At 72.8% G+C, this 57,457-nt stretch carries 51 protein-coding genes and 1 tRNA gene (2 of these 52 only partly in view); 21 read left to right on the forward strand and 31 right to left on the reverse strand.

The features are described 5' to 3' along the window. The 11 genes from BM242_RS22435 to BM242_RS22485 form a co-directional block, all read right to left on the reverse strand. A protein-coding gene (locus BM242_RS22435) for a DEAD/DEAH box helicase (RefSeq protein ID WP_093840707.1) crosses the window boundary here: on the reverse strand, positions 1-2,097 show its 5' portion. Its footprint begins 726 nt before the window's first position; the window shows 2,097 of its 2,823 coding nt (coding positions 1-2,097); it begins with the start codon at positions 2,095-2,097; the stop codon falls past the left edge of the window. Positions 2,098-2,176: 79 nt separating this feature from the next. After that, a complete protein-coding gene (tatC, locus tag BM242_RS22440) occupies positions 2,177-3,061 on the reverse strand; it encodes a twin-arginine translocase subunit TatC (RefSeq protein WP_093840708.1) in 885 nt (294 codons plus the stop codon). 155 nt (positions 3,062-3,216) lie between these two features. Further along, on the reverse strand, positions 3,217-3,489 hold the full coding sequence (tatA, locus tag BM242_RS22445; RefSeq protein WP_093840709.1) for a Sec-independent protein translocase subunit TatA: 273 nt from the start codon (positions 3,487-3,489) through the stop codon (positions 3,217-3,219). Positions 3,490-3,649: 160 nt separating this feature from the next. After that, positions 3,650-3,871, reverse strand: coding sequence for a hypothetical protein (locus BM242_RS22450; RefSeq protein WP_093840710.1), 222 nt, complete (start codon positions 3,869-3,871; stop codon positions 3,650-3,652). Between the two features lie 36 nt (positions 3,872-3,907). Further along, entirely contained in the window at positions 3,908-4,882 is a 975-nt protein-coding gene (locus BM242_RS22455; RefSeq protein ID WP_093840711.1) for a helix-turn-helix transcriptional regulator, read from the reverse strand. Between the two features lie 17 nt (positions 4,883-4,899). Further along, on the reverse strand, positions 4,900-5,853 hold the full coding sequence (locus tag BM242_RS22460) for a helix-turn-helix transcriptional regulator (protein ID WP_093840712.1): 954 nt from the start codon (positions 5,851-5,853) through the stop codon (positions 4,900-4,902). A 126-nt stretch (positions 5,854-5,979) separates the two neighbouring features. Further along, on the reverse strand, positions 5,980-6,351 hold the full coding sequence (locus tag BM242_RS22465) for an FKBP-type peptidyl-prolyl cis-trans isomerase (protein WP_093840713.1): 372 nt from the start codon (positions 6,349-6,351) through the stop codon (positions 5,980-5,982). A gap of 71 nt (positions 6,352-6,422) precedes the next feature. Then, the gene (locus BM242_RS22470) at positions 6,423-7,529 is read right to left on the reverse strand and encodes an FKBP-type peptidyl-prolyl cis-trans isomerase (RefSeq protein ID WP_093840714.1); all 1,107 of its coding nucleotides are present in this window, start codon (positions 7,527-7,529) and stop codon (positions 6,423-6,425) included. Positions 7,530-7,636: 107 nt separating this feature from the next. Then, positions 7,637-8,998, reverse strand: a complete 1,362-nt coding sequence (pafA, locus tag BM242_RS22475) for a Pup--protein ligase (protein WP_093840715.1) — start codon at positions 8,996-8,998, stop codon at positions 7,637-7,639. 58 nt (positions 8,999-9,056) lie between these two features. Continuing rightward, on the reverse strand, positions 9,057-10,328 hold the full coding sequence (locus BM242_RS22480; RefSeq protein ID WP_093840716.1) for an MFS transporter: 1,272 nt from the start codon (positions 10,326-10,328) through the stop codon (positions 9,057-9,059). 101 nt (positions 10,329-10,429) lie between these two features. Further along, complete coding sequence (locus BM242_RS22485) at positions 10,430-11,224, reverse strand: vWA domain-containing protein (RefSeq protein WP_093840717.1); 795 nt, start codon at positions 11,222-11,224, stop codon at positions 10,430-10,432. Between the two features lie 175 nt (positions 11,225-11,399). On the opposite strand from BM242_RS22485, the gene BM242_RS22490 reads away from it, so the two are divergent. Next, positions 11,400-12,428: a LacI family DNA-binding transcriptional regulator gene (locus tag BM242_RS22490; protein WP_245834402.1), complete on the forward strand. Its 1,029-nt coding sequence runs from the start codon at positions 11,400-11,402 to the stop codon at positions 12,426-12,428. A 90-nt stretch (positions 12,429-12,518) separates the two neighbouring features. Here BM242_RS22490 and prcA read toward each other — a convergent pair whose 3' ends face one another. The 5 genes from prcA to arc all read right to left on the reverse strand — a co-directional run bounded on the left by prcA (position 12,519) and on the right by arc (position 18,344). Further along, positions 12,519-13,331, reverse strand: coding sequence for a proteasome subunit alpha (gene prcA / locus BM242_RS22495; protein WP_093840719.1), 813 nt, complete (start codon positions 13,329-13,331; stop codon positions 12,519-12,521). Between the two features lie 32 nt (positions 13,332-13,363). Next, on the reverse strand, positions 13,364-14,227 hold the full coding sequence (prcB, locus tag BM242_RS22500; RefSeq protein WP_093840720.1) for a proteasome subunit beta: 864 nt from the start codon (positions 14,225-14,227) through the stop codon (positions 13,364-13,366). Positions 14,228-14,472: 245 nt separating this feature from the next. Next, positions 14,473-14,685 carry a ubiquitin-like protein Pup gene (locus BM242_RS22505; protein ID WP_093840721.1) on the reverse strand — a complete coding sequence of 71 codons (213 nt, stop codon included), beginning with the start codon at positions 14,683-14,685 and terminating at the stop codon, positions 14,473-14,475. 145 nt (positions 14,686-14,830) lie between these two features. Continuing rightward, positions 14,831-16,342, reverse strand: coding sequence for a depupylase/deamidase Dop (gene dop, locus BM242_RS22510; protein ID WP_093840722.1), 1,512 nt, complete (start codon positions 16,340-16,342; stop codon positions 14,831-14,833). Between the two features lie 238 nt (positions 16,343-16,580). Further along, entirely contained in the window at positions 16,581-18,344 is a 1,764-nt protein-coding gene (gene arc, locus BM242_RS22515; RefSeq protein WP_093840723.1) for a proteasome ATPase, read from the reverse strand. 384 nt (positions 18,345-18,728) lie between these two features. Here arc and BM242_RS22525 point away from each other — a divergent pair, with 384 nt between their 5' ends. Next, a complete protein-coding gene (locus BM242_RS22525; RefSeq protein ID WP_093840724.1) occupies positions 18,729-19,052 on the forward strand; it encodes a ferredoxin in 324 nt (107 codons plus the stop codon). Positions 19,053-19,085: 33 nt separating this feature from the next. Here the strand turns inward: BM242_RS22525 and BM242_RS22530 are convergent, their stop codons facing one another. From BM242_RS22530 to BM242_RS22540, 3 genes are all read right to left on the reverse strand, one after another. Beyond that, complete coding sequence (locus tag BM242_RS22530) at positions 19,086-19,736, reverse strand: hypothetical protein (RefSeq protein WP_093840725.1); 651 nt, start codon at positions 19,734-19,736, stop codon at positions 19,086-19,088. Positions 19,737-19,912: 176 nt separating this feature from the next. After that, entirely contained in the window at positions 19,913-20,812 is a 900-nt protein-coding gene (locus tag BM242_RS22535) for a tRNA (adenine-N1)-methyltransferase (protein ID WP_093840726.1), read from the reverse strand. A 48-nt stretch (positions 20,813-20,860) separates the two neighbouring features. After that, the gene (locus BM242_RS22540; RefSeq protein ID WP_245834403.1) at positions 20,861-22,084 is read right to left on the reverse strand and encodes a site-2 protease family protein; all 1,224 of its coding nucleotides are present in this window, start codon (positions 22,082-22,084) and stop codon (positions 20,861-20,863) included. 161 nt (positions 22,085-22,245) lie between these two features. Between BM242_RS22540 and BM242_RS22545 the strand changes: the two genes are divergently transcribed. Then, the gene (locus BM242_RS22545; protein WP_093840728.1) at positions 22,246-23,217 is read left to right on the forward strand and encodes a RecB family exonuclease; all 972 of its coding nucleotides are present in this window, start codon (positions 22,246-22,248) and stop codon (positions 23,215-23,217) included. Between the two features lie 37 nt (positions 23,218-23,254). Beyond that, a complete protein-coding gene (locus BM242_RS22550) occupies positions 23,255-23,923 on the forward strand; it encodes a response regulator (protein WP_093840729.1) in 669 nt (222 codons plus the stop codon). A 25-nt stretch (positions 23,924-23,948) separates the two neighbouring features. Here BM242_RS22550 and BM242_RS22555 read toward each other — a convergent pair whose 3' ends face one another. Continuing rightward, complete coding sequence (locus BM242_RS22555) at positions 23,949-24,671, reverse strand: HAD family hydrolase (protein ID WP_093840795.1); 723 nt, start codon at positions 24,669-24,671, stop codon at positions 23,949-23,951. Between the two features lie 245 nt (positions 24,672-24,916). After that, entirely contained in the window at positions 24,917-28,477 is a 3,561-nt protein-coding gene (metH, locus tag BM242_RS22560; RefSeq protein WP_093840730.1) for a methionine synthase, read from the reverse strand. A gap of 215 nt (positions 28,478-28,692) precedes the next feature. On the opposite strand from metH, the gene BM242_RS22565 reads away from it, so the two are divergent. The 6 genes from BM242_RS22565 (at position 28,693) to BM242_RS22590 (ending at position 36,050) form a co-directional block, all read left to right on the forward strand. Further along, the gene (locus tag BM242_RS22565; protein WP_093840731.1) at positions 28,693-29,472 is read left to right on the forward strand and encodes an IclR family transcriptional regulator; all 780 of its coding nucleotides are present in this window, start codon (positions 28,693-28,695) and stop codon (positions 29,470-29,472) included. A 288-nt stretch (positions 29,473-29,760) separates the two neighbouring features. Next, complete coding sequence (locus tag BM242_RS22570; RefSeq protein ID WP_093840732.1) at positions 29,761-30,540, forward strand: MIP/aquaporin family protein; 780 nt, start codon at positions 29,761-29,763, stop codon at positions 30,538-30,540. 67 nt (positions 30,541-30,607) lie between these two features. After that, positions 30,608-32,134, forward strand: coding sequence for a glycerol kinase GlpK (gene glpK / locus BM242_RS22575; protein WP_093840733.1), 1,527 nt, complete (start codon positions 30,608-30,610; stop codon positions 32,132-32,134). A gap of 7 nt (positions 32,135-32,141) precedes the next feature. Further along, positions 32,142-33,824, forward strand: a complete 1,683-nt coding sequence (locus tag BM242_RS22580; protein ID WP_093840734.1) for a glycerol-3-phosphate dehydrogenase/oxidase — start codon at positions 32,142-32,144, stop codon at positions 33,822-33,824. A gap of 89 nt (positions 33,825-33,913) precedes the next feature. Then, entirely contained in the window at positions 33,914-34,978 is a 1,065-nt protein-coding gene (locus BM242_RS22585; RefSeq protein ID WP_245834405.1) for a glycoside hydrolase family 18 protein, read from the forward strand. A gap of 172 nt (positions 34,979-35,150) precedes the next feature. Beyond that, positions 35,151-36,050: a PAC2 family protein gene (locus BM242_RS22590; protein WP_093840735.1), complete on the forward strand. Its 900-nt coding sequence runs from the start codon at positions 35,151-35,153 to the stop codon at positions 36,048-36,050. Between the two features lie 73 nt (positions 36,051-36,123). Here the strand turns inward: BM242_RS22590 and mshC are convergent, their stop codons facing one another. The 5 genes from mshC to BM242_RS22615 form a co-directional block, all read right to left on the reverse strand. Next, complete coding sequence (mshC, locus tag BM242_RS22595) at positions 36,124-37,362, reverse strand: cysteine--1-D-myo-inosityl 2-amino-2-deoxy-alpha-D-glucopyranoside ligase (protein ID WP_093840736.1); 1,239 nt, start codon at positions 37,360-37,362, stop codon at positions 36,124-36,126. A gap of 84 nt (positions 37,363-37,446) precedes the next feature. Then, positions 37,447-38,322: an SCO1664 family protein gene (locus BM242_RS22600; RefSeq protein ID WP_093840737.1), complete on the reverse strand. Its 876-nt coding sequence runs from the start codon at positions 38,320-38,322 to the stop codon at positions 37,447-37,449. Beyond that, complete coding sequence (locus tag BM242_RS22605) at positions 38,286-38,876, reverse strand: DUF3090 domain-containing protein (protein ID WP_093840738.1); 591 nt, start codon at positions 38,874-38,876, stop codon at positions 38,286-38,288. Before BM242_RS22605 ends, BM242_RS22600 begins: the two co-directional genes overlap by 37 nt. A 107-nt stretch (positions 38,877-38,983) precedes the next feature. Beyond that, entirely contained in the window at positions 38,984-39,700 is a 717-nt protein-coding gene (locus BM242_RS22610) for a histidine phosphatase family protein (protein ID WP_093840739.1), read from the reverse strand. Positions 39,701-39,770: 70 nt separating this feature from the next. Further along, the gene (locus BM242_RS22615) at positions 39,771-40,832 is read right to left on the reverse strand and encodes an LLM class F420-dependent oxidoreductase (RefSeq protein WP_093840740.1); all 1,062 of its coding nucleotides are present in this window, start codon (positions 40,830-40,832) and stop codon (positions 39,771-39,773) included. Between the two features lie 76 nt (positions 40,833-40,908). Here BM242_RS22615 and BM242_RS22620 point away from each other — a divergent pair, with 76 nt between their 5' ends. Then, positions 40,909-41,892 carry an aldo/keto reductase gene (locus BM242_RS22620; RefSeq protein WP_093840741.1) on the forward strand — a complete coding sequence of 328 codons (984 nt, stop codon included), beginning with the start codon at positions 40,909-40,911 and terminating at the stop codon, positions 41,890-41,892. Beyond that, positions 41,889-44,009, forward strand: a complete 2,121-nt coding sequence (locus tag BM242_RS22625) for a helix-hairpin-helix domain-containing protein (protein WP_245834406.1) — start codon at positions 41,889-41,891, stop codon at positions 44,007-44,009. Before BM242_RS22620 ends, BM242_RS22625 begins: the two co-directional genes overlap by 4 nt. Before the next feature lie 78 nt (positions 44,010-44,087). Here the strand turns inward: BM242_RS22625 and BM242_RS22630 are convergent, their stop codons facing one another. Further along, on the reverse strand, positions 44,088-44,744 hold the full coding sequence (locus BM242_RS22630) for a hypothetical protein (protein ID WP_093840743.1): 657 nt from the start codon (positions 44,742-44,744) through the stop codon (positions 44,088-44,090). Between the two features lie 47 nt (positions 44,745-44,791). Here BM242_RS22630 and BM242_RS22635 point away from each other — a divergent pair, with 47 nt between their 5' ends. After that, positions 44,792-44,980 (forward strand): DUF5703 family protein, encoded by a 189-nt coding sequence (locus BM242_RS22635; RefSeq protein ID WP_093840744.1) that lies wholly within the window; start codon positions 44,792-44,794, stop codon positions 44,978-44,980. A 110-nt stretch (positions 44,981-45,090) separates the two neighbouring features. Here BM242_RS22635 and BM242_RS22640 read toward each other — a convergent pair whose 3' ends face one another. From BM242_RS22640 to BM242_RS22650, 3 genes are all read right to left on the reverse strand, one after another. Beyond that, positions 45,091-45,939 carry a chaplin family protein gene (locus BM242_RS22640; RefSeq protein ID WP_093840745.1) on the reverse strand — a complete coding sequence of 283 codons (849 nt, stop codon included), beginning with the start codon at positions 45,937-45,939 and terminating at the stop codon, positions 45,091-45,093. A gap of 148 nt (positions 45,940-46,087) precedes the next feature. Then, complete coding sequence (locus BM242_RS22645) at positions 46,088-46,321, reverse strand: chaplin (RefSeq protein ID WP_093840746.1); 234 nt, start codon at positions 46,319-46,321, stop codon at positions 46,088-46,090. Between the two features lie 166 nt (positions 46,322-46,487). Then, positions 46,488-47,825, reverse strand: a complete 1,338-nt coding sequence (locus BM242_RS22650) for a M20/M25/M40 family metallo-hydrolase (protein WP_093840747.1) — start codon at positions 47,823-47,825, stop codon at positions 46,488-46,490. 181 nt (positions 47,826-48,006) lie between these two features. On the opposite strand from BM242_RS22650, the gene BM242_RS22655 reads away from it, so the two are divergent. The 7 genes from BM242_RS22655 to BM242_RS22685 all read left to right on the forward strand — a co-directional run bounded on the left by BM242_RS22655 (position 48,007) and on the right by BM242_RS22685 (position 56,476). Then, positions 48,007-48,090 (forward strand) — tRNA-Leu (locus tag BM242_RS22655). Between the two features lie 370 nt (positions 48,091-48,460). Next, a complete protein-coding gene (locus BM242_RS22660; RefSeq protein ID WP_217652570.1) occupies positions 48,461-50,164 on the forward strand; it encodes a polysaccharide pyruvyl transferase family protein in 1,704 nt (567 codons plus the stop codon). Positions 50,165-50,170: 6 nt separating this feature from the next. Next, the gene (locus BM242_RS28995; RefSeq protein WP_139238403.1) at positions 50,171-50,983 is read left to right on the forward strand and encodes a hypothetical protein; all 813 of its coding nucleotides are present in this window, start codon (positions 50,171-50,173) and stop codon (positions 50,981-50,983) included. Beyond that, positions 50,980-51,756 carry a glycosyltransferase family 2 protein gene (locus tag BM242_RS22670; RefSeq protein WP_175541530.1) on the forward strand — a complete coding sequence of 259 codons (777 nt, stop codon included), beginning with the start codon at positions 50,980-50,982 and terminating at the stop codon, positions 51,754-51,756. Before BM242_RS28995 ends, BM242_RS22670 begins: the two co-directional genes overlap by 4 nt. 243 nt (positions 51,757-51,999) lie before the next feature. Then, on the forward strand, positions 52,000-53,469 hold the full coding sequence (locus tag BM242_RS22675; protein ID WP_139238404.1) for a glycoside hydrolase family 6 protein: 1,470 nt from the start codon (positions 52,000-52,002) through the stop codon (positions 53,467-53,469). A 173-nt stretch (positions 53,470-53,642) separates the two neighbouring features. Beyond that, on the forward strand, positions 53,643-55,853 hold the full coding sequence (locus BM242_RS22680; RefSeq protein WP_093840752.1) for a glycoside hydrolase family 3 protein: 2,211 nt from the start codon (positions 53,643-53,645) through the stop codon (positions 55,851-55,853). Continuing rightward, positions 55,850-56,476, forward strand: a complete 627-nt coding sequence (locus BM242_RS22685) for a TetR/AcrR family transcriptional regulator (RefSeq protein WP_093840753.1) — start codon at positions 55,850-55,852, stop codon at positions 56,474-56,476. The genes BM242_RS22680 and BM242_RS22685 overlap by 4 nt, the downstream gene beginning before the upstream one ends. 34 nt (positions 56,477-56,510) lie before the next feature. Here the strand turns inward: BM242_RS22685 and BM242_RS22690 are convergent, their stop codons facing one another. After that, positions 56,511-56,948 (reverse strand): ATP-binding protein, encoded by a 438-nt coding sequence (locus tag BM242_RS22690; protein ID WP_175541531.1) that lies wholly within the window; start codon positions 56,946-56,948, stop codon positions 56,511-56,513. A gap of 206 nt (positions 56,949-57,154) precedes the next feature. Here BM242_RS22690 and BM242_RS22695 point away from each other — a divergent pair, with 206 nt between their 5' ends. Next, on the forward strand, positions 57,155-57,457 hold the 5' portion of the coding sequence (locus BM242_RS22695; RefSeq protein WP_093840755.1) for a helix-turn-helix domain-containing protein. Its footprint extends 609 nt past the window's final position; only the first 303 of its 912 coding nucleotides appear in the window; it begins with the start codon at positions 57,155-57,157; the stop codon falls past the right edge of the window.

Genomic DNA, 57,457 nt, shown 5'->3' on the forward strand with positions numbered 1-57,457 from the left:
CAGCCGCGCGATCTGGCGGTCGTCGGCCGCCGCCGCGCGCTGGCGCCGGTGGCGCCGCGGCTCGTAGTGCCCCGCCTTGGTGCGCAGTGCCGAGGCCAGATCCCGCCGGGAGTGCGGGGAGCGCGGATTGAACGACTTGGGGATGCGCATCCGGTCCATGGGCTCCACCGGGACCGGGAAATCGGCCGAGTTCAGCCGCTTCACCTGGCGCTGTTCGGTGAGCACCAGCGGGCGCGGGCCCTCCAGGCGCTCGGCCGCGGCGGCCCCCCGGCCGTCCCGGTGCCGGTGCCGGGGGCTGCGCCCGTCCGGCAGGCCCGGGTCCAGCACCAGCGCCAGCCCGGCGAACTTCCCGGTGGGAACATGGATGATGTCCCCCGGCCGGAGCCGCTCCAGGGCGTCCGCGGCGGCGGCCCGGCGCAGTGCCACGCCCTCCCGGGCCAGCTCGGCCTCCCGGTCCTTCAGATCCCGGCGCAGCCGGGCGTACTCCTCGAAGTCCCCCAGGTGGCAGGTCATGGCCTCGCGGTAGCCCTTGAGGCCCTCCTCGTTGCGCTGCACGTCACGGGAGATGCCCACCACCGAGCGGTCGGCCTGGAACTGGGCGAAGGAGGTCTCCAGCAGATCCCGGGAGCGGTGCCGCCCGAACTGCGAGACCAGGTTGACGGCCATGTTGTAGGAGGGCTTGAACGAGGAGCGCAGCGGGTACGTCCGGGCGCCGGCCAGTCCGGCCAGCGCCACCGGGTCCATGCCGCGCTGCCAGAGCACCACGGCATGCCCCTCGACATCGATGCCGCGCCGCCCGGCCCGCCCGGTGAGCTGGGTGTATTCCCCGGGGGTGATGTCGGCGTGGGTCTCGCCGTTCCACTTGACCAGCTTCTCCAGCACCACGGAGCGGGCCGGCATGTTGATCCCCAGTGCCAGGGTCTCGGTGGCGAAGACCGCCTTGACCAGGCCCTTGGCGAACAGCTCCTCCACCACCTCCTTGAAGGTGGGCAGCATGCCGGCGTGATGCGCGGCGACCCCGCGCTCCAGCCCTTCCAGCCACTCGAAGTAGCCCAGCACATGCAGGTCCTCGTCGGGGAGCACGGCGGTGCGCTCCTCCACGATCTGCCGGACCATGGTCCGCTCGCCCGCGTCGTTCAGCCGCAGCCCGGCCACCAGGCACTGCTGGACCGCGGCCTGGCAGCCGGCCCGGCTGAAGATGAAGGTGATGGCGGGCAGCAGGCCCTCGGCGTCCAGCCGCTCGATCACCTCGACCCGGCTGGGTGTCCAGATCCGGGCCCGCTGGCGCCGCTCGCGTTCCCGGTCGGCCTCCCGGCGCGGGCCGCCCCGGCCGCCGCGGTACACCGGGCGGGCCCAGTCGGTGCGGGCCAGCTTCTCCAGATCGGGGTTGACCTGGCGGCGGCCGTTCCGCTCCTCGAACAGGTCGTACATCCGGCGGCCGGCCAGCACGTGCTGCCACAGCGGCACCGGCCGGTGCTCGGAGACGATCACATCGGTGTCGCCGCGCACGGTGTCCAGCCAGTCGCCGAATTCCTCGGCATTGGACACAGTGGCGGAGAGTGACACCAGGGTGACCGACTGCGGCAGGTGGATGATCACTTCCTCCCAGACCGCGCCGCGGAACCGGTCGGAGAGGTAGTGCACCTCGTCCATCACCACATAGCCCAGGCCGTCCAGGGTGGCGGAGCCGGCGTAGAGCATGTTCCGCAGCACCTCGGTGGTCATCACCACCACCGGGGCGTCGGGGTTGACGCTGTTGTCGCCGGTCAGCAGGCCGACCCTGGCCGGGCCGTACCGCTTGACCAGGTCGCCGTACTTCTGGTTGGACAGCGCCTTGATGGGCGTGGTGTAGAAGCATTTGCGGCCCCGGGCCAGGGCCAGATGGACGGCGAACTCGCCGACCACGGTCTTGCCCGAGCCGGTGGGGGCGGCGACCAGCACACCCTTTCCGGCCTCCAGCGCCTGGCACGCCTCGACCTGGAAGAGATCGAGCGGGAAGTCGTAGAGCTCGCGGAAGGCGGCCAGCTCGGTGGCCTGGTCCGCCGCTCGCCTGCGCGCCTTGGCGTAGCGCTCGGCAGGGGACATTTCCTCGGTCATCGTGTTGTCGAGCCTACCGGTCGAGTCGGACAGACGGGCGGCCGTCGGGGAGGCGTCCGCCCGGCGGGCGCCTCCCGGCTCAGGTCACATCGTCGAAGCCGCCGGGCCGCCGGTCCCGGCCGGTCCCGCCCGTCTCACCGTCCGGGCCGACCTCCTCGGGCGCCCCGATGGTGGAGGGGGTGAGATCCAGGTCGGAAGCCTCGTCCGGGCTGAGCGCGGCGTCCGGGTCGCGCCGGCTGCGCCGCCAGTCGTTGATCACCGAAATGCCGGTGGCGAGGAAGTACAGCGCGGTCACCGGCACGGCCAGCGCCACCATGGACATCACATCGGTGGGGGTGACCGCCGCGGCGAAGATCGAGATGCCCAGCACCATGCCGCGCCACCAGCCGAACATCCGCTTGCCGGTGACCACCCCGCCGAGGTTGAGCATCACCAGGATCAGCGGCAGCTCGAAGGCCACGCCGAAGGCGATCGCCATCCGCACGGTGAGGTCGAGCACATTGGAGACGTCGACCAGGTTCTGGGCGTCGTCCGCGGTGAAGCTCAGCAGCACCGGGATGGCCCGGGGCAGCAGCCAGTAGGCGAAATACACGCCGGTGAGGAAAAGCGGCACCCCGACGCCGACCACGGCGCGGGTGTACTTCTTCTCGTGCTGATGCAGACCCGGCGCCACAAAGGCCCAGAGCTGGTGGATCCACACCGGTGAGGCGATCACCACGCCGGCCAGCATCGACACCTTGATATAGGTGGTGAACGGCGAGGTCAGGCCCTGCTGGACCACGGTGGCGCAGCCGCCGCCGGTGGCCGCCGCGGCCTCCTCCTCGGTGCACAGCGGCAGCGGGGAGGTGAGGATGTTCATGATGTCCTTGGCGAACACCATGGCGATGGCGGTGATCACCAGGATCGCCAGCACGGCGACGGCGAGCCGGTTGCGCAGCTCGCGCAGATGCTCCGCGAGGGGCATCCGCCCCTCGGGGTCCCTCTCCCTCTTCGGCCTGCGGCCATGTGCGACCCTGCGGGCGGACTTCAGCACCCCTGGTCCCTATCTCCTCCGCCGGCCGGTCGTTCTTCCGGCCGGCCCCTGACGGCAGCGGTGGTGGTTGCGGTGGTGCGCCGGGATCAGCCCTGGGCGGTGTTCCTGGGCTCCTCCACCGGCCGGGCGCTGGAGACGTCGCCGGGGGCGGCCTTGATGGTGCGCTGCGCCGGCCGGTCGTCCTCGTCCGCCTCCGCGGCCGAGGCCTGGCCGTCGTTCTTCATGGCGCTGGTCTCGCTCTTCAGAATGCGCAGGGACTTGCCCAGCGCACGCGCCGTGTCCGGAAGCCGCTTCGCACCGAAAATGAGAACGATGACGGCAAGGATGATGACAATCTGCCACGGTCCGATCTGGCCCATAATTCCGTCTACCTTCTCACTCCGGGACTGGTCCGGGACGGTGTCGCTTTTCGTGCCGCCGGGCCGAGTCACTCCCGCCGGTTCGCATGCGCTGCAATCTTAACGCCGAAGGGTGAACACAAAGCAATGCCCAGGCGTACCGTGCACACCCCGTGGCGCCTCAGTTCCGGCCACCGCGCCGCCGGCCGGCGAGGCGCCCGCCGCGCTCCGCCAGCGGCAGGGCGGCGGCCTCCAGATCCTCGGCGGCCAGCGCGATCCGCTCGGCGCTGTCCCCCACCGCCCGCGCCAGCCTGCGCACTTCCAGCGCCACCCGTACCGCCAGCACCCCCAGCACGGCGACTCCGGCGAAGGCGAGGAACAGGTGCAGCATCGGCCAGAACATGGTGCGCAGCCTAGCCCAGCGCGGCGGGGCCGCCGGTCAGGCCAGCCCGAGCTCCTCGTAGGCGCTCAGCGCGGCGCGCGCCGCGTCCCGGGCGGAGACGGCCAGCTCGGCCGGTTCCACCACCCGGCCGTCCGGGCCCAGCCGCAGCACCAGCCGGCGCAGGGTGTGCGGATCGGGGGTGCGCAGCGTCACCCGCAGGCCGCCGTCCGGCAGCTCCTCGGCCGCGTCGTAGGGGTAGTACTCGGTGATCCAGCGCCCGCCCAGGCCGACCTCGAACACCACCTCCGGGTCGTCCGGCGAGGGCTGCACCAGACCGGCGCTGAGATCCCGCGGCTGCAGCGGCGGCGGATCGGCCGGGGTGTCCAGCAGTTCGATGTGCGCCACCCGGTCCAGCCGGAATGTCCGCCGTCCCTCGGAGCGGCGGCACCAGGCCTCCACATAGGTGTGGCCCACGGCGAACAGCCGGATCGGATCGATCTCGCGCTCCGAGAGCTTGTCCCGGCCCGGGGAGTAGTAGCGGATGCGCAGCCGGCGCCGCTCGGCGATGGCCCGGTCCACATCGGCGAACACGCTGCCCTCGGACTCGAAGGTGACCGACATCCGGGCTCCCGCGACCGCGCTCTCCCCGGCCGCCGCCTCCAGCTTGGCGGTGGCCCGCAGCAGCGCCTCCCGGTCGCTCTCCCGCAGCCCCGGCAGGGTGGCCACGGCGCGGGCCGCCACCAGCAGCGCGGTGGCCTCGTCCGCGGCCAGCCGCAGCGGCTCGCCGGCCGAGGAGTTGACCGCGGCGGCGTTGTACCACCAGATGTGCTCGCCGTCGGTGTCGATGTCCAGCAGATCGCCGCCGCGGAAGCTGGTCCCGCACAGGGGCAGCACCTGGAGGTCGGAGATCAGCTCCTCCTCGGTCACCCCGAAGGCGCGGGCCACCTCGTCGACCCGGGCGCCGGGCCGGTCCCGCAGATAGGTGACCAGGGACAGCAGCCGCCTGGTCCGGTCGATGGCGTTGGTCGCCATAGCGGTGTCGCTCCCCCTCAGCCCTTGGCCACGGCGCGCAGCCGCTCCACCACGTCCGCCCGCAGCTCGGCGGGGTCCAGTACCAGCACATCGGGCCCGAACTCGGCCAGCCAGGAGCCCAGCCCGTGCCCGTAGGGAATCTCCAGCTCGTCCCATTCCGCGTCCAGTGCGCGGCAGGACAGCGCCCGGGCGCGCAGCGGGTAGCCGGAGCCGGACCGCAGCCGGATCCGGGCCCGGTCGGTGGCGTTCTCCCCGGCCCAGGCGGCCACCGCCTCGCGCACCGCCACCTGGCCGGGCACCGGCACGGTGAAGGAACCGGAGCGGGAGCGGACCTTGCCGTCGATCCGGGAGAGCCGGAAGACCCGCTTGTCGCCGCGGTCCCGGTCCCAGCCGGCCAGATACCAGTGGCCGCGCCAGCATTCCAGTGCCCAGGGCTCCACCTGCCGCGTCTCGGCGCGGACGGCGTTGGACTTGCGGTAGCCGAAGGTGACCGGCCGGCGGTCCCGGCAGGCCAGCATCAGCGGCTCGAAGGCCGCCTCGCCGGCCGGGACCCGGGGCTCCAGGGCATGGGTGCGCTCCTGGCCGTCGTCGGCCAGCGGCATGCCGGCCGCGCGCAGCTTCTGCAGGGCGCCGCTGGCCGCCCCGGCGAGCCGGGCCTGCTGCCACACCCTGGCGGCCAGGCTGAGCGCGGCGGACTCGGCCACGTCCAGGGTGATGGGCGGGAGCCGGTTGGAGTCCCGGCGGGCCATGTAGCCCACCTCGCCGTCCAGCGACTCGACGGTGTCGATCACCATGCCCAGTTCGCGCAGGTCGTCCTTGTCGCGCTCGAACATGCGGTTGAACGCGTCCTCGCTGCCGGCCTCGATATATGCCTCGATGGACGTCCGCAGCTCCCGCTTGGTCAGCGGGCGTGCCGTGCCGCGCAGGCACAGCGCCAGATTCATCAGCCGCTCGGCCTTGGCAATGGCCATCGACCCGCCGCCCCTCTCCTGCCGATCTCCGACACCGACCGTACCGTCATCGGGACGACGGGCGAAAGCGCGGGCCCGTCCCTGTGGACGGGCCCGCGCCCCGTTGCCGGCCGGTGCTGCGCCGGGTCAGACCGCGACCAGGTCGCAGACGAAGATCAGCGTCTCGTCCGGCCCGATCACATTGCCCGCGCCACGGCTGCCGTAGGCCAGGTGCGGCGGGATGGTCAGCTGCCGGCGCCCGCCGACCTTCATGCCCTGGATGCCCCGGTCCCAGCCGGGAATGACCTTCCCGGCGCCGAGCTCGAAGCGCAGCGGAGCGCCCCGGTTCCAGCTCGCGTCGAACTCCTCGCCGGTGCTGAAGGCCACGCCCACGTAGTGCACCGCCACATTGGCGCCCGCCTGGGCGACCGGGCCGTCACCTTCCCAGATGTCCTTGATCTCCAGCTCGGCCGGCGGCTCTCCGCCGGGGAAGTCGACCTCGGGCTTGCTGTTCCGCACGGATTCTCTCCTCGCGTGGGCGTCAGGGGGACCGGACCGGGTCCCCGCGGTTGTATCGGTCGGTCGGCGTCTCAGATGGCGTCGAGGATGTCGACCACGAAGACCAGGGTCTGGTCGGCCAGCTCGTGCGCCGGCTCGGCGCCCTCCTCGGTGACGCCGTATGCCTTCTCCGGCGGGATCACCAGCAGCACCCGGTCGCCGACGTGCTTGCCGACCAGGGTCTCGTCCCAGCCCGCGATCACTCCTCCGGCGCCGATCGGGAACTTGCTGGCCCCGCCGTGGTCCCAGGAGGAGTCGAACTTCTCGCCGTCGCTCCACTTGACGCCGGTGTACTGGACGATGAGCTGCTGGTTCGCCTTCACCTCGGCGCCGTCGCCCTCGATCAGCACCTGCTGCTGGATCTCGGCCGGCGGCTCCTCGCCCTCCGGGACGGTGATGGAGGCGGCCTCCGGCTCACCGGCCTGCACCTCGGGCATGCCCGGCCCGGCAGCCGCCTGCTCGCCCTCGGCCATGGACAGCGGGTCGATCACGGTGACGATGTCGTAGACGAAGACCACGCTGTCACCCGGCTGGAAGCCGACGTTCTCGGCCACCGCCCCGATCAGCTCGGAGGCCGCGCCCTGGATGACCACCCGGCTGCCCTCGGGCTTGCCGACCAGCGGATCGGTCACGGCCAGCGGCAGCAGATCCTCCTTGCCCATCTGGAGGGCGGCGTAGACCGGCTCGGCATCCTCCTGGCCCGCCGTCTCCCCGGAGCCCTCGGACCCTTCGGAGCCCTCGGTCTGCTGGTCCTCGGCGGTGCGCGGGCTCCAGGTGTTGACGAGGTCCTCCTCGTCCTCCTTCAGCCCCCGGGCGAGCAGGCTGACCCGCAGGTAGTCGTTCTCCGCCACGGTCGGGCCGTCACCCTCCTCCAGCACCGTGACCACGGTCTCACTGCTGGTCTCGGCGCCGTCCGGGACCTCGATGGCGGGCTCCTCGCCCACCGCGCCGGTGACGGTGGCCAGCGGCCATGGCGCGTTGCTCTCGCTCTCCTGGGTCTCCTCGGCGTCCGCGGAGTTCCCGGAGTTCCCGGAATCCGAGCCGCAGGCGGCGGTGAGGAGCAGTACCGGAACGGCGAGCGCCGCGGCCAGGCGGCGGGCCGTCCTCGTCGGACGGGTCGGGCGCTTGATGGAAATCATCGGTCCAGTTTCGCGGTAGGGAGGGTCGGGGCGGGACTCCCGCTGGTCCCGCCCAACCCTACGGCCTCGCCGCGCGGACCGGGACGGCCGGCCGTCCGGGGCCCGGCTCACATGCCGGCGATCAGCTTCTCCACCCGCTCGTCCACCGAGCGGAACGGGTCCTTGCACAGCACCGTGCGCTGCGCCTGGTCATTGAGCTTCAGATGCACCCAGTCGACGGTGAAGTCCCGCCGCTGCTCCTGGGCACGGCGGATGAAGTCGCCGCGCAGCCGGGCCCGGGTGGTCTGCGGGGGCACCGACTTGGCCTCGAAGATCCGCAGGTCGTTGCAGACCCGCTGCGCCTGGCCGCGCCGCTCCAGCAGGTAGTACAGGCCGCGGCGGCGGTGGATGTCGTGGTAGGCGAGGTCTATCTGGGCCACCCGCGGGTGGGACATGGTGAGGTTGTTCCTGGCCCGGTAACGCTCGATGAGCTGGTACTTCATCACCCAGTCGATCTCGGTGTTGATCTTGTCCAGCTCCTGGTTGCGGACGGCGTCCAGGGTGCGGCCCCACAGCTCCAGGACCTGGGCCACCGTGCCGCTGTTGATGCCCCGGCGCTCGCAGAAGTCGAGCGCCTTCTCGTAGTACTCCTGCTGGAGCTCCAGGGCGGACGCCTCGCGGCCGGTGGCCAGCCGCACCTGGCGCTGGCCCGTTATGTCGTGGCTGACCTCGCGGATGGCCCGGATGGGGTTCTCCAGGGTGAGGTCCCGCATCACCGTGCCCGCCTCGATCATCCGCAGCACCAGATCGGTGGCGCCGACCTTGAGCAGCATGGTGGTCTCGGACATGTTGGAGTCGCCGACGATCACATGCAGCCGGCGGTAGCGCTCGGCGTCGGCGTGCGGCTCGTCCCGGGTGTTGATGATCGGCCGGGAGCGGGTGGTCGCCGAGGAGACGCCCTCCCAGATGTGCTCGGCGCGCTGGCTGACGCAGAAGACGGCGCCGCGCGGGGTCTGCAGCACCTTGCCCGCGCCGCAGACCAGCTGCCGGGTGACCAGGAAGGGAATCAGCACATCGGCCAGCCGGGAGAACTCGCCGTGCCGGGCCACCAGGTAGTTCTCGTGGCAGCCGTAGGAGTTCCCGGCCGAGTCGGTGTTGTTCTTGAACAGGTAGACGTCGCCGGCGATGCCCTCCTCGTGGAGGCGGCGCTCGGCGTCGACCAGCAGGCCCTCCAGGATGCGCTCGCCGGCCTTGTCGTGGGTGATCAGCTCGGTGACGTTGTCGCACTCGGGCGTGGCGTACTCCGGATGCGAACCGACATCCAGGTACAGCCGGGCCCCGTTCCGCAGGAAGACATTGCTGCTGCGGCCCCATGACACGACTCGGCGGAAGAGGTACCGCGCGACCTCGTCCGGTGACAGCCGACGCTGTCCCCGGAAGGTGCAGGTGACGCCGTACTCGTTTTCCAGCCCGAAGATTCGGCGGTCCATGCAGTGAACATTACGCCCGACGGTCTCTTCTGAAACCGGCTTTCGCCCGGCGTTGCGATCATTTTCCGGGCGGCGGAGGGTCCGGCACGCCCGCGACCGGCAGCGATGCCGGATGTCCCGGCCGGCCCGCGGCCACCGGACGGGACCCGCCGCCGGGCGCGGCCGGCGGGCGGCGGGCCGCCGCGAGCACCGCGGCGGCCACCAGACCGGCGGCCCCGGCCACCGCGAAGCCGCCGGCCGGGCCGGCCGCCTCCAGCACCGGGCCGACCACCGCGGTACCGGCCGCCGAGCCCACCCCGAAGGTGGTGACCAGCCAGGAGAACGCCTCGGTGACGGTGCCGCGCGGCGCGTGCCGGTCGATCACCACGAAGGCACAGGCCAGGGCCGGGGCGAGAAACACCCCCGAGAGCCCGGCCAGCAGGGTCATCAGCACCACCGGCCCCGGGGCCAGCGCCAGCGGCAGATAGCCGGCCGCCAGCGCGGCGACCAGCAGCCGCAGCCGCCCCTCCGGGGCGCCGGGCCACTGCCGGGCGCCGTAGCCGAGGCCGCCGGCCAGCGCTCCGGCCGCCAGGGCGGAGAGCAGCCAGCTCGATATCAGCGGCTCGCCCCGGTCGTCGGCGTAGGCCACCGCGGCCACCGAGATGGCACCCAGTGCCAGGCCGACGAAGAAGAAGCAGGCCAGCAGGGTCCGCAGAACGGACGAACGCAGGGCGCCCAGCCAGTGCGCGGCGCGCGGGGCGCTGCGCCAGCGGCGGGACGGCGGGGAGGCCACCACCCACAGCGCCCCGGCCACCCCGACCGCGTTCACCACCAGCAGCGCCGCCGCCTCGGACCACCGGGAGACCAGCAGCATCAGCAGCAGCGGGCCGGCCGCGAACATCACCTCCTGGGCGACCGCGTCCAGGGCGTAGGCGCGCTGCACCCGCTCCTCGCGGCCGAGCACGCCCGGCCACAGCGCCCGCAGCCCGCCCTCCAGCGGCGGGGTGGTGAGCCCGCCGAGCAGGATCGCGGCGGCGGCCGGGGCGGCCGGTTCGGTGCCGCACAGGGCCAGCAGGGCCATGCAGCCGGCGGAGGCCAGCGCGGCGGGCAGCATCACCCGGGGCTGGCCGTGGAGGTCGGCCAGCCGGCCGAGCAGCGGCTGGCCGACGGCGGTGGCCAGACCGTAGGCCGCGGCCAGCGCACCGGCGAGGGCGTAGGAGCCGCCCTCGGCACGGGTGAACAGCACGATGGCCAGCGGGGCCGTGGCGTAGGGCAGCCGGCCGAGCAGCGTGCCGGCCAGCAGCCGCGCCGCGTACCGCACCCGCAGCAGCTCCAGATACCCCACGGCCACGCCTCCCGCCCCGGTGAGTGTTACGTATAACGTCGAAGGACGTCACGACTCTACCCGCCCGCGGGACGGGCCGGAACGTCCCGCGGGCGACGGATGCGGGATCAGCGCAGCACGCCCGCCCGGCGGGCCTCGGCGAGCCAGTCGGGGAACTCCAGCATCAGGCGCTTGTACAGCTCCTCGTCGGTGAGCGCCGACGGATCGGTGCCGGCCGGGAAGAACCCGGCGTTGTCCACCGCCCGCCGCCCGGGCACCGGCAGCTCGTCGAGCCTGCGCAGAAAATCGAACTGCTTGTCGTCCGGGTCGCCGAAGCCGATGAACTGCCAGAACAGCGGCAGCCCGGCCGCCTCGCACAGCAGCTCCTCGGCGGCCCGGCGGGAGGTCGGTCCGCCGTCGGTCTGGAAGACCACGAAGGCGGGCGCCGGGGTGCCGGAGGCCCGGTGGTGCTCGATGACCGCCCGCATGGCCAGGTGGTAGTTGGTCCGGCCCATGTGGCCGTAGGACGCGTGCAGGGCGGCGATCCGGCCGGCGTAGCCGTCCAGCGGCAGACCGGCGATGCCGTCCACGCCGGTGGAGAAGAACACCAGCGGCACCACGCCGTCGTCGTCCAGATGGGCCGCCAGGGCCAGCACCTGCTCGGCGAGGCGCTGCACGGTGCCGTCCCGGTAGTACGGGCGCATCGAGCCGGAGCGGTCCAGCACCAGATAGACGGCGGCCCGCCGGCCGGCCAGACCGGTCTTCTCCAGGGTCACCCGCGCCGCGGTGTAGTGCGGCACCAGCCCGGCGGCCGTGGACCGCACCTTCTCCAGGCTGATCGCCGGTCCCGCTGCTGACCCGTCCCGGACCGGTGCGGCACGCCCGTCCGGCCCGTCCGGCCGCTTGCGGTGGTCGTTGGCCATGGCCCTCCCTTCGCCGTGGGACGCCGGGGCCTCCCCCGCCGCCGGCGCCGCAAGTCTTCCGCCGGGCGGCCGGACCCGCAATTCCCCCTGCGCGGTGCAACCGGGCGGGGCGAGGGGCGTGCACCGGCCGGGCGGGGACGGGGGAGGATGGGGTGACCGGAGTTCGGGAGGTGGCGTGGCGGACGGGACGGTGCGGCCGACGAGCAAGGACGTGGCGCGGCGGGCCGGGGTGTCGCAGGCGACGGTGTCGCTGGTGCTGCGCGACCGCTGGCACGGGCGGGTCTCCCCCGCGCGGGCCGAGGCCGTGCGGGACGCCGCACGGGAGCTGGGCTACCGGCCCAATCTCGCCGCGCGCAGCCTGCGGCTGGGCCGGAAGGGGACGGCGCTGCTGGTCGTCCCGGCGCTGACCAACGAGTTCTTCGCCCGGGTGTACACCGGCGCGGCGCGGGTCGCGGCGCAGCACGGCACCGGGGTGGTGCTCTATCCCTCCCCGGAGGGAATCGGCCCGGCACCGGATCCGTTCGAGTCGGCGAGCGCCACGCTGGACGGGGTGATCGCCTCCTCGATGGCCGCCGGTGCCCTGGCCGGGCTGCGGGCCGGCGGGCTGCGGGCCGGCGGGCTGCCGCTGGTGATGCTGGACAGCGAGCCGGGGGACGCACGGGCCGCCGCCACCGTCAATCCCGACATCGCGGACGGCATGCGGCAGGTGGCCCGCCATCTGCTCGGGCTGGGCCACCGCCGGTTCGCCCATCTCGGCGCGGCCGTGCCGTCCTGGACCTTCGCGGTCCGGGCGCGGGTGCTGGCGGAGGCGCTGGCCGCGGCGGACGGGGCCGCGCTGCTGGCAGCCGGGCGGGCGGCGCTCGGCGTGACGGAGGCGACCCGCGCGGCCGAGCGGCTGCTGGCGGGGCCGGACCGGCCCACCGCGGTGGTCTGTGACGACGATGTGCTGGCCGCGGGGGTGTGCAAGGCCGCGCGGCGGGCGGGCCTGCGGATTCCGGAGGAGATCTCGGTCACCGGCTTCACCGATCTGGCGCTGGCCACGGCGATCGAGCCGGAGCTGACCACCGTGCGGCTGCCCGCGGAGGAGGTGGGCGCGCACGGCCTGCGGGCCCTGCTGGCCGCGGTGCACGGCGGCCCGGCCGGCACCGTCACCCTGCCGGTGGCGCTGGTCCCCCGCGGCTCCACCGCCCCGCCGCCGGACTGAGCCGGTGCACGGCCGGTGCACGGCCGGGCCCCCGGCGCGGCCCGCCGCCGGGGCGGGGCGCTGCCGTACCGGGGGCCCGGCCGCGGCCGGTCAGTCCTCGCCGGAGGTTCCCGGCGCCTCACCGGTGCCGGAGCCGGTGTCGCCGGGCCCGCCCGCTCCGGCGGCGTCTGCGGCCTCGTCCTCCTCCTCGGCGGCGGCCGTGGTGCCGCCCTCCAGGAGCCGGGCCAGCGGGCGGCCCACGATGCGCTGGAACTTGCGGCGCTGCGGGCGGGTGCGGTCCAGCACCGCCACCTCCAGCTGATCCGCGGTCAGCTGACGCTCCCCGCCGTTGCCGTCCCGGGTGAGCGACTCCACGGCCAGCCGCAGGGCGGCGCCCAGGGTCATGGCGTCCTCGTGCCGCCGGCTCATGTGGCTGCCGATCTGGTCGGCGTTCCCGCCGATCGCCACCGAACCGTGCTCATGGACGATCGAGCCGTCGTGCGGCAGCCGGTAGATCTGGTCGTCCTCCGGGGTCTCGCCGACCTCTGCCACGATCAGCTCCACCTCGTAGGGCTTCTCCCCCGCGCTGGAGAAGATCGTGCCCAGTGTCTGGGCGTAGACATTGGCCAGGCCGCGGGCGGTCACATCGGTGCGGTCGTAGGTGTATCCGCGCAGATCGGCATAGCGGACACCGCCGATGCGCAGATTCTCGAACTCGTTGTACTTGCCGACCGCGGCAAAGGCGATGCGGTCATAGATCTCACTCACCTTGTGCAGCGCCCGGGAAGGGTTCTCGGCCACGAACAGGACGCCGTCGGCGTACTGGAGCACCACCACGCTCCGGCCGCGCGCGATGCCCTTGCGCGCATACTCCGCGCGGTCCGCCATGGCCTGCTGGGGTGAGACATAGAACGGCGTGGTCACCGGATGCGTCCCTTCCTGTATCGGACCTTGAGTCAGAGGACCGGCGCCTGCGGCCCGTTGGGCAGTTCCAGCCGGCCGTCGAGCACCGCGCGGGCGCTCTGCGCGACCTCCGCCTCGCTGAGCTTACGGAATCCGTCCTCGGTGATCACCGTCACGATGGGGTAAATCCGGCGGGACACGTCCGGACCGCCGGTCGCCGAGTCCTCGTCGGCCGCGTCGTACAGCGCCTGGATCACCGCGGTGACGGCCTGCTGGCCGGTGAGATCCTCCCGGTGCAGTTTCTTCAGGGCGCCCCGGGCGAACAGCGAGCCGGAGCCCACGGCCGCGAAACCGTACTCCTCGGAACGGCCGCCGGTGACGTCGTAGGAGAAGATGCGGCCCTTCTCCTGGTCGGTGTCCCAGCCGGCGAGCAGCGGGATCACGGCCAGGCCCTGCATGGCCATGCCCAGGTTGCCGCGGATCATGGCGGACAGCCGGTTGGCCTTGCCCTCCAGCGACAGCACCGCGCCCTCGACCTTCTCGAAGTGCTCCAGTTCGAGCTGGAACAGCTTGACCAGTTCCACGGCCAGGCCGGCGGTGCCGGCGATGCCGACCGCGGAGTAGTCGTCGGCGGGGAAGACCTTCTCGATGTCCCGCTGGGCGATCAGATTGCCCATGGTGGCCCTGCGGTCACCGGCGACCACCACACCGCCGGAGCCGTCCGGGCCGCCGGAGTACGTGGCCGCCACGATGGTGGTGCCGTGCGGCGCCTCCACCGGCCCCTTCACCGGCGGCAGCCCGCGTCCGCTCGGCAGCCGCTCCGGGGCATGGTCGGAGAGGAAATCGAGAAACGAGGAGGAACCCGGCGTCAGGAAGGCTGCCGGGAGACGGCCCTGGTCGTGCGAGTTGGCTGCCACAGGTTTCCTTCCGGAGAGTTGACGTACTGCTGGACGCAGGCGAAGCGGAGTACGACACGGACCCTACCCGTCGGACTGCCATGATCCACATGGATCCGCCGGGCCGGGCCGGGCGGCTCGCCTCCGTGGCAGCCCGTGCCGGAACGGGCGCGGCCGGTAGCCGCGCCCGCGTATGCCCCGGGGGGCGGTGCCGGCGGTGCCGGTCCACGGGCGGACCGGGCCGGAGGCCCGGCCCGCCCGGCCGGCTACTCCCCGCCCTTCTGCACGAAGCCGCGCACGAAGTCCTCGGCATTGGACTCGAGGACCTCGTCGATCTCGTCCAGCACTGAGTCGACGTCGTCGCTCAGGGCCTCCTGGCGCTCCTTGAGCTCCTCGGAGACCTCGACGTCCTGGGTCTGTTCCTCGGTTTCCTCGGTGGTGCGCGACGCCCGCTGCTGGCCGCCGTTGTCCTTTGCCATCTGCCTCACCCCGCTCGGTTCGAAGCTTCAAGATCAGACCCTACAAGCAGGGGCTGACATCGGCCCCCCGGTTTCCGGCCCACCGCCGTGACCGGCGCTTCCGGCCCGGATGGGCCACTGCGATCATTCCCTTCCGGAGGGCAACTCAGCCACCGGACAGCGCCCGGACAAGATCCTCCGCCGTCCGGCACCGGTCCAGCAGGCCCTTGACGTGCTCCTTCGTGCCGCGCAGCGGGTCCATGGTGGGCACTCGCTGCAGGGAGTCCCGGCCCGGCAGATCGAAGATCACCGAATCCCAGGAGGCCGCCGCCACATCCCCGGCGTACTGCTCCAGGCACCGGCCGCGGAAGTACGCGCGGGTGTCCTCCGGCGGGGTCCGCTGGGCCCGCAGCACGTCCTGGTCGTCCACCAGCCGCTCGATCCGCCCCCGGGCCGCCAGGCGGTTGTACAGCCCCTTGTCGGGCCGCACGTCGGCGTACTGGAGATCCACCAGGTGCAGCCGGGCGGCGTCCCAGCCCAGGCTGTCCCGGCGCCGGTAGCCCTCCAGCAGCTCGCGCTTGGCCACCCAGTCCAGCCGGCCGGCCAGGCTCATCGGGTCCGTCTCCAGCCTGGTGAGCACGTCCTCCCAGCGGGTGAGCACGTCCTTGGTCTGGGCGTCCGCGTCGTCGCCCCAGCGCTCCTCGACATACTTGCGGGCCAGCTCGAAGTACTCCATCTGGAGCTGTACCGCGGTCAGGGTACGGCCGCTGCGCAGCGTGACCAGCTCCCGCAGGTCGGGATCGTGACTGACCCGGTGCAGGGTGCGCACCGGCTGGTCCACGGCCAGGTCCACCGCGATGAAGCCGTCCTCGATCATGGACAGCACCAGTGAGGTGGTGCCCAGCTTGAGGTAGGTGGAGAGTTCCGCCAGGTTGGCGTCGCCGATGATCACATGCAGCCGGCGGTACTTCTCGGCGTCCGCGTGCGGCTCGTCCCGGGTGTTGATGATGGGACGCTTCAGGGTGGTCTCCAGGCCCACCTCGACCTCGAAGTAGTCGGCGCGCTGGCTGAGCTGGAAGCCGTGCTCGCCGCCGTCCTGCCCGATGCCCACCCGCCCGGCGCCGGTCACCACCTGGCGGCTGACGAAGAAGGGCGTGAGATGGCGCACGATGTCCGAGAACGGGGTCTCCCGCTTCATCAGGTAGTTCTCGTGGCAGCCGTAGGACGCGCCCTTGTTGTCGGTGTTGTTCTTGTAGAGCTGGATCGGCTGGGTGCCGGGCACCTCGGCGGCTCGCCGGGCGGCCTCGGCCATGATCCGCTCGCCGGCCTTGTCCCAGAGCACCGCGTCCAGCGGATTGGTCACCTCGGGGGCGCTGTACTCGGGATGGGCGTGGTCCACATACAGCCGGGCGCCATTGGTGAGGATGACGTTCGCCAGCCCGATGTCCTCGTCGGTGAGCTGGCTGGCGTCGGCGTTCTCCCGGGCCAGGTCGAAGCCGCGGGCGTCCCGCAGCGGGTTCTCCTCCTCGAAGTCCCAGCGGGCACGCCGGGCCCGGTGCATGGCTGCCGCGTAGGCGTTCACTACCTGGGACGAGGTGAGCATGGCGTTGGCATTGGGGTGCCCTGGGACGGATACGCCGTACTCGGTCTCGATGCCCATCACTCGCCGTACAGTCATGCGGCCCTCCTTGCCCGACGGCGATCGCCGTCGCGACCGCCGTGCCTCGCAGTCGAGGCTACTTCGAGGCTACGGGGCACGGATCGCGGTGACGAGATCACTGCGGGTTTCCTGTGGACTGTTCGGGGAAACCACGCGGCTGCGGGGCGCCGCCCAGGGCGCGCCCCGCAGCCGGCGTGGTTGCGCTGCGTCGGTGCTGCGTGGTGCTGCGTCGGTGGCCCTGCCGCGGTCCGGCCGGCTACAGGTACTGGCCGGTGGACACGGTGTCGATGGACCGGCCGGTGTCGGCCCCCTGCTTCCCGGTGACCAGGGTGCGGATGAACACGATCCGCTCGCCCTTCTTGCCGGAGATCCGGGCCCAGTCGTCCGGGTTGGTGGTGTTGGGCAGGTCCTCGTTCTCCTTGAACTCGTCCACGCAGGCGGCGAGCAGGTGGGACACCCGCAGACCCTTCTGGTCCTTGTCCAGGAAGTCCTTGATCGCCATCTTCTTGGCCCGGTCCACGATGTTCTGGATCATGGCGCCGGAGTTGAAGTCCTTGAAGTACAGGACCTCCTTGTCACCGTTGGCGTAGGTGACCTCCAGGAAGCGGTTCTCCTCGGTCTCGGAGTACATCTGCTCGACCACCGTCTGGATCATGGCGTCCACCGCGGCGTCGGCGCTGCCCTGGTGCTCGCGCAGGTCGTCCTCGTGGATCGGCAGGGTGGGGGTGAGGTACTTGGAGAAGATGTCCTTGGCCGCCTCGGCGTCCGGCCGCTCGATCTTGATCTTCACATCGAGACGTCCGGGCCGCAGGATCGCCGGATCGATCATGTCCTCCCGGTTGGAGGCGCCGATCACGATGACGTTCTCCAGGCCCTCCACACCGTCGATCTCGGAGAGGAGCTGCGGGACGATGGTGTTCTCCACATCCGAGCTGACCCCGGAGCCGCGGGTGCGGAAGAGGGAATCCATCTCGTCGAAGAAGACGATGACCGGTGTGCCCTCACTGGCCTTTTCCCGGGCCCGCTGGAAGACCAGCCGGATGTGCCGCTCGGTCTCGCCGACGTACTTGTTGAGCAGCTCGGGACCCTTGATATTGAGGAAGAAGCTCTTGCCCGCCGGCTTTCCGGTGACCTCGGCGACCTTCTTGGCCAGGGAATTGGCGACCGCCTTGGCGATCAGCGTCTTGCCGCAGCCGGGCGGCCCGTAGAGCAGCACGCCCTTGGGCGGACGCAGCTCGTGCTCCCGGAACAGATCGGGGTAGAGATAGGGCAGCTCCACCGCGTCCCGGATCAGCTCGATCTGGCCGCCGAGGCCGCCGATCTTGCCGTAGTCGATGTCCGGCACCTCTTCGAGCACCAGCTCCTCGACCTCGCTCTTGGGCACCACCTCGTAGGCGAAGCCCGAGCGGGTGTCCAGCAGCAGGGCGTCGCCGGCCCGCAGGGTGACGTCCATCAGCGGCTCGGCGAGCCGGACCACCCGCTCCTCGTCGGTGTGCCCGACGACCAGGGCGCGCTCGCCGTCCTCCAGGATCTCCTTGAGGGTGACGATCTCCCCGGCGCGCTCGAACAGCATGGCCTCAACGACGTTGAGCGCCTCGTTGAGCATGACCTCCTGGCCCCGCCGCAGCTCCGCCAGGTCGATGGACGGGCTGACGTTCACCCGCAGCTTGCGCCCGCCGGTGAAGATGTCGGCCGTGCCGTCCTCATTGGCGCCGAGGAAGACACCGAAGCCGGACGGCGGCTGTGCCAGCCGGTCGACCTCCTCCTTCAGGGCCACGATCTGGTCGCGCGCCTCGCGCAGGGTACTGGCGAGCCGCTCGTTCTGCGCGGTCACTCCGGCCAGATTGGTCTGCAGCTCGACAATCCGTTCCTCGAGAATACGGGTGTGGCGCGGAGAGTCGGCCAGCTTGCGGCGCAGGACGGTGATCTCCTGCTCCAGGTCGGCAACCTGCCGGGAGGGATCATCGGACCCCCGACCGGACCGGATACCGCGGTTGATGTCGTCATCGTGGGATGCCACGGTCCTCACCTCCTCCAGGGGGAGCTGGACGCTTTCTGACCCTACCTGGCCGGGTGTCGTTCGAAACCCCTAGATCACGAACCGGGCCAAGGTGTGTCCGATCTTCACCCTTGCGCACTCCCTCACTCAAGGGGAATACCCAGCGGGCGCCGCCCCCCATCCCACAGCATCCCCAAGGGCAACGCAAAGCGGACAGATGTATGGTCGTAGCCGGCCAACCGGCGCCGGAAACGGCGTCCTTTGACCCATGCCGGACCACCGCTTGACCAGCACCGGACCAGCACCGGAGCAGCACCGGACCAGGGCCGGACCACCGCTTGACCGCGGCCCGGCCGGGGCCCGGCCAGGACACAGCCGCGCACAGACGAAGGACGGGCAGGGACGATGACCTCGCAGCAGCGATCCGCCGGGGAGCGCACCGACGCCCTGGAGGTCTGGATCGACCAGGACCTGTGTACCGGCGACGGGATCTGCGCCCAGTACGCACCCGAGGTGTTCGAGCTGGACATCGACGGACTGGCCTATGTGAAGCCGCCGGCCGCGGCGGGCGAGGAGGCGCCGCTGCTCACCGAGCCGGGGGCGGCGGCCCCGGTGCCGCTGCCGCTGCTGGACGACGTGGTGTCCTCGGCCCGGGACTGCCCGGGCGAGTGCATCCATGTCCGCCGGGTCGCCGACGGTGCCGAGGTGTACGGCCCAAAGGCCCCGTGACCGCCCCGTGACCGCCCGGCAGACGGGGCCGGATCAGGCGCTCCGCAGGTCGCCCAGCGCGGCCGGCGGGGCGCCCTGTTCGATGACCAGCCCGCCGTCCCGCCAGGCCCAGGTGGCCTCGCCGTGCAGGTCGGGGGCGGCGCGCGGGACGTTCGGGCCGGAGTAGCCGAAGAGGGCCACGGTCACGGTGGCACCGTCGGTTTCCAGCCGGTCCACCAGCATGCCGTCGGCCGGGTCGACCAGCGTGGCCGCCACCACCGGGCCGGCCGCCGCGCCGTCCTCCGGGCCCCCGGGCCCGGCGGGGTGGGTGAGCAGATAGACGCCGTTGGGCGGGGTGCCGCCGCCCGCGTCGCAGCGGACCACGGCCACGGTGTCCGGCCGGCCGTCGCGGTCCAGATCGGTCTCGGCCCGGTCGGTGACCGCCACCTCGTACGGTCCGCAGTCCAGCGGGTACTCGGCGGCCTCCGGGTCGGGGGGTGCGACGGGGATCTCCGGCTGTTCCTCCCCGGTGCCGGCGCCGTCGTCCCGGCGGTCCGCGGGGCCGGCCGCGCCGCCCGCCGCGGCGCCGGCCGGTCCGGTCAGGGAGGCCGCCCAGGTCACCGCGGCGAGCAGCAGGGCGGTGGCGAGCCAGTGCGCGGGGCCGGAACGGGTGTGCGGAAGCTCGGGTCCTGCCGTGGGCTGCACGCGGAGAACTCCTGTGAGTCAAAGGGGCGGCACAAGACCGGTGGGGTGGCCAGCATCGTGCCACAACTCACACTCGTACGAGGCGTCCGGGGGCCGGAAAACCCGGCCCCCGGCCGCGACTTCCGGCCCGGAGCGCCCGGGTGCGCCCGGCGCGGCGCGCGGGGCCGGCCGCGGGCTCAGCCGCGCCCGCTGCCGCCGCCGGGCCCGGTGTAGTCCTCGCCGTAGGCGCCGGGCGCCGGGCGGCGGCGCCGGCGCGGCGGCTCCACTCCGTCGGCCAGCCGCCGGGCGGTGAGCAGAAAGCCGGTGTGGCCCACCATGCGGTGGTCGGGCCGGACCGCCAGGCCCTCCACATGCCAGGTGCGGACCATGGTCTCCCAGGCGGCCGGCTCGGTGAAGTTCCCGTGCTCGCGCAGGGTCTCCACGGTGCGGGCGAGCTGGGTGGTGGTGGCCACATAGGCGCACACCAGGCCGCCGGGGACCAGCGCCTTGGCGACCGCGTCCAGGCACTCCCAGGGGGCCAGCATGTCCAGGATCACCCGGTCCACCTCGGTGTCGGCGAGGGCGTCCTGGAGGTCGCCCACGGTCAGCCGCCAGGCCGGGTGCGGGCCGCCGAAGTAGCGCTCCACATTGGCCCGGGCGATCTCGGCGAAGTCCGCCCGCCGCTCGTAGGAGTGCAGCATCCCGCCGTCGCCGACCGCCCGCAGCAGGAACATGGAGAGCGATCCGGAGCCGACCCCGGCCTCCACCACCCGGGCGCCGGGGAACACATCGGCCATGGACAGGATCTGCCCGGCGTCCTTGGGGTAGACGACGGCCGCCCCGCGGGGCATGGACAGGACGAAGTCGGGGAGCAGGGGGCGCAGCGCGAGGTACTCGACATTGCCGGTGGTGCGGACGACCGTGCCCTCGGGCGAGCCGATCAGCTCGTCGTGCGGAAAGGCACCCTTGTGGGTGTGGAAGCTCTTCCCGGCTTCGAGCGTGAAGGTGTAGTGGCGGCCCTTGGGGTCGGTGAGCTGAACCTGGTCCCCGACCTGGAAGGGCCCGCGACGGCGGGCGGCACCGGTCGGTTCGGACATATGCGCAAGCCTAGTGCAACGCCGGGGCGGGGCCCCGCGGGGAGGGCCTCAGGAGGGTCCGCCGGACGGGCCGGGGTGCTTGGCCATCGCGTTGACGAACGCCCGTTCCACGTCGACGGCGGAGAGCACGCCGTAGATTTTGCCGCCCTCCTCGATCACCAGATACTCGCTCGCCGGGGCGGCCCGCAGGTGCTCCAGCAGCTGCTCGCCGGTCAGCTCGGCGGGCACCCGCATGCCCTCGGTCAAATCCTGCGCCAGGGTGCCCACCGTCACCCAGGGGCGGCGGTGCTCAGGCACCTGGGCGATGGCCGTCTCCCGCACGATGGCGCGCGGGCTGCCGTCCCCGGCGACCACCACCAGGGCGCGGGCCCCGGAGTCGTTGGCCCGGCGCAGCGCCTCGGACAGCGGGGTGTCGCCGGCCACCGGCACGGCGCGGCGGGTGAGCGCCCGGGCGCGCAGCGAGGGCAGCCGTTCCCGCAGCCTGGCCATGCGCAGGCTGTTGCCGGCGCCGGTCCAGATGATGGCGGCCAGGATGGCGGCGAGCAGCCCGTCGGTGAGCGAGTCCACGCCGGTCAGCGAGGACCGGTCGGTGAGGCCGCTGGTATGGGTGGCCAGCGGGAAGCCGATCAGCACGGCCACCGCCAGTACCCGGCCCACCCAGGCGGCGGCCACGGTGCCGGTCATGGGACTGCCGCTGAGCTTCCACACCACGGCGCGCAGCATCCGGCCGCCGTCCAGCGGCAGTCCGGGCAGCAGATTGAAGACGGCGACGATCAGGTTGGAGATCATCAGCCCGGCGAGCAGCACCCCGGGCACGGTGCCGGCGGTGACCACGAGCATGCCCGCGTAGAAGACTCCGGCCAGCACCAGGGACAGCAGCGGACCGACAAAGGCCAGGACGAACTCCCGCCCGGCGGATTCGGACTCCTTCTCGATCTCCGAGACCCCGCCGAAGAACTGGAGGCGGATGCGCCGCACGGGCAGGCCGAAGCGCAGCGCGGCCACGGTGTGGGCGAGTTCGTGCACCAGGACGGAGGCGTAGAAGGCGACCGCGAAGAAGAGTGACACCAGGTAGCGGCCGTTGCCCAGCTCGGGCAGCACCCGGCCGAGCTGGTTGCCGAAGAACCAGGTGATGAGGGCGGCGACCAGGAACCAGCTCGGCGCCACATAGATGGGCACGCCGAAGAGCCGGCCCATGAGAACGCCGCCGCCGGTCTCCCGGGCGCGCGGCCCCGCCGCACCGGCGGATCGCCCGTTCTCGCTCTCTGCCACCGCTTCCCCTCTGCTGGCCCGGCCGCCGGGCTCCGGCGCCGGCCGTTCCGGTCCATCCGGTCCGGGTGGTCCGATCCTGCCCCGGGGTCGCGCCGCCCAGTCGGCTGTGCTGTCGATGGTATGCCGCTGAGTGTCAGTGCCGGGGCTTAGGGTTGCCGACCATGAACGGTTCCCCGGCCGCGCCGCCCCGCCCGCCCGTCGCCTCGCTGTCGCCGTCCCGGGCGGCGGATTTCATGCAGTGTCCGCTGCTGTACCGCTTCCGGGTGATCGACAGGCTGCCGGAGGAGCCGAGCCCGGAGGCGGCCCGCGGCACCCTGGTGCATGCCGTCCTTGAGCGGGTGTTCGACGCCCCGGCGGCGGAGCGCAGTGTGCGCCGGGCGCGGGCGCTGGTGGTGCGGGAGTGGGAGCGGCTGCTGGCCCGCCGTCCCGAACTGGCCGCGCTGTTCGCCGAGGACACCGGCGGGGACCCCGGCACGGGCACCGGCGGGGACGGCGGCGGGCCGGAGCCGCGGCTGGCCCGCTGGCTGGCCGATGCCGAGGAGCTGGTGGAGCGCTGGTTCTCGCTGGAGGACCCGTCCCGGCTGGAGCCCGCCGAGCGGGAGCTGTTCGTGGAGGCCCGGCTCGATTCCGGGCTGCGGCTGCGCGGGGTGATCGACCGGGTGGATGTGGCGCCCACCGGCGAGGTGCGCATCGTGGACTACAAGACCGGCCGGGCGCCGCGGGCGGAGTTCGCGGGCGAGGCGCTGTTCCAGATGAAGTTCTACGCCCTGGTGGTCTGGCGGCTGAAGGGGGTGATCCCGCGCCGGCTCCAGCTCGTCTATCTGGGCAGCGGCGAGGTGCTGACGCACGATCCGGAGGAGTCGGATCTGCGGGCGGTGGAGCGCAAGCTGCTGGCGCTGTGGGAGGCGATCCGGGCGGCCACCGAGTCGGGCGACTGGCGGCCGAGGCGGAGCAGGCTGTGCGGCTGGTGCAGTCATCAGGAGCGGTGCCCGGAGTTCGGCGGCACTCCCCCGCCGTATCCGCTGGCGGTGCAGCCGGCGCTGCCGGTGACCGAGGTGCCGGCGCCCCGTGCGGGCGGCCCGGACGCGCGGCCGGACGTGCCGGGGGAAGGCGGGGCGAGTAGGCAAGAATGACAGCCGTCGACGGTGCACACGCTTGAGGGGAGCCGCCGTGCCGATCCGGGTTCTGCTGGTGGACGACCAGCCGCTGCTGCGTACCGGTTTCCGGATGATTCTGGAGGCCGAACAGGACATCGCCGTGGTGGGCGAGGCGGGAGACGGCCAGCAGGGGCTGGAACAGGTGCGGGCCCTGCAGCCGGATGTGGTGCTGATGGACATCCGGATGCCGCGGATGGACGGGGTGGAGGCCACCCGGCGGATCACCGGCCCGGCCAAGGACGGCCCGGCCAAGGTGGTGGTGCTGACCACCTTCGATCTGGACGAGTATGTGGTGGAGGCGCTGCGCGCGGGGGCCAGCGGCTTTCTGCTGAAGGACGCCCCGGCCGCCGAGCTGGTGCAGGCGATCCGCGTGGTGGCGGCGGGCGAGGCCATGCTGGCACCCAGTGTCACCCGGCGGCTCCTGGACAAGTACGCCGGTCAGCTTCCCTCGGCCGAGCAGCCGGTGCCCAATTCGCTGTCCACCCTCACCGAGCGCGAGGTGGAGGTGCTCAAGCTGGTGGCCCGGGGCCTGTCCAATGCCGAGATCGCCGCCGATCTGTTCGTCAGCGAGACAACGGTGAAGACCCATGTGGGTCATGTGCTGACCAAGCTGGACCTGCGGGACCGGGTGCAGGCGGCGGTGTACGCCTATGAGAGCGGGCTGGTGCGCCCCGGCCAGTAGGGCCCGGCCGCGCCCGCCGCTCCGGTCAGCGGACGGGCAGCGGCTCCTCCACCGGGTCGGTCCACAGGGCACGCAGATAGCGCAGGTCCACCTCATCCAGCGAGGCGACCACGCTGCGCCCGGGGGCGCCGGGAACGGGGGCGATGGAGGGCACCGCCACCACCCGGCATCCCGCGGCCTCGGCACTGGCGACGCCGGTCGGGGTGTCCTCGATGGCGACACACCGCGCCGGGTCGGCGCCCAGCCCGGCGGCGGCCGTGAGATACGGGTCGGGGTGCGGCTTGGTGCGGACCAGTTCGTCCCCGGCCACGGTGAGGGCGAAGTTCTCCGCGCCGAGATGGCGCAGCATCCGGTCCACCACCGTCCGGTGCGAGGCCGAGACCAGGGCGGCCGGCACCCCGTGGGCGGCGAGTTCGGTGAGCAGCCGGCGGGCACCGGGCATCAGCGGCACCTCGCGCTCGATGCGCCGCAGAAAGGCACTGTTGAGCAGCACGGTCAGCTCGTCCAGGGTGATGTCGGCACCGGTGACGTCGATCAGATAGCCCGCGCTGCGGCTCATCGGGCCGCCGACCACGATTTCGCGGTGCTCCTCGGCCAGCGTGTGCCCCAGCGAGGCGAACACGGCGACCTCGGCGTCCCACCAGAATCCCTCGGTGTCGACCAGGGTGCCGTCCATGTCCAGCAGCACGGCCTGGGGGGCCGCGGCGGTGCCCGGCACAGTGCCGGTGGCGGGCAGGAACGTCGTCATCCGCATACCTTTCGATCGGGCCGGCTCCGGCCGGCCGGCGGGCCGGCCGACAGGGGCACGAAGGCCGGCCGTGATTCCCTGGCGGGAACCCCGACCGGCCTGATCCGGACCGGTCAGTCTACGCCCGTGGACGGAATACCGCACAGCGTGCGTCCGGATACGGCCGGTGAATTTCCGGCGGCGGACGGCGTGCGCCGGATGTCCGCCCGGTGCCGGGCGGACATCCGGCGGGGCGCCGGCGGTGCTCAGCGGGCGTTGAAGTAATTGGCCTCGGGGTGGTGGAGCACGATGGCGTCGGTGGACTGCTCGGGGTGGAGCTGGAACTCCTCCGAGAGCTTGACCCCGATCCGCTCCGGCTGGAGCAGCTCGGCGATCTTGGCCCGGTCCTCCAGGTCGGGGCAGGCCGGGTAGCCCAGCGAGTAGCGGCAGCCCTGGTACTCGGTGCGGAACATGCCGGCCAGGCTGTCCGGGTCGGCGCCGGCGATGCCCAGTTCGGCACGCACCCGGGCGTGCCAGTACTCGGCCAGCGCCTCGGCCAGCTGGACGGACAGGCCGTGCAGCTCCAGATAGTCCCGGTAGGCGTCGGCGGCGAACAGTTCGGCGGTGGCCTCGCCGATCCGGGAACCCACGGTGACCACCTGGAGGCCGACCACATCTGTCTCGCCGGAGTCCCCGGCGCGGAAGAAGTCGGCCAGGCAGAGCCGGCGCCCGCGGCGCTGGCGGGGGAAGGTGAAGCGGGTGCGCTCGGCGCCGTCGTCGTCCAGCACCACCAGGTCGTTGCCCTCGGCGAAGCAGCGGAAGTAGCCGTGCACCACGGCGGCCTCCAGCAGGTTCTCGGTGTGCAGCCGGTCCAGCCAGCCGCGCAGCCGGGGCCGGCCCTCGGTCTCGGCGAGCTCGGCGTAGGAGGGGCCGTCGCCGCGGGCCGCCTTCAGCCCCCACTGGCCCTTGAACAGCGCGTCCTCGTCCAGCCAGGAGGCGTAGTCCTTGAGCGCGATGCCCCTGACCACCCGGGTGCCCCAGAACGGCGGTGCGGGGACCGGGTTGTCGGTGGCCACATCGGAGCGGACGGTGTCGTCGGTGACGGGCGGCTCCTCCTCGGCCCGGTCGCGGGCGCGCACCCGGCGCTGCCGCAGCTCCGGCAGGGCCGGGCCGTCGGTGCCGCGGCGGTGCGCGATCAGCGCGTCCATCAGCCGCAGCCCCTCGAAGGCGTCCCGGGCGTAGCGGACCTCTCCCCGGTAGACCTCGTGCAGATCCTGCTCGACATAGGCGCGGGTGAGGGCGGCGCCGCCCAGGATGACGGGGTAGCGGGCGGCGAGGTCCCGGGTGTTGAGCTCCTCCAGGTTCTCCTTCATCACCACGGTGGACTTCACCAGCAGGCCGGACATGCCGATGACATCGGCGCGGTGCTGCTCGGCGGCCTCCACGATGGCCGAGATGGGCTGCTTGATGCCCAGATTGACCACGTTGTAGCCGTTGTTGGTGAGGATGATGTCGACCAGGTTCTTGCCGATGTCGTGCACGTCCCCGCGCACCGTGGCCAGAACGATGGTGCCCTTGCCCGCCTCGTCGGACTTCTCCATGTGGGGTTCGAGGTGGGCGACGGCGGACTTCATCACCTCGGCCGAGGTGAGCACGAAGGGAAGCTGCATCTGCCCGGAGCCGAAGAGTTCGCCGACCGTCTTCATGCCCTCCAGCAGCACCTCGTTGACGATCTCCAGGGCGGACCGCTCGGCCAGGGCGGCGTCCAGGTCGGCCTCCAGCCCCTTGCGCTCGCCGTCCACGATCCGCCGCTGGAGCCGCTCCTCCAGCGGCAGGGCGGCGAGTTCCTCGGCCTTGCCGGCCCTCATGGCCCGGGTGTCCACGCCCTCGAACAACTCCAGCAGCTTCGCCAGCGGGTCATAGCCCTCGGCGCGCCGGTCGTAGATCAGGTCCAGGGCGGTGGCGACCTGCTCCTCCTCCAGCCGGGCGATGGGCAGGATCTTGGCCGCGTGCACGATGGCGGAATCCAGGCCGGCCTTGACGCACTCGTCCAGGAAGACGGAGTTGAGCACCATCCGGGCGGCGGGGTTGAGGCCGAAGGAGATGTTGGACAGGCCGAGCGTGGTCTGCACCCGGGGGTGGCGGCGCTTGAGTTCGCGGATGGCCTCGATGGTGGCCACGCCGTCCTTGCGGGACTCCTCCTGGCCGGTGCAGATGGTGAAGGTGAGGCAGTCGATGATGATGTCGGATTCCCGGATGCCCCAGTTGCCGGTGAGGTCGGCGATCAGCCGCTCGGCGACGGCGACCTTGTGCTCGGCGGTGCGGGCCTGGCCCTGCTCGTCGATGGTCAGGCCGATCAGCGCGGCACCGTGCTCCCGCGCCAGCCTGGTGATCTTCTGGAAACGGCTGTCCGGGCCGTCGCCGTCCTCGTAGTTGACCGAGTTGATCACGGCCCGGCCGCCCAGGCATTCCAGTCCGGTGCGGATCACCTCGGGCTCGGTGGAGTCCAGCACCACCGGCAGGGTGGAGGCGGTGGCCAGCCGGGAGGCGAACTCCCGCATGTCGGCGGTGCCGTCCCGGCCCACGTAGTCCACACAGACATCCAGCATGTGGGCGCCCTCGCGGATCTGGGCGCGGGCGATCTCCACGCAGTCGTCCCAGCGCCCCTCCAGCATGGCGGTGCGGAACTTCTTGGAGCCGTTGGCGTTGGTGCGCTCGCCGATGGCCAGGTAGGAGGTGTCCTGCCGGAACGGCACCGACTGGTAGAGCGAGGAGGCGCCGGGCTCCGGACGCGGTTCGCGGGGCTCGGGGCGCCGGCCGCGCAGCCGCTCCACCACCTGCCGCAGATGCTCCGGCGTGGTGCCGCAGCAGCCGCCGACCAGCGACAGCCCGAATTCCGACAGGAAGTGCTCGTGGGCGTCGGCCAGTTCGGCCGGGGTGAGCGGGTAGTGGGCGCCGTCCTTGCCGAGCACCGGCAGGCCCGCGTTGGGCATGCAGGACAGCGGCACCCGGGCGTGCCGGGCCAGATGGCGCAGATGCTCGCTCATCTCGGCCGGGCCGGTGGCGCAGTTGAGGCCGATCATGTCGATGCCCAGCGGTTCCAGGGCGGTGAGCGCGGCGCCGATCTCCGAGCCGAGCAGCATGGTGCCGGTGGTCTCCACGGTGACCTGGACCAGCAGCGGCGCGTCCAGCCCGGCGGTCTCCAGGGCACGCCGGGCGCCCAGCACGGCGGCCTTGGTCTGCAGCAGGTCCTGGCTGGTCTCCACCAGCAGGGCGTCGGCGCCGCCCGCCAGCAGGCCCTCGGCGTTGGCCCGGTAGGCGTCGCGCAGCGCGGCGTAGCCGATGTGGCCGAGGGTGGGCAGCTTGGTGCCGGGGCCCATGGAGCCGAGTACCCAGCGCTGCCGGCCGTCCTCGGCGCCGACCGCGTCGGCGGTCTGCCGGGCGACCCGGGCGCCGGCCTCGGAGAGCTCGTGGATCCGGTGGGCGATGTCGTATTCGCCGAGGGCGGAGAGATTGGCGCCGAAGGTGTTGGTCTCCACGCAGTCCACGCCGGCCTCGAAGTATTCCCGGTGCACGGCGGCGACGATGTCGGGGCGGGTGACGTTGAGCACCTCGTTGCAGCCTTCGAGCTGCTGGAAGTCCTCCATCGACGGGTTCCGGGCCTGGAGCATGGTGCCCATGCCGCCGTCGGCGACGACCACGCGGGCGGCGAACGCCTCGCGCAGCGCGCGGACCCGCTCGGCGGCCGGGGCGGTCCCGGAAGGGGTGGCGCGAGTGGCCGAGGAGGCCGCTGGAGAAGGGGAATCGGGCAGGGTCGGCGATGCCATACGGGAAGCTCCCTGGATGCGACGGCTGTCGGCTATGCGCCCGGTGCGGGGACGCACCCCGCCAGGGTATCGGGCCGGGGCCGTGCGGCCCGGACCATTCCGGAGGGCGGACACCCTAAACTCGTCTCCACCAACACCGCGTCGACATGACCATATAGCGTTCGGCAATGGCGAATGGCGACCGGTGACGCGCATACGACCGGAGGAGGCAGCCCATGGCCCGCACGATTCAGTCCGTGGAACGGGCCGCCGCGCTGCTGCGCCTGCTGGCCGGCGGGGAGCGCCGGCTGGGCCTGTCCGACATCGCCTCCGCCATGGGACTGGCCAAGGCCACGGCTCACGGCCTGCTGCGCACGCTGCAGCGGGAGGGGTTCGTGGAGCAGGACGAGCGCTCCGGCAAGTACCAGCTCGGCGCCGAGCTGCTGCGGCTGGGCAACAGCTATCTGGATGTGCACGAACTGCGCGCCCGGGCCCTGGTGTGGACCGACGATCTGGCCCGGGCCAGCGGTGAGAGCGCCTATCTGGGCGTGCTGCACCACGGCGGGGTGCTGCTGGTGCACCACGTCTTCCGGCCGGACGACAGCCGTCAGGTGCTGGAGATCGGCGCCCTGCTGCCGCTGCACTGCACCGCGCTGGGCAAGGTGCTCAGCGCCTATGACCCGGTGGCGCACAGCGAGCTGGCCGAGCTGGAGCTGACCGCGGTCACCGACCGCACCGTGACCGACCGCGCGGAGCTGGAGAAGGAGCTGGTCCGGGTGCGCGACCGGGGCTGGGCCGGCGATCTGGGCGGGACCTGGGAGGGCGTGGCCTCGATCGCCGCTCCCGTCTTCGACCGCCGGCGGATGCCGGTGGGGGCGGTGGCGGTCACCGGCGCGGTGGAGCGGATGACCGTGGCGGGCGGGGCGGCGGACGGCGAGCTCAGCCCGCGGCTGATCGCGGCCGTCCGGGACTGCGCCAGGTCCGTGTCGCGGGACCTGGGCGCGGGGCGCTTCTAGCACGATACAGACAGACACACAGATACACCTGGACACAGATAGATACAGGTCGGTACAGGTCGGTACAGGTCGGTACAGACAGCAGGCATCCCATACCGCCCCGCCCGCCGGTCACCGGCCGGACGCCGGGCGGATCGCGCCGTACACACCCCTTGACGCGGAAGACGCCGGGGAGAAAAACTGCCGGACGTCGGTCGACAATGTCGAACACTGATCGTATGACCTGATCATCGCGCCCCCCGGCGCGCTCCCTCCTCGCTGCCCTGGACCAAGGCAAAGGAGCCGCCCATGTCCAGTTCCGACATCTTCTTCGGCGAGATCCTCGGTACCGCCGTCCTGATCCTGATGGGCGCCGGCGTGGTCGCCGGCGTGGTGCTCAGGAAGTCCAAGTCGTACGGCGCCGGCTGGATCGTCATCGCCTTCGGCTGGGGCCTGGCGGTCATGACCGCCGTGTTCATCGCCGGACCGCTCTCCGGCGCGCACATCAACCCGGCCGTCACCGTGGGCATCGCCCTGGACAGCGGCGAATGGGGCGACGTACCGGCCTATCTGGCCGGTCAGATGCTGGGCGCCATGCTCGGCGCCACCCTGGCCTGGCTCGCCTACTACGGCCACTTCCAGGCGCATCTGCACGATGCGGAGATCATCGCGGTGCCGGAGAAACCCGCCCATCCCGGGCCGGTGGAGACCCACCGGCCCGGACCGGTGCTCGGGGTGTTCTCCACCGCGCCGGAGATCCGCCGGCCGGTGCAGAACCTCACCACCGAGATCATCGCCACCGCCGTGCTGGTACTGGCCGTGCTCCGGATCGGCGTCAACGAACAGCTCCAGGTCACCGCGCTGGGCGGGCTGATCGTGGCATTGGTCGTGGTCGGCCTGGGCATGTCGCTGGGCGGACCCACCGGCTACGCCATCAACCCGGCCCGCGACCTCGGCCCCCGCATCGTGCACGCCCTGCTGCCGCTGCCCAACAAGGGCAGCTCCGACTGGAGCTACGCCTGGATCCCGGTGGCCGGCCCGCTGGCCGGGGCGGCCCTGGCCGCCGGTCTGCACCGGCTGCTGTTCTGACCGCCCGCCCGGACCGCCCCGCTTCCGACCCGCCCGCCCGAGGACCCCACCCCGCAGGAGCCGCCGCATGAACGCCCCCGACACCCCCCGCGAATTCATCGCCGCCATCGACCAGGGCACCACCTCCAGCCGCTGCATCGTCTTCGACCGGGACGGCCGGATCGTCGCCGTCGACCAGAAGGAGCACCGGCAGATCTTCCCCAGGCCGGGCTGGGTGGAGCACGACGCCACCGAGATCTGGCGCAACGTCCAGGAGGTGACGGCCGGCGCACTGGCCAAGTCCGGCATCACCAGCGACGAGGTCAAGGCGATCGGCATCACCAACCAGCGGGAGACCACCCTGCTGTGGGAGAAGGCCACCGGCCGCCCGGTGCACAACGCCCTCGTCTGGCAGGACACCCGCACCGACCAGCTCTGCCGCGAACTGGGCCGCGACACCGGCCAGGAGCGGTTCCGCCGGGCGACCGGTCTGCCGCTGGCCTCCTACTTCTCCGGCCCCAAGGTGCGCTGGCTGCTGGACAACGTGCCCGGTCTGCGGGAGCGGGCCGAGCGCGGCGAGATCCTGTTCGGCACCATGGACTCCTGGGTGATCTGGAACCTCACCGGAGGACCGGACGGCGGGCAGCACGTCACCGATGTCACCAACGCCTCCCGCACCATGCTGATGAACCTGCACACCATGGAGTGGGACCGGGAGATCCTGGCGGCCATGGACGTGCCGGCCGCCGTCCTGCCCCGGATCGGCTCCTCCGCCGAGATCTACGGCACCGCCGCGGACGGCCCGCTGGCCGGCACCCCGGTCGCCTCCGCCCTCGGCGACCAGCAGGCCGCGCTGTTCGGCCAGACCTGCTACGCGGTGGGCGAGGGCAAGTCCACCTACGGCACCGGCACCTTCCTGCTGATGAACACCGGCGAGCAGCCGGTCAGCTCCTACCACGGCCTGCTCACCACCGTCGGCTACCGGATCGGCGGCCAGCGGCCGGTCTACGCCCTGGAGGGCGCCATCGCGGTCACCGGCGCCCTGGTGCAGTGGATGCGCGACCAGATGGGCCTGATCAGCACCGCGGCCGAGATCGAGACCCTGGCCCTGTCGGTGGAGGACAACGGCGGTGCCTACTTCGTGCCCGCCTTCTCCGGGCTGTTCGCCCCCTACTGGCGCTCCGACGCCCGCGGGGTGATCGCCGGCCTGACCCGCTATGTCACCAAGGCGCATCTGGCGCGCGCGGTGCTGGAGGCCACCGCCTGGCAGACCCGGGAGATCGTGGACGCCATGCGCAAGGACTCGGGCACCGGCCTGACCGCGCTCAAGGTGGACGGCGGGATGACCGCCAACAACCTGCTGATGCAGAACATCGCCGACTTCCTGGACGTGCCGGTGGTGCGGCCCATGGTCTCCGAGACCACCTGCCTGGGCGCCGCCTACGCCGCCGGCCTGGCCACCGGCTTCTGGGCCGGCACCGAGGAGCTGCGGGCCAACTGGCGGCGGGCCGCGGAGTGGACTCCGCGGATGGACCCGGCGCTGCGCGACCGCGAGTACCGGCAGTGGCTCAAGGCCGTGCAGCGGACCATGGGCTGGCTCGACGAGGAGAGCTGAGACACCGATGCGGCACACCACCGCCCCCACCCCCGCGCCGTCGCCGGGCACCCCCGGCCGCGGCGGCTCCGGCCCCGGCGCGGCGGCCGGTACGGCCCCTGCGACGGCACTGATACCGGCGGCGGCCGAGGAACGGGCCCGGACCCGGGACCTGCTGTCCCGGGGCACCTTCGACCTGCTGGTCATCGGCGGCGGCATCCTGGGCACCTCGGTCGCCTGGCACGCCGCCCAGGCCGGCCTGCGGGTGGCCCTGGCGGAGGCCGGCGACTTCGCCGGCGCCACCTCCTCGGCCTCCTCCAAGCTGGTGCACGGCGGGCTGCGCTATCTGCAGACCGGCGCCGTCCGGCTGGTCGCCGAGAACCACCGGGAGCGCCGGGCGCTGGCCCGGGACGTGGCGCCCCATCTGGTGCGCCCGCTCACCTTCCATCTGCCGGTCTACCGGGGCGGCCCGCACGGGGCCGCCAAGCTGGGCGCCGGGGTCTTCGCCTACTCCGCGCTCTCCGCCTTCGGCGACGGCGTGGGCCGGGTCATCACCCCGTCCCGCGCCGCCGCGGCCAACCCCGGCCTGCGCACCGGGAATCTGCGCGCGGTGGCGGTCTACGGCGACCATCAGATGAACGACTCCCGGATGGCGGTGCTGACCGTGCGGGCCGCCGCCGAGGCCGGGGCCACGGTGCTCAACCACGCCGAGGTGACCGGGCTGCGGCTCACCCGCGGCCGGGTCACCGGCGCCGACCTGCGGGACCGGCTCGACGGCACCGAGTTCGGCGTCTCCGCCCGGCTGGTGCTCAACGCCACCGGGCCCTGGGTGGACCGGCTGCGCCGGATGGAGGACCCGGGCGCCGGCCCCAGCGTCCGGCTCTCCAAAGGCGCCCATGTGGTGCTGCGCGGCACGGTGCCCTGGCGGGCGGCGATGGCCACGCCGGTGGACCGCTACCGGATCACCTTCGCGCTGCCCTGGGAGGACCATCTGCTGCTGGGCACCACCGACGAACCCTACGAGGGCGATCCGGGCGAGGTGCGGGCCACCGAGTCCGACATCCGGCAGATCCTGGACGAGGCGTCGCTGTCGGTGCGCGACGAGCACCTCTCCCCCGCCCTGGTCACCTACGCCTTCGCCGGGCTGCGGGTGCTGCCCGGCGGTCCCGGCGAGGTGACCGCGGCCCGGCGGGAGACGGTGATCAGCGAGGGCCGGGGCGGCATGCTGTCGGTGGCCGGCGGCAAGTGGACCACCTACCGGCACATCGGCCGGGCGGTACTGGCCCGGATCGCCGCCCGCACCGGCTCCGCCCCGGCGGACGCCGGGCCGGTCCCCCGCCTTCTGGACCGGATGCCGCTGCCCGGCGTGGCCAGCCCGGACGCGGTGGCCCGGCGGCTCGCCGCCGGCGACGGCGCCGACGGCCCGGGACTGGACCCGGCGACCGCCCGCCATCTGGCCGGGCACTACGGCTCGCTCGCCTTCGGCCTGGCCCGGCTGGTGGACGAGAACCCGGCACTGGGCGAACGCATCCACCCGGACGGCCCCGACATCTGGGCGCAGGCGGTCCACGCCCGGGACTCCGAATGGGCCTGCACCCCGGACGATGTGCTGCGCCGCCGCACCACCCTGACCATCCGTGGCCTGGACGGCGAGGAGGTGCGGGCCCGCACGGCGGCCCTGCTGGCCGGCCGCCCGGCCGGTCCCGGCTGAGCCGCCGCCGGGCCGCCGCCGGGCGGGCATGGTCGTCCTCCGACGGGTATGGCAGAGTTCCAGACAGACATACGGGGGGTGATCTTGGGATGCGCTGGCCCTTCTCACCGGGCTCACCGGGCTCGCCGGGTGGTGGCTTTCTGCGCCGGCTGGGCCCGGCGGTCCGCTGGACCGCCGGGGCGCTGGCCCTGGTCGTGGTGCTGCCGCTGATCGCCGCGCTGGTCTTCCTGCGCGGCATGTACAGCGGACCGATCGACGCACAGGCGCACAGCAGGGGCCGGGACGCCGTCTGGCTCGGCCACGCCTGGGTGGACGGCCGCCACGACGAAACCGATCTGGCGGCCCTGGCCGCGCGCATCGAGGGCACCGGAATCCGCGATGTCTATGTGCACACCGGTCCGATGGAGGACGACGGCACCCTGCCGCCGGAACGCCACCCGCGGGCGGACTGGCTGCTGACCGCCATGGCCGAGCGGCTGCCCCGGGTCCGGGTCCAGGCGTGGATAGGCAACCGGCTGGCGTACGGCGACGACACCTCGGGTCTGCGGCTGGCCGACCCGGACGACCGGGCCGGCGTGGTGGCCACCGCCGGGCGGATGCTGGACCTGGGCTTCGACGGGGTGCATCTCAATGTGGAGGCCATCGCCTCCGGCGACCAGGACTACCTGCGGCTGCTGGACGCGCTGGCGGCTCAGGTCGGCGGGCGCGGCGGCGTGCTGTCCGTCTCCGCGCACCAGATCGATCCGCTGCCCCGCATGGATTCCGTGGTGAGTGCGGTCACCGGCAAGCACAAGTGGTGGTCGCAGCGGTACTTCGGCCAGGTGGCCCGGCGGGTGGACCAGATCGCGGTGATGAGCTACGACGGGCAGACCCCGGTGGAGAGCCTGTACGGCGGCTATGTGGCCCAGCAGACCGAACTGGCGCTCCAGGTGACGCCCGAGGACACCGAACTGCTGATGGGGCTGCCGTTCTTCCACAACGGCGATCTGATCCACCGGGCCGAGACGGTGCGCGCGGCGGTGCGCGGTGTCCGGCTCGGCCTGACCCGCGAGGACCCGCGGCGGGCCGCCTTCGGGGTGGCGCTCTATGTGGACTACGCCGCCACCGCCGACGACTGGCGCACCTACCGCCGCCACTGGGGCGGCACCGGCTGACCACCGCCGCGGCACCCGCGCGCCCCGCCGGCCCGGGTGGCCGCGGAGGCGTACGAGGACTTACGAGGACTGCGGCCCGGGCACGGTGACGCCGTAGGCTGGGGCACGCACGGAACTGCAGTCAGCAGCCAGGCGGGCCCCGGTGTCCGGCCTGGTCGGAAGGAGGCGCTGGGTGATCGAGCTCGAGGGCGTTCCCGAGCTGGTCGACCCGGTCATGGTGGCCGCGTTCGAGGGCTGGAACGATGCCGCCGACGCCGCGTCCGCCGCGGTCGCGCATCTGGAACGGACCTGGAAGGGCGAGGTGTTCGCGGCGCTGGACGCCGAGGACTACTACGACTTCCAGGTGAACCGCCCGCATGTGTGGCTGGACGGCGGGGTGCGCCGGGTCACCTGGCCGACGACCCGGCTCTCGGTGGTGCGCATCGGCGAGGAGCACGGACGGGGCCGGGCACGCGACCTGGTGCTGGTGCGCGGCATCGAACCGAGTATGCGCTGGCGTTCGTTCTGCAACGAGATCCTGGGCTTCGCTCATGAGCTGGGTGTGGAGATGGTGGTGGTGCTCGGCGCGCTGCTGGGCGACACCCCGCACACCCGCCCGGTTCCGGTCACCAGTGTGACGGCGGACGAGGATCTGGCGCGCACCCTGAGTCTGGAGGAGTCCAGATACGAGGGCCCCACCGGGATCGTGGGCATCCTCCAGGAGGCGTGCGCACATGCCGGGCTGCCCGCGGTGAGCCTGTGGGCGGCGGTGCCGCACTATGTCTCGCAGCCGCCGAACCCGAAGGCCTCACTGGCACTGCTGCACCGGCTGGAGGATCTGCTGGAGCTGTCCATCCCGCTGGGCGAGCTGCCGGAGGACGCGCGGGCCTGGCAGATCGGGGCCGACCAGCTGGCCGCCGAGGACAGCGAGGTCGCCGAGTATGTGCAGGCCCTGGAGCAGGCGCGGGACACCGCGGAACTGCCGGAGGCCTCGGGCGAGGCGATCGCCCGGGAGTTCGAGCGCTATCTGCGCCGCCGCGACCCGGGCGGGGACGACGAGGGCCCGCCCCACTTCCGCGGCCCCGCGGGATAGCCGCGGCCGGCCGTCCCGCTCCGCCGCGGCGGAGCGGGACGGCCGGCCGGCGCCCGGTCACAGGGTCACGGGGTCACAGGGCCACGCCGAGCAGGGCGTCGGCGGCGCGGGCGGCGATGCCGGGCGCGCCCGGATCGTCCCCGCCGGCGCCGTGCTGGGCCGCGGCCCAGCGGTCGAAGGCGGCCAGCGCGGCCGGGGCGTCCAGGTCGTCGGCGAGCGCCTCCCGGATCTCCTCGACCAGGCGCCCGGCGGCGGGCCCGTCGGGGCGGGAGACCGCGGCCCGCCAGCGCGCGAGCCGGGCCTCCGCCTCGGCCAGCACCGGGTCCGTCCACTCCCAGTCACTGCGGTAGTGGTGGGCCAGCAGCGCCAGCCGGACGGCGGCCGGGTCGGTCCCGGCCCGCCGCAGCGCCGAGACCAGCACCAGGTTTCCCCGGGACTTGGACATCTTCTCCCCCTGGTAGCCGACCATCCCGGCGTGCGCGTAGGCGCGGGCGAACGGATCCCGGCCGGTCAGCGTCTCGGCATGGGCCGCGCCCATCTCGTGATGCGGGAAGATCAGGTCCGAGCCGCCGCCCTGCACATCGAAACCCATGCCCAGGTGGTCCAGGGCGATGGCCACGCACTCGATGTGCCAGCCGGGCCGGCCGGGGCCGAGCGAGGCGCCGTCCCAGGACGGCTCGCCCGGCCGGGCGGCCTGCCACAGCAGCGGGTCCAGCGGGTTCTTCTTGCCCGGCCGGTCCGGATCGCCGCCGCGCTCGGCGGACAGCCGCACCATGGTCTCCTGGTCGTAGCCGGAGACGCAGCCGAAGCGCCGGTCGCTGCCCACCGCGAAGTAGGTGTCGCCGTCGAGTTCGTATGCCGCGCCCTGCCGGCGCAGCCGCTCGACCAGCGGCACGATCCGCGGTATGGCCTCCACGGCGCCGATGTAGTGGTGCGGCGGCAGCATCCGCAGCGCGGTCATGTCCTCCCGGAACAGGGCGGTCTCGCGCTGCGCCAGCGCGGTCCAGTCCTCCCCGGTGTCCCGGGCCCGCTCCAGCAGCGGATCGTCGATGTCGGTGACGTTCTGCACGTAGACCACCTGCCGGCCGTTGTCCAGCCAGACGCGCTGCACCAGATCGAACGCCGTGTAGGTGGCGGCGTGGCCCATATGGGTGGCGTCGTAGGGGGTGATGCCGCAGACGTAGAGCCGGGCGGGCTCGCCGGGGCGGTCCGGCGTCACGGTCACCCGCTCTCCCGTGGCGGTGTCGTGGATCCTCAGGTCGCGGCCCTGACCGGGCAGGACGGGGACCTGGGAGGCAGGCCAGGCGTGCATGTCATGAGCCTAACCGGATAACGGTCCCTTACACGAAGCCGCCTGCCGGGCGTGCATTTCCGGCCGCCCGCCGCGGCGGCGGCCTCAGACGGGCGGCCAGGGGATGGCCGGCCAGTCCCCGCCCGGTTCCGGATGCCGCCCGGCGGCCAGCAGCGCCTCGGTACGGGCGCGCAGCGCCGCCAGCTCCGGCTTGGTGATCAGCTCGGCCAGCCGCAGGGACAGCGGGCTGCCCTCGGCGAGCCGCCCGGCCAGGCCGCGCAGGGCCGCGGCCACGTCCCCGGGCAGCGGCTCGCCCGCCCAGCCCCACAGCAGGGTGCGCAGCTTGTCCTCGGTGTGCAGGCTGACCCCGTGGTCGATGGCGTGCATCCGGCCGTCCGGCAGCGGTATCAGGTGCCCGCCCTTGCGGTCCCCGTTGTTGATCACGGCGTCGAACGCGGCCAGCCGCCGCAGCCGCTGGTCGTCGGCGTGCACCAGCAGCGCGGTACGGCCGCCGTCGAGCCGGGCGTGGCCGACGGCGCGCCAGCCGGGGCCGGGCTCGTCGCCGTCCACCAGCCGCAGCAGCGCCGCGCCGCCGCCGTCGCGGTCCGCCGCGCCGGTGCCGGCCTCCTCGGCGCGGTCCGGGAGCGGGCCGACCCACTGCTGGCACATGCCCGGGCCGTGCGGGCCCTCCCGCAGCACCGTGGGCGGCACGAAGTCCCAGCCCAGGGCCCGGCAGATCTCGAAGGCGGCGACCTCCCGCCCGGCCAGCGTGCCCTCCGGGAAGTCCCACAGCGGGCGCTCCCCGGCCACCGGCTTCCAGACGCAGGGCAGCCGCTCGCCGCCGGCCTCGGCATGGCCGTAGAACACCGCGTTGGAGGCCGAGGTCAGCCGCCCGGCCAGGCCCAGCCGGCCGTGGGCGAGCACATCGAGCACCTCCGGGACGGTCATGCTCCCCTGCGGTATCCGTTCTGACGCGGGCATACGTGTCCCTCCGGATCCAGCGGCAGGCTGCACAGCGGGCACGGCGGCCGGCCCGCGTTGACCACATCGAGGGCGCGCTTGGCGAAGGCCCGCGCCTGGCTGCCGGTGAGCCGGACGCGGAGCAGCGGCGGGCCGTTCTCCTCGTCGCGCAGCAGGCGTTCCTCGGCCTCGGCGAACTCCTCCTCGGACTCGGCCTCCAGTTCCACTCGCGCCTGGGCCTCGACCAGCATCCGCTCGCTGTCCGCGTCCCAGGCCAGGGCCATGGTGCCGACCCGGAACTCCTCCTCCACCGGCGTCACCAGCGGGCCGGTGTCGGTGAGTTCGGGCGGGGCCACGGCCGGCACCGAGGTCTTGCCGCCGGAGCGCCGCACCACCTCGTCCAGCAGTTCGTCGATCCGCTCGGCCAGCGCCGCCACCTGGACCTTCTCCAGCGCGACGCTGGTGGTGCGGCCCTCGGAGGTGGCCTGGAGGTAGAACGACCGATGCCCAGGCAGTCCCACCGTCCCCGCAACGAAGCGGTCCGGAGGGTCGTAGAGGAATACCTGACGGGACACCTGCTGCTCCGTGAGATCGACTTGTGCGGTCACTTGGCACCCTACTGCGACGCGGGGGCCGGTTGTCCGCACCGGGCTGGCGGTGGGGCGCGCCCGGTGCGCGGGGGTCAGGCGCCGCCGCCGACGGCCGCCTGGCCCGGTCCGGACGCGGGCACCGCCGCCTCCGCCGCCGCCTCCGCGGCGGTCTGCCGGGCCGCGGCGACTCCGGACAGGTCGCCGGTGTCGCCGAGGCGGAGCAGGAACGGGCGCTCGGCGGTGTAGCGCAGCACCGTGACCGAGCCCGGCCCCACCCCGATCCGCTGGAAGAGGTCGAGATGCAGGCCGAGCGCGTCCGCCACCAGTGACTTGATGATGTCGCCGTGGGAACAGGCCAGCCAGACGGCGTCCGGCCCGTGCTCGGCGGCGATCCGCCCGTCCCACTCCCGGACCGCGTCCACCGCCCGGGTCTGCATGGCGCGCATGGATTCGCCGCCGGGGAAGACCGCGGCCGAGGGGTAGCGCTGCACGGTCTGCATCAGCGGTTCCCGGGCCAGTTCGGACAGCGGGCGGCCGGTCCACTCGCCGTAGTCGCACTCGGCGATCCGCTCGTCCGGGTGGACCGGCACCCCGGGACGGGACTCGCTCAGCGGGGTGACCGTCTCCCGGCAGCGCTGCAGCGGGCTGTGCACGATCGCGGCCAGCTCCACGCCGTCCAGCCGCCCGGGCAGCCGGGCCGCCTGGGCGGTGCCGTGCTCGTCCAGCCCCACGCCCGGGGTCCGTCCGGCGAGCAGGCCGGTCGAGTTGGCGGTGGTACGCCCGTGGCGGACGAGCAGCAGCGTCGGCATGTCCCCCACCCTAGGGCCCGGGCCGCACCCGGCCCGCCCCGGGACCGGCCGGTCCCGGGGCGGGCGGCGCTCAGCCGAGGCCGGCGCGTTCCATGGCGGCGACGGCGGCGCGCAGCGAGGCGACGCGCTCCGCGCGGGTGAGGCCGGCCGGGGCCAGGTTGAGGGTGGTCACCCCGGCCTCGGCGTAGGCCCGCATCCGGTCGGCGATCCGCTCCACCGGGCCGATCAGCGTGGTGGAGTCGATCAGCTCGTGCGGCACCGCCGCCGCCGCGCCGGCCTTGTCCCCGGCCAGGTATCTGTCCTGGATCTCGGCGGCGGCGCGCTCGTAGCCCATCCGGCGGGCCAGCCGGTTGTAGAAGTTCTGCTTGCGGCTGCCCATGCCGCCCACGTACAGCGCGGTGTACGGGCGGAAGTGGTCGGCCAGGGCAGGGATGTCGTCGCCGACCGCGAGCGGCACGGTGGGCACCACGTCGAAGCCCTCCAGTTCCCGCCCGGCCGGCGCACCCGCCCTGGCCCGCCCGGTGCGCAGCGCCCCCAGCGTGGTCTCCTCGGCGTGCTCCGGCGCGAAGAAGATCAGCAGCGCGCCGTCGGCGATCTCCCCGGTCTGCTCCAGATTCTTCGGCCCGATGGCCGCGATGTACAGCGGAATGTGCGGGCGCACCGGGTGCACGGTCAGCCTGAGCGGCTTGCCGGGCCCACCGGGCAGCGGCAGTGTCCAGTGCGCGCCCTCGAAGGCCAGCCGCTCCCGGCTCATCGCCCGGCGCACGATCTCCACGTACTCCCGGGTGCGGGCCAGCGGCTTGTCGAACTTCACCCCGTACCAGCCCTCCGAGACCTGCGGTCCGGAGACACCGATGCCCAGCCGGAACCGGCCGCCGCTGAGCGTGTCCAGGGTGGCCGCGGTCATCGCGGTCATGGCCGGCGCCCGCGCCGGAATCTGGAAGATCGCCGAGCCCACGTCGATCCGCTCGGTCTGCGCGGCCACCCAGGCCAGCACGGTGGCGGCGTCCGAGCCGTAGGCCTCGGCCGCCCAGCAGACCGCGTAGCCCAGCCGGTCCGCCTCCTGCGCCACGGCGAGGTTGTCGGCGTCCATGCCGGCGCCCCAGTAGCCGAGATTGATTCCCAGGCGCATCCCGACGCCCCCTTACTGATCAGTAACGTATGGGTCCACCGGACTCTAGCGCGCGCCCGAAGTACGCTCAACGGCCATGGATCTCAGGCACCTCGGCCGGACCGGCCTGCGCGTCTCCCGGCTCGGCCTCGGCACCCTCACCTGGGGACGGGACACCGGCGAGGAGGAGGCGGCGGAGCTCCTCAGGACCTTCTGGGAGGCGGGCGGCACCCTGGTGGACACCGCCGATGTCTATGCCGACGGCGGTTCCGAGTATCTCCTGGGACGGCTGCTGGCCATGGTGCCGCGCCGGGAACTGGTGATCGCCACCAAGGCGGGCAGCGTGCCCGATCCGGACCGGCGCTTCGACGGCTCCCGCGCCCATCTGACCGCCGCGCTGGACGCCTCCCTCCAGCGGCTGGGCACCGACCATGTGGATCTGTGGCAGGTGCACGCCTACGACCCGCACACCCCGCTGGACGAGACCCTCCAGGCGCTGGACGACGCGGTGCGCAGCGGCCGGGCCCGCTATGCCGGGGTGTCCAACTTCTGCGGCTGGCAGCTCGCCAAGGCGGGCACCTGGCAGCTCGCGCTGCCCGGCGCCCGGGTCCGGCTGGCCGGCGTCCAGCTGGAGTACTCGCTGCTCCAGCGGGGCCTGGAGCGGGAGGTGCTGCCCGCCGCACTGGACCTGGGCATCGGGCTGCTGCCCTCCTCGCCGCTCGGCCGCGGGGTGCTGACGGGCAAGTACCGGGGCGGGGCGCGGCCGGAGGGCTCGCGCGGGGCGTCCGAGCACCTCGCGCCGTTTGTGGCGCCCTATCTGGGGGAGGCCGCCGAGCGGATCACGGACGCGGTGGCGATAGCCGCCGAAGGGCTGGCGGTGTCCCCGCTCCAGGTGGCGCTGGCCTGGGTGCGGGACCGGCCGGGCGTGGTGGCACCGCTGCTGGGGTGCCGCACCGCGCAGCAGCTCGCCGAGGCGCTGTCGGTGGAAGACCTTAGTCTTCCTGACGAGATCAGCCGGGCCCTGGACGAAGTCTCGGCCCCGGTGCACCGCTATCCCGATCATGACTGGAGCGCACTGTGAGCACGGCAGGCACGGGCGGCACGGGCGGCACGGACGGGGCCGGGGACGCCGGCGGCGCCGGCGGGCAGCGCCCGGGCGGGACCGGAGCGGGCCGGCTGGCCGAGCTGCGGGCCGCGGTCCGGGCCGTGGAGAGCGGTGAGCGGGAGGCGGCCTCGTTCTTCGCCGCGCCGGAGCCGCCCCGCCGGGGGCGGCGGCCGGCCGCCGCCCCCGGGGCCGCCGAGGCCGTCCCGGAACGGGCCGCCGTGCCGGTGCCCGGGGAACTGGCGGAACTGCTGGCGGCCGGGGGCGCGCCCGCCGCCCTGGCCGGGCCGGTGGCCGCGGCGCTGGGCGGTGAGGCGGCGGCGGTGCTGCGGACCGATCCGTGGCAGCTGCTGTCCGTGCCCGGGGTGCGCCCCGAGCAGGCGGACGGCTTTGCCCGGGCGCTGCTCGGGCCCGGCTGCGGGCCGGGGGACGAGCGCCGCGTCCAGGCCCTGGCGGGCTGGCTGCTGGAGAGGGCCGCGCGCGCCGGGCACACGGTGCTGCGGCCGGAGGCGGTCCGGGCCGAGCTTGGCCGGCACGCGGTGCCCGATCCGGAGCAGGCGCTGCGGATCGCCGTGGAGTCCGGCGCCCTGCTGGTCTTCCGCGACCCGCTCGCCGGACCGGGCGGCGAGGAGCCGGACGGGAGCGCGGACGACGGCGAGGCCGGGAACGCCCAGGACGCCGGGGACGCCGGGGACCCCGGGGGCCCCGGGAACGGGGACGAGCTGGGTCCGGCCGCGCTGCTGGGGCTGGACCGGTACGCGGTGGCCGAGGAGGCCCTGGCCGACGGGCTGGCCCGGCTCTGCGCCACCTTCCTGCCGCCGGCCGCCGGGAGCTCTCCGGAGCAGCGGCTGGACGGGCACCCGGAGGGGGCCCCGGGGGACGGCGGTCCGGCCCGGCCGCCGCTGGCCGCCTGGCAGCGTCTCGCGGCCTCCCAGGCCCTTTCCCCGTCCGCCGCCGAGCTGCTGCGGGCGGTGGCGGAGCACGCCCTGGTGGTGCACACCGGCGGGGAGGCCGCCCGCGCCGAGCCGCTGGCCGTGGTGCGGGCCGCCCGCTCTCTGGGCCTGCGGGCCTGGGCCGCCGTGGACCCCCTCCGCGGCGGCGGGACGGACGGCGGGACGGAGGACGCGGGGCCGGTGCTCACCCTGCCGGGCCTGCTCTCCGGCCGGGAAGGCCCGGGCCGGGACGAGGAGGGCATGCCGGCGCTGGATCTGCTGGCCGTGCTGGACACCCCCCGGCTGGACACCGAGGCCGCCGCCGAACTGGTGGAGGCCCTGCCGGACGGCTGCCGGCTGATTCTCTCCGGGGACCCCGCGGTGCTGGGCGCGGCCGGTGCGGGCCAGGTGCTGGCCGATGTGGCGGCGGCCCGGATCTGCCCGCGGGTGGTCTCCCGGACCCCGGATCCCGGCCCGGTGGGCGAGCTGGTCTCGGGGATCGGCGCGGGCGAGCTCGCCGAGGTGGCGGCGCCCGGCCGGGAGGTGGTGGTGGTCCCGGTGCGGGACGCCGGCGAGGCGGTGCACCGCACGGTGCAGCTGGTCACCGAGTCCATTCCGCGGGCCTTCGGGGTGTCCGCGGCGCAGATCCAGGTCATCACCCCCGGCCACGGCGGAGCGGCCGGGACGCGGGCGCTCAACCGGGCGCTCAAGGAGCGGCTGAACGCCGGACCGGGCCGGTTCGGCGGTTTCGACCCGGGCGACCGGGTGCTGTTCTCCCCCGCCCCCGGCCTGGGCCGGGCGGGCACGGTGGTCTCGGCCGACGACACCGGCCTGCTGCTGGAGTGCGGCGCGGAGCGGTTCACGGTGCCCCCGGCAAGGGTGGCGGACACCGTCCGTCCCGGCTGGGCCCTCACCGCCCACCAGGCCGCGGGCGGTCACTGGCCCGCCGTGGTGACCGTACTGCCCGGGGACGCGGCGGGCTCGGTGGACCGTACCTGGGTCTACACCGCGTTCGGCCGGGCCGGACGTCATCTGTCGGTGGTGCAGGGGCTGGGCCCGGCGCTGGCCCGCGCGGTGGCCGCGCCGCCCGCCGCGGCCCGCACCACCCGGCTGGCCGGCCTGCTGCGGCAGCAGCAGGCCGCGCAGCGGCAGGAGGAGGTCTGAGCCGGTCCCGGCTGAACCGGCACGGTCCGCGTGCGGGGCGGCGGGGCTCCGCACGCGGGTCGTTCGCCGGGCGCCGCCTCAGCGGTCCTCGGCGTCGAAGTCCTCCTCGTCGAAGGCCTCGCTGACGTCGAACCGGCACACCACCTGGTCGGGGTCGAGGGTGTCGAAGGGCGCGGACAGCCACTCGCCCGGTTCCGGGCGCTCCTCCAGGGCCGCGACCCAGGTCGTGGCGTCCCCCTCCTCCAGGCCGAACTCCTTGTGTCTGCTGGCGATCTCATCCGGCTCGTACTCGCCGAAGAGCACTCCGATGGCGGCGTGCACGCTGTGCCGGGCGCCCACCTCTTCCGCCTCTTCCTCGTCCACCGATTCGGGGTCGAGCTCGGTGATCCGCTCGGCCTGGGCCGTCAGCCGCCGGGGGTCGGCGATCAGGTAGTCCCGGCGGATCAGCACGCTCAGCGCCTCGGGCTCCTCCGGCCCCTCGTACCGGGAGGCGGCGTCCGTCGCGGGCACCTCGAACGGGGTGACCTCGTCATAGACGTCGTAGAGCAGCTCGTCGTAGACCTCCCCGGCCGCCGCCAGCTCGTTGAACGCGGAGAACACGGTGGCGTCCGCCCCGGATCCCCCCGCGCCGGAGGCACGTCCCTCGACGGCCGCCAGATGCCGGTCGAGGGCGTCCTTGAGCGCCTCGACCGCGGCTCGCACATCGGCAGCCGTGGGCTGCACAGCATCAGACATGGTGCAGACGGTATCCGCAACCGGGCCCCGCGCGCACAATAGATTCGATGCCGGAATACGAATTTCGCGATGTGCATGTGCCGCGCGGGGTTTCCCGCAGCGCCACCACCCGCCTGCTGACCGATCATGCCGAGTACGGGCACTGGGAGCTGTACCGGCTGCGTCTGCATCCGGACGGCAGCCGCTCGGTACGGCTGCGGCGGCGCATCATCCGTCAGTTGCGCGCCACCTGGTGACCGCAGCGGCACCGCGGATACCGAACGACGCACACCACGACAGACCACCGCGACAGACCAATGGAGTGGACTCCCCTGCGGAGTCCACTCCATGAACGGTCGTGCTCGGCTCAGCGCGCCTGCGCCGCCCGCGCCCGGCGGTAGAGCACGGCGCCGCCGGTCAGCAGGCCCAGGGCCACCGGAGCGGCGATGCCGAGCCGGGCGCCGCCGTCGGCACCGGTGGCGGCCAGCTCGCCGCCGGCGAGCTGCTCGGTGCCGCCCAGGTGCGGAACCGGCTCGGAGCCCCCGGAGGCGCCGCCGGCGCCCTTCTCGTCCCCGGTGTAGCCGTCACCGCCGCCGTCACCGGACCCGCCGTTGCCTCCGTCACCCGGGGTCTCGCCGCCCGGGTCTCCCGGCTGCCCCGGCTCACCCGGCTCCCCGGGCTGACCGGGCTCACCCGGGTCTCCCGGCTCGCCCGGCTGCCCCGGGTCTCCCGGCTCACCCGGGTCTCCCGGCTCCCCGGGGTGCGCCGGGGAGCCGGTGTTGGCGCACCCGTTGCCCCAGGAGGGGTTGAGCGCGCCCACGACGTTCACGCTGTTCCCGCAGGCGTTCACCGGCACGTCGACCGGCGCCTGGACGGTGTTGCCGGAGGCCACGCCGGGCGAGCCCTGGGCCTCGCCGTGGGCCGCGGAGCCGCTGTCGCCGTGCCCGCCCTGGCCCTCGTCCCCGCTGTCGGAGGTGTTGACACAGGTGTTGCCGAAGGCCGGGTTGAGTGCGCCGACGATGTCGACGGTGTTGCCGCAGGCGTTCACCGGCACATGCACCGGCGCCTGGACCGTGTTGCCGGACAGGATGCCCGGGGAGTTCGTGGCGCTGCCCCTCGCCTCGGCGTCGGCGTAGGCCGAGCCGCCCCCCGTCATGGCCAGCACGCCGCCCGCGGCGACGAAGGTGACCAGGCCCTTTTTCGTGACCTGTCGCATGGTGGATTCCCTTGGATCGGTTGCGTAGGAGTCTTGCTCGCGCCGCCGCGCGGAGTGCGTGGCGCGCCGGGAACGCCGACCGCCCCGGAGCGCTTGGACGCACTCCGGGGCGATCTTGCGTCAAGCCCTCAAGAAACGGGGCACGGCATCAGGCGTTGATGCAGGTGTTCCCGAAAGCCGGGTTCAGCAGGGCGACGATGTTGATCGTGTTGCCGCAGACGTTCACCGGCAGGTGGATCGGGACCTGGATCACGTTGCCCGAGATGGCACCCGGGGAGTGAACGGCCGCCCCCTGGGCGCCCGCGTCGGCAACGGCGACGCCCGCACCGGCGAGCACCAGACCGCCGGTGGCAGCCGCGGCAGCGACAACCTTCTTGATCATTCTTCCTCCTCGTTGACATAGCAGCCCCAGCTGGGGGGCACCACGAGTAACGAGGGGCCGTGAATGAAGCTACGATCCCACGGACGCATTCACCCGTCCTGAGTAGGTCCGCACGGCTGAGTGATTACACGACGATCACTCTGGCGCGATCCCGCCCGGCCGGGCGCTAGGACAGATCCAGGAACCGGTCCAGCACCCGGGTGCCGAAGCGCAGTCCGTCCACCGGGACCCGCTCGTCCACACCGTGGAACATGCCGGCGAAGTCCAGCTCCGGCGGCAGCTTCAGCGGGGCGAAGCCGAAGCCCCGGATGCCGAGGTCGTCGAAGGACTTGGCGTCCGTGCCGCCGGAGAGCATGTACGGCACGGCGTGCGCGATCGGGTCCTCGGCCCGCAGCGCGGCCTGCATGGCGTCCACCAGCGCACCGTCGAAGGTGGTCTCCAGCGCCTTGTCGGAGTGCACGGTCTCGCGCCGCACCCGCGGCCCGAGCACCCGGTCCAGATCCGCCAGGAACTCCTCCTCGAAGCCGGGCAGGAAGCGGCCGTCCACGGCGGCGGTGGCCTGCCCGGGGATGACGTTCACCTTGTAGCCCGCTTCGAGCTGGGTGGGCGCGGCGGTGTTGCGCAGCGTGGCGCCGATGATCTTCGCGATGCCGCCCAGCCTGGCGAGGGTCTCCTCCATGTTCTCCGGATCGAGGTCGGTGCCCAGCGCGTCGGAGAGCTCGTCCAGGAACGAGCGGACGGTCTTGGTGACCCGGACCGGGAAGCGGTGCCGGCCCAGCCGGGCCACGGCCTCGCACAGTTCGGTGATGGCGTTGTCGTCATTGGTCATCGAGCCGTGGCCGGCCGTGCCCTCGACGGTCAGCCGCATCCAGTGCATGCCCTTCTGGGCGGTCTCCACCAGATACAGCCGCAGCTTCTCGTTGACCGTGAAGGAGAATCCGCCCACCTCGCTGATCGCCTCGGTGACCCCCTCGAACAGCTCCGGATGGCGGTCCACCAGATACCGGGCGCCGTGGACCCCGCCCGCCTCCTCGTCCGCGACGAAGGCCAGCACCACGTCCCTGGGCGGCTTCCGCCCGGTGCGCACCCGGTCACGGATCACGGCCAGTGTCATGGCGTCCATGTCCTTCATGTCCACCGCGCCCCGGCCCCAGACGCAGCCGTCCGCGATCTCGCCGGAGAAGGGATGGCGGGTCCAGTCGTCGGCGTTGGCCGGGACCACGTCGGTGTGGCCGTGGATCAGCAGTCCGGGACGGGACGGGTCGGCGCCCTCGATCCGGACCACGGTGGAGGCCCGGCCGGGGCGCGACTCGAAGATCTGCGGTTCCAGGCCGACCTCGGCGAGCTTCTCGGCCACATACTCGGCGGCGGCCCGCTCCCCGGGGCCGGAGCCGTCGCCGTAGTTGCTGGTGTCGATCCGGATGAGGTCCTGGCACAGGCCGGCCACTTCCTGCTCCGCCGTGCCCGCCGAACCGGTGTCCTCCGCCGCGGCTGCGTCGCTCACGTCGTCCTCCTCTTTGCTGGGGTGTCCTCATCCTCCCCCCTGTCCCCCGCCCCGCCCAAGGAGCCCGGGGACACCGCCCGGCCCCGGCCGCCCCGGTCACACCCCTTGATCACGCTCCTCGATCGCGCACCTTGATCACGCACCTCCGTCCTTTGCTATGGTTGCCCCCGTCACCACACGGGTCCGGGTGGCGGAATGGCAGACGCGCTAGCTTGAGGTGCTAGTGCCCGTTAAGGGCGTGGGGGTTCAAGTCCCCCCTCGGACATTCGCAAGGCCCTGTTCGCGGGGCCTTTCGTCATTCCGGGGGAGCAACACGGGAAGCAGCCGGGTCACCCATTTCGTAGACCTTTGTCCGTTTTCCGTGATGTCAAGGAACTCCTTCCCCGCCACCGGGGAGCTCTTCGTCACCCTCCGCCCGGGAGGGCGGGGAGCACCCTGCACCGTTAGGTAAGCTCTCCGGTACTCCCATCATGCGGCTCCGCGCCCACACGATCAGCAGAGCAGCGGCGCCGTGTCAGTGCAATCGCCCGCCGAGGACGGTCATGGATCTCTCCCACATACTCGTATGCTCTTTCTACACAGCGGACGATTACTATCGTAGCCACGCCAATACGCTGCGCGACAATCTTGAGCGCATGGGAGTCGCGTACGAGCTGGAAGAGATTCACAAGGCCGAGGGCGAGGACTGGGCGGACATCTGCCGGAAAAAGATCGGCTTTCTGGCGCGGGTCTGTGAGGAGAACCCGGACAAGAAGGTCTTCTGGACGGATGTCGACTGCGTCATCCTGAAGTTCCCGCCCTATGTGGTGGACTTCACCGCCGACCTCATCGGTTTCCAGCGCGGTTTCAGCTCACCCTTGCGCATCGGCTACGCCAACCGCACCAGGTTCTGGGAGCCGTGCTTCTTCGGCGTCAACACCACGCCCATGGCGAGGAAGTTCATCGAGGACGCCAAGGTCCTGGAGCAGAACGCCGACATCAAGGCCACGGACGACTACTTCTTCGAGGAGTCCTGGCGGGCCAATGCCGCGAACATGTCCTTCCAGGTGATTCCCTCGGTCGCCGTGCTCTCCAAGGCCACCGGGAATCCGGAGGGGGTCACCGCCTTCTACTCCTTCGGGTCCAGCGGCCACGTCAAGGACTTCAAGGACGTGGTGGTCCAGCACGGCGGCGTCGATCAGGGCACCTCGGTGCCGCTGTTCCGCCGGGCCCGGCGGCAGGCACTGCGCGGCGCCAAGCTCGTCGAGCGGAGGCTGCCGGAACGCGCCTCCAAGCCGCTGCGGAGGCTCGCCGACAGCGCGGGACTGACGCATCTGCTCACCAGCGGCGGCCTGGTCGCCAGTGGCGCGGGCCCCCGGCACCGGCAGCGGATAAGCACCGAAATGATCATGGCCGGCCAGCGCGGTGAGAAGTCGCGGCTGGAGGACGCGTATCTGCGGCTGACGTCCAGCGGAATTCCCACTCCGGCGGAGATCGCGGCCAAGAAGGCGGCGGACGCCTTTGCCGTGTACGCCGGCCGGAAGCCGGATGCCGAGCCGATCAAGCTGGCGTGGTGGGCGAAGCCGTTCCCCGGGAACTTCGGCGACTGGCTCGGCCCGATGATCTTCGCCGAGAAGACCGAGCGGTCCATCGTCTACCAGGGCCCCACCAGCCCGTCGACCGATCCGCACCTGATGTCGGTCGGTTCCATCGGGCGCTTCATCAAGCCGAGCTCCATCGTCGTCGGCACCGGCATCAGCACCGACGAGCTGGAGCTCGACCGCAAGGCCGAATACCTCTCGGTGCGGGGGCCCATCACGGCGGAGGTCGTGCGGCGCAGCGGCGGGCCGCTCGTCGACAGCCTGGGTGACCCCGGAGTCCTGATCTCCCGCATCGTCCCGGTGCAGCGAGGGCTGACCAACGGCAAGACGGTGCTCGTCCGGCACTTCACGCATGCGAATCTTCCGGTGACTCTCCCGGAGGGCATGGAGGAGCTCAGCGTGCTGATGTCGCATCCGGACGCGATCCGCACCTTCGTCACCAAACTGAACGAGTACGACGCCGTGGTCACCAGCGCGATGCATGTGATGATCATCTGCCACAGCTACGGCATCCCCTGCGCACTGGTCACCTTCGAGGGCATGGAGAGCACGGTTCACGGCAACGGCATCAAGTACCGCGACTACTGCCTGGGCGCCGGCCTGGACACGGTGTACGAGCCGGTCGTCGTCAGTCCCGACCTGACCCGCCTCGACCTCGGTTCCATGATGTCCAAGGAGAAGATCACCGACGACAAGCTGGACGAGGTCGAACAGGCGGTCGCCTCGGGAGTCACCGCGATTCTCTCCCGGATCGCCTGATCCGCGATGATCTCCCACCTGTTCACGGTCTTCCGGGGGCTGTTCACCACCCGGGCGAGCCGAGCGGCCGTCGCACTGCTGATCATGGTGACGGCGGCGGTCCCGGTCGCGGAGATGGCAGTGCTGAGGATGTTCTCCTCCCTGATTCTCGAAGGGCCGGAGACGTTCGCGGAGAACAAGAACGAGCTGATCCTGCCGGTCTGCCTGTTCTTCCTCGCGTTCGCGGTGACCAGGGGCGCCCACCACCTGGTCCGGCTGCTGCGGGTGCGGGTCTTCCGGAAGGGCTTCGAGACCTCCGGCCGCAACAGCAAGCCCAGCCAGGAGAGCTGGGAGTGGGCGCTGGCCTTCGAACTGTCCGCGGTGCTGGTCAGCCTGGTGCAGGCGGTGATGTTCAGCGCCCTGTTCTTCCTGATCGACTGGCCGACGGCGATTCTGAACGTCGTGGCCAGCGCGGCGGTGCTGTACGGCGTGTCCGTGCTCTACCGCCGCGAGCTCAGTCGCCAGCAGGAGTACATCAAGGTGGGCACCCGCCCCGGCTCGCCGGCCATCGCGCAGCGGGTGGGCGGGCGCATCAGGAACGCGGAGTTCGGCTCGATCCTGGCCAGCACCGTCATGGTGGTGGTCCTGGCCTTCATGCTGTATCGCGCCCTGACGGGTGAGATTCCCAGTTCGGATGCGATCATCATGTTCCTGGCGCTGCGTCTGCTCTCCGGACAGCTCGGCACGCTCTCGGCGGGCATCACCCGGTTCGCCCGGGCTACCGCGCGTACCGGGGCACGGTCGTGGGAGCCCACGGGAAAGGCCGAGGTGACATCGTGACCGAGCGGGCACTTCTGACCGTCGCGTTCTCCACCCTGCTGGAGCGCGCCCCCGGCATCTCGGCGGAGGGCATCGGGCCGGAGACCGAGGTCCTGGTGTGCGTGCAGGGCGGTCAGCTGGGGCAACTCCCCCGGCTGCCGCAGGCCCGGGTGGTGCCGGTCCCCGGCCGCGGGGTCGCCAAGAGCCGCAACGCGGCCATAGCGCACGCGACCGGCCGCTATCTGCTGTTCTGCGACGACGACGTGGTGATCGACCCGGAGGGGATAGCCGCGGGCATCCGCCATCTCCAGCAGACCGGACACGCGCTGGCCCTGGGCCGGGCGGTGGACCCCTCCGGCGTGATGCGGAAGAAGTACCCGCGGTCGGTCACCCGGCTGACCCTCTACAACTCGGCCAAGGCGGCCACCTACGAGATGCTGGTCGATCTGGACCAGATCAGGGCCAAGGACCTGTGGTTCGACGAACGCTTCGGCGCGGGCGCCCCGCTGCACCTGGGCGACGAGTACATCTTCATCAGCGATCTGCTGCGCGCGGGGCTGAGCGGGGATGCCGTGCCGGAGATATTCGGCCGGCACCCCGTGGTGAGTTCCGGCTCCCGGTGGGGCACTCCGGAGGACAGCCATGCCCGTGCCGTGGCCATAAACCGGGTCTTCGGGGACCGGGCCCTCTGGGCGCGGGTGGCGTTCGGCCTGAAGAACCGGGACAGCCTGGGACACTGGCGGCTGCTGATGTCCTTCATAGGGAACCGCACCCGCCCCCCGCGGGGCGTCTGACCGCCCATGGCCTGCGCCTCCCACCGCGTCCGGCACGGTGCCGCGGACGCGGTGGGCCCGGGTCCGGGCCGGCCGGGGCGCGGGCGAACGCGTCGAATATTTCGATGGTTTGCTGCGGGATTCGTTTACAGCTTCGCCGCTCCGTTGTAGCCTCCCCCATCATGGGAGCGCTCCCATCGCAACCTGCCGTTGTCCTGTCCGTCACGGACGGCGGCCCCCCACGGGAAGATGCGGAGTAGCGAAGTGAATGAAGTGAGCCGCAAGCAGCACCGTACGCGGCGGAAGAGGCGGCTGGCCACGCTGGTCGGCGGTGTGGTCACGGCCGTCCTCGGCGGCCTGATGTTCGCCCTGCCGCAGCAGGCCTCGGCCGAGCTGCCGTCCGACACCGTCTTCTACAAGGACCCGGACTCCCAGGTGGCGCGCTGGCTGGCGGCCAACCCCTCGGATTCCCGCCGGCCGCTGATCAGCCAGGTGATCGGCGACCGTCCGCAGGGCATCTGGTTCGCCAACTACGAGCCCTCCACGGTGACCCAGGACGTGCAGGCGATCACCGGCCCGGCCGCCTCGGCCGGACAGACCCCGGTGCTGGTCGCCTACATGCTGCCCAACCGTGACTGCGGCGGCGCCTCGGCCGGTGGGGCGCCCTCCTTCTCCGCCTACGACAGTTGGATGGACGGCTTCGCCGCCGGCCTGGGCGACGACCCGGTGGTCGTGATCCTGGAGCCGGACTCGCTGGCGCTGATCTCCTGCCTGGGCAGCCAGGAGCTGGCCGACCGCAATTCCTCGCTGTCCCGGGCCGGCCGGGTCATCCACCAGGCCAACCCGCAGGCCAAGGTGTACTACGACGCCGGGCACTCGGCGTGGAACCCGGCGGGCACCATGGCGGACCGGCTGCGTGCCGCGGGTGCGGCGCAGAACGGCGACGGCATCTACAGCAACGTCTCCAACTACCGTTCCACCGCCGACGAGATCAGCTTCGCCAAGGCCGTGCTCAACCAGCTCGGCGGCACCGCTCAGGGCGCCGTGATCGACACCTCGCGCAATGGCCGGGGCCCCGCCGCGGACGGTGAGTGGTGCGACCCGTCCGGCCGGGGCACCGGGCGGGCGCCGACCGCCAACACCGGTGATGCGCAGATCGACGCCTTCCTGTGGGTGAAGCCCCCGGGCGAGGCCGACGGCTGCGCCGGCTCGGCCGGCCAGTTCCTGCCGGACATCGCCTATGAGCTGGCCCAGAACGCCGAGGACCCGGGCGGCTCCGGCGGCACCACGAACGGCGGCACCACGGACGGCGGGACCACGGACGGCGGGACCACGGACGGGGGGACGACCGACGGCGGGACCACGGACGGGGGGACGACCGACGGCGGCACCACGGACGGCGGCACCACCGACGGCGGGACCACCGGAGGCAACGGCGACGGCTGCGACGCCACCTACCAGGTGCTCAACGAGTGGCCCAACGGCTTCACCGGCCAGGTGACCATCTCCTGCGACGGTTCCTCGCTCAGCGGCTGGCAGGTGACCTGGACCTGGCCCGGCAACCAGCAGCTCACCCAGACGTGGAACGGCTCCTGCTCGCAGAGCGGCGCCGTGGTGACCTGCTCCAGCGCCCCCTGGAACGGCACTGTGCCGGACGGCGGCTCGGTCACCATCGGTTTCAACGCCACCTACTCCGGCAGCAACCCGCCTCCGACCGACATCGTCCTCAACTGATCCGGCCGGGGTATCACCACCATGGTGACCCCGCACCGAGGAACCCCGCCGCGCCGCGCGGCGGGGTTCCCGCGTTCTCCGTGCCGGTATAGGCTCCCGCCACTACCTACTGAGCACTTAGTAGGTAGTGGCCACAGCACGGCGGACCGGTGCGAGGACACGGAGGGACGGCCATGGGCGAGGAGCGGAACGCCTTCGAGACGGCGGTCGGCGCGGTCCGCGCCGGAACGGAGCCGGAGAGTGAGGCCCGGAAGCTCTGGCGGCGGCTCACCGAGGACGAACGGCTGTCCCTGCTCGACGGCGACACCCCGTTCTGGGCCGGTATGGACGCCATGATCACCGAGGGCTACAACGTCCGCCCCTATGTGCACGGGGCGGTGGACCGCCTCGGCATCCCCGGCATCCGGTTCGTGGACGGGCCGCGCGGCTGCGTGGCCGGCCACGGCACCGCCTTCCCCGTCTCCATGGCCCGCGGCGCCACCTGGGACACCGCCCTGGAGGAGCGGGTGGGCGAGGTGATCGGCCGGGAGATCCGCGCCCAGGGCGGCAACTTCTTCGGCGGCGTCTGCATCAATCTGCCGCGCCACCCCGCGTGGGGCCGGGCCCAGGAGACCTACGGCGACGACCCGTACCACCTCGGCGAGTTCGGGGCGGCGCTGACCCGCGGCGCGCAGCACCACGTCATGGCCTGCGTCAAGCACTACGCCCTGAACTCCATGGAGAACGCCCGGTTCACCGTGGATGTGTCCATCGACGAGGCCACCCTGCACGATGTCTATCTGCCGCACTTCAAGCGGACCGTGGACGAGGGCGTGGCCGCGGTCATGTCCGCCTACAACTCGGTGAACGGCGAATGGGCGGGCCAGAACCGGTATCTGCTCACCGAGGTGCTGCGCGACCGCTGGGGCTGGGACGGCATCACGGTGAGCGACTTCATCTGGGGCCTGCGGGACGCCGCCGCCTCCCTGGAGGCCGGCCTGGACCTGGAGGAGCCGTTCGCCCAGCAGCGGGCCCGGGACCTGCGCGGGCAGCTCGCCGCCGGCCGCACCTCCTGGGAGTCGGTGGAGCGCGCGGGGGTGCGGCTGCTGGCCGCCCAACTGCGTTCCTACGCCCGGCGCGCGCAGGGCGGCCACGGCCCGGAGATCATGGCCGGTGCCGGGGCCCGGGCGCTGGCCCGGGAGGTCGCCGGCCGTGCCATGGTGCTGCTGAGGAACGAGCCGGTCCCGCCGCCCCACGGGGACGGCCCGGGCGCACCGGTGCTGCCGCTGGACCCGGCCCGGATCACCTCCCTGGCCGTCATCGGCCGGCTGGCCACCGCGCCCAACATGGGGGACTTCGGCTCCTCGCATGTGCGCCCGCCGGACCACTGCACCCCGCTGGAGGGGCTGACCGCCGCCTTCCCGGACGCCACCGTCACGGTGGTCACCGAGGACGACCCGGAGCGGGCGGCACGGGCGGCCCGGGAGGCCGACGCGGCGGTGGTGATCGCCGGCTTCGACGCCCGCGACGAGGGTGAGTACGTGGGCGCCGAGACCCTGAACCGGCCCGAGCTGCTGGCCCTCTTCCCGCCCCGCCCGGAGCACGGCCCCGGCTCCGGGGCGGACGCGGGTCCGGCCGGGGGCGAGGGCAATGTGGTGATGACGGACGAGGGCTACGGCGGTGACCGCGCCGCGCTCACCCTGCGCCCGGTGGACGAGGAGATCATCCGCGCCGTGGCGGCGGCCAATCCGCGCACCGTGGTCGCCGTGGTGGCGGCCGGCGCGGTGCTCACCGAGGGCTGGCGGGAGCGGGTCCCGGCGGTGCTGATGATGTGGTACGCGGGCATGGCGGGCGGGCACGCGCTGGCCGATGTGCTCACCGGCGCCCGCAACCCGTCCGGCCGGCTGCCGTTCTCGGTGCCCGTCTCCGCGGACCATCTGCCGCCCTTCGACCGCGACGCCACCGCCGTCACCTACGACCGGTTCCACGGCCAGCGGCTGCTGGACCGGCTCGGCGTGGCGCCGGCCTTCCCGCACGGCTTCGGCCTGTCCTACACCACCTTCGCGCTGGAGGAGGTCACCGCCGCCCTCCACGGCGGTGACGGGCTGCGGCTGACCGTACGGGTCGCCAACACCGGTGACCGGGACGGCCGCCATGTGGTCCAGGTCTACGGCCGGCGCACCCGCGGCGCCTATGCCGGGGAGCTGATGCTGACCGGCTTCGCCCCGGTCGAGGTGGCGGCCGGCGGCTCGGCCACCGTGGAGGTGCCGGTCTCCTTCACCCCGCTGGCGGTCTGGGACGCCGCGGCCGGGCGCCGGGTGCCGCCCGCGCCGGAGGAGGTCGTCCTGGAGGTCGGTGCCCACGCCCACGACCCGCGGGCGATCCGGGTGACACCGGCCCGATGAGCGACAGCCCGCAGGAGGGACGGGAGCGACGGGGGAGAGCGGAACGGACCCGGCTGCCGCAGGCCGAGCGGCGCCGTCAGATCCTCCGGGCGGCCACCCGGATCGTGGGGCAGCGCGGCTACTACGGCTTCAGCATGCAGGACGTCGCGGACGCCTGCTCCATGACCGTGGCCGGGGTGCTGCACCATGTCGGCACCAAGGACGGGCTGCTGATCGCGCTGCTCCAGGAGCGCGACCGCCGCGATCTGGCCGCCGTCACCGGCGACGGGAGCCGGGCCGGGCTGCCCGGGGAGCTGTCCCTCGCCCGGTTCCGGGAGCTGCTGCGCGGCTTCGTGGTGCGCAACAGCACCCAGCCCGAACTGGTACGGCTGTACTCGATGCTGCGCACCGAGTCCCTCTACCGGGGCCACCCGGCCTATGAGTACTTCCGTGAGCGGGACGCCCGGGTGCTGGCCGACTTCACCCGGGCGGTCACCGGCAAGGTGCCGGAACCGCTGTCCACCGCGCGGCAGTTGCTGGCCCTGATGGGAGGCCTGGAGGAGCAGTGGCTGCGCGATCCGGACGCCTTCGACCTGGTCGCCGAATGGGACCGGGCCGCCGGCCGGGTCCTCCCGCCGCCCTGACGGCGGCGCGGCCGTCCCCGCCCGGGCGGCAGGCTCAGAAGGCCAGGGCGTCCCCGGCGGGGTGGAGGGGGGTGCGGAACCAGACGGACTTGCCGTCGGGGGTGTGGGTGTAGCCGAGGGCGGTGGCGGTCTGGCGGAGCAGCCACAGGCCGCGTCCGGCGGGGCTCTCCGGATCGGGCTCCTCGGCCGGGATGACCGGGATGTCCCGGGAGCGGTCGTACAACTGGACGAGCACCGCGTCGCCGACCCGCAGCACCCGGAGCCGGCAGTGCGGATCGGGGACGTGTTTGACCGCGTTGCTGAGGAGTTCGGAGATGCCCAGCCGGGCGAGGCCGACCGCTTCCGGGGCGGCGCCCATGGCCCGCAGCGCCCCGGCCACCTCGTTGCGCCAGCGCTCGATCTCCCGCGGACGGACCAGCAGATCCCAGGCGTAGGAGTGCCGGTCTTCGGCCAGCGGTTCGGTGACGGACATCGGAGGTACCTCCAGCGACGCGGCGGCTGCGCGCATCGTCGGGCGGCGCAGGCACTACAGCATGGGGCGAAGTGCGGAGCCGCAACAGAGGACTTGAGTAAGAATCTGCATTTCTTCACTCGTTCGAGTGGTGAACCGTGAATTGCAGACTCGCACTCCGGTCCCGGGTGCAGACTGGCCCTCGCCGACGGAACGAGGAGGCGGCGATGATGACCCGGCCAGTGGCAACGGTACGCAGATACCGGCTCGGGGTGGAACTCCGGCGGCTGCGGGAGCACGCCGGGGTCACCCAGGAGACCGCGGGCGAGTGCATCGATGCGGACGACTCCAAGATCAGCCGGGTGGAGAGCGGGCGCAGTCCGCTCAGCCGTCCCGAACTCGTCGAGCTGCTCAGACTCTACGGGGTGACGGAGGAGCACGAGGCGTTCGCCGGGCTGATCGAGCTGAACCGGGAGAGCCGGCGGCGCGGCTGGTGGCAGCAGCCCGGAGTGATCGGCCGGGCGCCGGCG

The organism is Streptomyces aidingensis, assembly GCF_900112355.1.
In the GTDB taxonomy this organism is placed as follows: domain Bacteria; phylum Actinomycetota; class Actinomycetes; order Streptomycetales; family Streptomycetaceae; genus Streptomyces; species Streptomyces aidingensis.

Coding starts and splice junctions, on each gene's coding strand:
- BM242_RS22630 (WP_093840743.1), bottom strand. CDS start 44,744: ATGTCTGATGCTGTGCAGCCCACGGCTGCCGATGTGCGAGCCGCGGTC.
- BM242_RS22600 (WP_093840737.1), bottom strand. CDS start 38,322: ATGCCCGCGTCAGAACGGATACCGCAGGGGAGCATGACCGTCCCGGAG.
- BM242_RS22450 (WP_093840710.1), bottom strand. CDS start 3,871: ATGTTCTGGCCGATGCTGCACCTGTTCCTCGCCTTCGCCGGAGTCGCC.
- mshC (WP_093840736.1), bottom strand. CDS start 37,362: ATGCACGCCTGGCCTGCCTCCCAGGTCCCCGTCCTGCCCGGTCAGGGC.
- dop (WP_093840722.1), bottom strand. CDS start 16,342: ATGACTGTACGGCGAGTGATGGGCATCGAGACCGAGTACGGCGTATCC.
- BM242_RS22690 (WP_175541531.1), bottom strand. CDS start 56,948: ATGTCCGTCACCGAACCGCTGGCCGAAGACCGGCACTCCTACGCCTGG.
- BM242_RS22545 (WP_093840728.1), top strand. CDS start 22,246: ATGAACGGTTCCCCGGCCGCGCCGCCCCGCCCGCCCGTCGCCTCGCTG.
- BM242_RS22620 (WP_093840741.1), top strand. CDS start 40,909: ATGGATCTCAGGCACCTCGGCCGGACCGGCCTGCGCGTCTCCCGGCTC.
- glpK (WP_093840733.1), top strand. CDS start 30,608: ATGAACGCCCCCGACACCCCCCGCGAATTCATCGCCGCCATCGACCAG.
- BM242_RS22570 (WP_093840732.1), top strand. CDS start 29,761: ATGTCCAGTTCCGACATCTTCTTCGGCGAGATCCTCGGTACCGCCGTC.
- tatC (WP_093840708.1), bottom strand. CDS start 3,061: ATGCCCCTCGCGGAGCATCTGCGCGAGCTGCGCAACCGGCTCGCCGTC.
- BM242_RS22635 (WP_093840744.1), top strand. CDS start 44,792: ATGCCGGAATACGAATTTCGCGATGTGCATGTGCCGCGCGGGGTTTCC.
- BM242_RS22565 (WP_093840731.1), top strand. CDS start 28,693: ATGGCCCGCACGATTCAGTCCGTGGAACGGGCCGCCGCGCTGCTGCGC.
- BM242_RS28995 (WP_139238403.1), top strand. CDS start 50,171: ATGATCTCCCACCTGTTCACGGTCTTCCGGGGGCTGTTCACCACCCGG.
- BM242_RS22580 (WP_093840734.1), top strand. CDS start 32,142: ATGCGGCACACCACCGCCCCCACCCCCGCGCCGTCGCCGGGCACCCCC.
- BM242_RS22485 (WP_093840717.1), bottom strand. CDS start 11,224: ATGGCCAACGACCACCGCAAGCGGCCGGACGGGCCGGACGGGCGTGCC.
- BM242_RS22645 (WP_093840746.1), bottom strand. CDS start 46,321: ATGATCAAGAAGGTTGTCGCTGCCGCGGCTGCCACCGGCGGTCTGGTG.
- BM242_RS22610 (WP_093840739.1), bottom strand. CDS start 39,700: ATGCCGACGCTGCTGCTCGTCCGCCACGGGCGTACCACCGCCAACTCG.
- BM242_RS22525 (WP_093840724.1), top strand. CDS start 18,729: ATGACCTCGCAGCAGCGATCCGCCGGGGAGCGCACCGACGCCCTGGAG.
- metH (WP_093840730.1), bottom strand. CDS start 28,477: ATGGCATCGCCGACCCTGCCCGATTCCCCTTCTCCAGCGGCCTCCTCG.
- BM242_RS22455 (WP_093840711.1), bottom strand. CDS start 4,882: ATGGCGACCAACGCCATCGACCGGACCAGGCGGCTGCTGTCCCTGGTC.
- BM242_RS22680 (WP_093840752.1), top strand. CDS start 53,643: ATGGGCGAGGAGCGGAACGCCTTCGAGACGGCGGTCGGCGCGGTCCGC.
- BM242_RS22585 (WP_245834405.1), top strand. CDS start 33,914: ATGCGCTGGCCCTTCTCACCGGGCTCACCGGGCTCGCCGGGTGGTGGC.
- BM242_RS22470 (WP_093840714.1), bottom strand. CDS start 7,529: ATGATTTCCATCAAGCGCCCGACCCGTCCGACGAGGACGGCCCGCCGC.
- BM242_RS22535 (WP_093840726.1), bottom strand. CDS start 20,812: ATGTCCGAACCGACCGGTGCCGCCCGCCGTCGCGGGCCCTTCCAGGTC.
- tatA (WP_093840709.1), bottom strand. CDS start 3,489: ATGGGCCAGATCGGACCGTGGCAGATTGTCATCATCCTTGCCGTCATC.
- BM242_RS22660 (WP_217652570.1), top strand. CDS start 48,461: ATGGGAGTCGCGTACGAGCTGGAAGAGATTCACAAGGCCGAGGGCGAG.
- BM242_RS22460 (WP_093840712.1), bottom strand. CDS start 5,853: ATGGCCATTGCCAAGGCCGAGCGGCTGATGAATCTGGCGCTGTGCCTG.
- pafA (WP_093840715.1), bottom strand. CDS start 8,998: ATGGACCGCCGAATCTTCGGGCTGGAAAACGAGTACGGCGTCACCTGC.
- BM242_RS22685 (WP_093840753.1), top strand. CDS start 55,850: ATGAGCGACAGCCCGCAGGAGGGACGGGAGCGACGGGGGAGAGCGGAA.
- BM242_RS22615 (WP_093840740.1), bottom strand. CDS start 40,832: ATGCGCCTGGGAATCAATCTCGGCTACTGGGGCGCCGGCATGGACGCC.
- BM242_RS22555 (WP_093840795.1), bottom strand. CDS start 24,671: ATGACGACGTTCCTGCCCGCCACCGGCACTGTGCCGGGCACCGCCGCG.
- BM242_RS22640 (WP_093840745.1), bottom strand. CDS start 45,939: ATGCGACAGGTCACGAAAAAGGGCCTGGTCACCTTCGTCGCCGCGGGC.
- BM242_RS22505 (WP_093840721.1), bottom strand. CDS start 14,685: ATGGCAAAGGACAACGGCGGCCAGCAGCGGGCGTCGCGCACCACCGAG.